Annotated in this window: 63 protein-coding genes and 1 other annotated feature (2 of these 64 only partly in view); of the genes, 4 read left to right on the top strand and 59 right to left on the bottom strand. The window is 42.5% G+C overall.

The window, feature by feature from the left end; translation table 11 throughout:
* From HMPREF1195_RS03410 to hemW, 18 genes are all read right to left on the bottom strand, one after another.
* Window positions 1-104, bottom strand: the start of a protein-coding gene (locus tag HMPREF1195_RS03410; protein ID WP_023918317.1) for a TcaA second domain-containing protein. It extends 1,684 nt beyond the left edge of the window; the window shows 104 of its 1,788 coding nt (coding positions 1-104); the start codon lies at window positions 102-104; its stop codon lies beyond the left edge, outside the window.
* A gap of 66 nt (window positions 105-170) precedes the next feature.
* Complete coding sequence (locus HMPREF1195_RS03415) at window positions 171-1,406, bottom strand: DUF6574 domain-containing protein (RefSeq protein WP_023918324.1); 1,236 nt, start codon at window positions 1,404-1,406, stop codon at window positions 171-173.
* Window positions 1,407-1,724: 318 nt separating this feature from the next.
* Entirely contained in the window at window positions 1,725-2,009 is a 285-nt protein-coding gene (locus tag HMPREF1195_RS03420; RefSeq protein WP_023918326.1) for a rhodanese-like domain-containing protein, read from the bottom strand.
* Between the two features lie 20 nt (window positions 2,010-2,029).
* Window positions 2,030-2,521 carry a prolyl-tRNA synthetase associated domain-containing protein gene (locus tag HMPREF1195_RS03425; protein WP_023918328.1) on the bottom strand — a complete coding sequence of 164 codons (492 nt, stop codon included), beginning with the start codon at window positions 2,519-2,521 and terminating at the stop codon, window positions 2,030-2,032.
* Between the two features lie 12 nt (window positions 2,522-2,533).
* Window positions 2,534-3,118 carry a uracil-DNA glycosylase family protein gene (locus tag HMPREF1195_RS03430; protein WP_023918330.1) on the bottom strand — a complete coding sequence of 195 codons (585 nt, stop codon included), beginning with the start codon at window positions 3,116-3,118 and terminating at the stop codon, window positions 2,534-2,536.
* A 52-nt stretch (window positions 3,119-3,170) separates the two neighbouring features.
* Complete coding sequence (gene pepV, locus HMPREF1195_RS03435; RefSeq protein WP_023918332.1) at window positions 3,171-4,577, bottom strand: dipeptidase PepV; 1,407 nt, start codon at window positions 4,575-4,577, stop codon at window positions 3,171-3,173.
* Window positions 4,578-4,611: 34 nt separating this feature from the next.
* On the bottom strand, window positions 4,612-5,217 hold the full coding sequence (locus HMPREF1195_RS03440; protein WP_023918334.1) for a nitroreductase family protein: 606 nt from the start codon (window positions 5,215-5,217) through the stop codon (window positions 4,612-4,614).
* 148 nt (window positions 5,218-5,365) lie between these two features.
* Window positions 5,366-6,208 carry a metallophosphoesterase family protein gene (locus HMPREF1195_RS03445; protein ID WP_023918336.1) on the bottom strand — a complete coding sequence of 281 codons (843 nt, stop codon included), beginning with the start codon at window positions 6,206-6,208 and terminating at the stop codon, window positions 5,366-5,368.
* 10 nt (window positions 6,209-6,218) lie between these two features.
* Window positions 6,219-8,054 carry an excinuclease ABC subunit UvrC gene (uvrC, locus tag HMPREF1195_RS03450; RefSeq protein ID WP_023918337.1) on the bottom strand — a complete coding sequence of 612 codons (1,836 nt, stop codon included), beginning with the start codon at window positions 8,052-8,054 and terminating at the stop codon, window positions 6,219-6,221.
* A gap of 141 nt (window positions 8,055-8,195) precedes the next feature.
* The gene (locus tag HMPREF1195_RS03455; protein WP_023918339.1) at window positions 8,196-8,675 is read right to left on the bottom strand and encodes an Imm6 family immunity protein; all 480 of its coding nucleotides are present in this window, start codon (window positions 8,673-8,675) and stop codon (window positions 8,196-8,198) included.
* Between the two features lie 73 nt (window positions 8,676-8,748).
* Window positions 8,749-9,246, bottom strand: a complete 498-nt coding sequence (locus tag HMPREF1195_RS03460) for an Imm6 family immunity protein (RefSeq protein ID WP_023918341.1) — start codon at window positions 9,244-9,246, stop codon at window positions 8,749-8,751.
* A 139-nt stretch (window positions 9,247-9,385) separates the two neighbouring features.
* Window positions 9,386-9,793: a hypothetical protein gene (locus HMPREF1195_RS03465; protein WP_023918343.1), complete on the bottom strand. Its 408-nt coding sequence runs from the start codon at window positions 9,791-9,793 to the stop codon at window positions 9,386-9,388.
* Between the two features lie 123 nt (window positions 9,794-9,916).
* Window positions 9,917-10,900 carry a CPBP family intramembrane glutamic endopeptidase gene (locus HMPREF1195_RS03470; RefSeq protein WP_023918345.1) on the bottom strand — a complete coding sequence of 328 codons (984 nt, stop codon included), beginning with the start codon at window positions 10,898-10,900 and terminating at the stop codon, window positions 9,917-9,919.
* Window positions 10,897-11,517 carry a TIGR01906 family membrane protein gene (locus tag HMPREF1195_RS03475; RefSeq protein WP_023918347.1) on the bottom strand — a complete coding sequence of 207 codons (621 nt, stop codon included), beginning with the start codon at window positions 11,515-11,517 and terminating at the stop codon, window positions 10,897-10,899. Before HMPREF1195_RS03475 ends, HMPREF1195_RS03470 begins: the two co-directional genes overlap by 4 nt.
* Window positions 11,510-12,280, bottom strand: coding sequence for a TIGR01457 family HAD-type hydrolase (locus HMPREF1195_RS03480; RefSeq protein ID WP_023918349.1), 771 nt, complete (start codon window positions 12,278-12,280; stop codon window positions 11,510-11,512). The genes HMPREF1195_RS03475 and HMPREF1195_RS03480 overlap by 8 nt, the downstream gene beginning before the upstream one ends.
* Entirely contained in the window at window positions 12,281-12,967 is a 687-nt protein-coding gene (locus tag HMPREF1195_RS03485) for a hypothetical protein (RefSeq protein WP_023918351.1), read from the bottom strand.
* Complete coding sequence (locus HMPREF1195_RS03490) at window positions 12,957-13,712, bottom strand: acyl-ACP thioesterase domain-containing protein (protein ID WP_023918352.1); 756 nt, start codon at window positions 13,710-13,712, stop codon at window positions 12,957-12,959. Before HMPREF1195_RS03490 ends, HMPREF1195_RS03485 begins: the two co-directional genes overlap by 11 nt.
* Window positions 13,713-13,715: 3 nt before the next feature.
* On the bottom strand, window positions 13,716-14,846 hold the full coding sequence (gene hemW, locus HMPREF1195_RS03495) for a radical SAM family heme chaperone HemW (RefSeq protein ID WP_023918355.1): 1,131 nt from the start codon (window positions 14,844-14,846) through the stop codon (window positions 13,716-13,718).
* 319 nt (window positions 14,847-15,165) lie between these two features.
* Here hemW and HMPREF1195_RS03500 point away from each other — a divergent pair, with 319 nt between their 5' ends.
* Window positions 15,166-16,689: an ATP-binding cassette domain-containing protein gene (locus HMPREF1195_RS03500; RefSeq protein WP_023918357.1), complete on the top strand. Its 1,524-nt coding sequence runs from the start codon at window positions 15,166-15,168 to the stop codon at window positions 16,687-16,689.
* 287 nt (window positions 16,690-16,976) lie between these two features.
* On the opposite strand, the gene proC is transcribed toward HMPREF1195_RS03500, so the two are convergent.
* From proC to HMPREF1195_RS03620, 24 genes are all read right to left on the bottom strand, one after another.
* Window positions 16,977-17,792: a pyrroline-5-carboxylate reductase gene (gene proC / locus HMPREF1195_RS03505; RefSeq protein WP_023918358.1), complete on the bottom strand. Its 816-nt coding sequence runs from the start codon at window positions 17,790-17,792 to the stop codon at window positions 16,977-16,979.
* A 3-nt stretch (window positions 17,793-17,795) separates the two neighbouring features.
* Window positions 17,796-19,043 carry a glutamate-5-semialdehyde dehydrogenase gene (locus tag HMPREF1195_RS03510; protein WP_023918359.1) on the bottom strand — a complete coding sequence of 416 codons (1,248 nt, stop codon included), beginning with the start codon at window positions 19,041-19,043 and terminating at the stop codon, window positions 17,796-17,798.
* 10 nt (window positions 19,044-19,053) lie between these two features.
* Window positions 19,054-20,163 (bottom strand): glutamate 5-kinase, encoded by a 1,110-nt coding sequence (gene proB, locus HMPREF1195_RS03515; protein ID WP_023918360.1) that lies wholly within the window; start codon window positions 20,161-20,163, stop codon window positions 19,054-19,056.
* A 74-nt stretch (window positions 20,164-20,237) separates the two neighbouring features.
* Window positions 20,238-21,128 (bottom strand): RluA family pseudouridine synthase, encoded by an 891-nt coding sequence (locus HMPREF1195_RS03520; RefSeq protein ID WP_023918361.1) that lies wholly within the window; start codon window positions 21,126-21,128, stop codon window positions 20,238-20,240.
* A complete protein-coding gene (gene lspA / locus HMPREF1195_RS03525; protein WP_023918362.1) occupies window positions 21,118-21,579 on the bottom strand; it encodes a signal peptidase II in 462 nt (153 codons plus the stop codon). Before lspA ends, HMPREF1195_RS03520 begins: the two co-directional genes overlap by 11 nt.
* Window positions 21,580-21,582: 3 nt before the next feature.
* Complete coding sequence (locus HMPREF1195_RS03530) at window positions 21,583-22,485, bottom strand: LysR family transcriptional regulator (RefSeq protein ID WP_003001728.1); 903 nt, start codon at window positions 22,483-22,485, stop codon at window positions 21,583-21,585.
* Window positions 22,486-22,612: 127 nt separating this feature from the next.
* Window positions 22,613-24,019, bottom strand: coding sequence for a 6-phospho-beta-galactosidase (lacG, locus tag HMPREF1195_RS03535; RefSeq protein WP_329601242.1), 1,407 nt, complete (start codon window positions 24,017-24,019; stop codon window positions 22,613-22,615).
* A gap of 87 nt (window positions 24,020-24,106) precedes the next feature.
* A complete protein-coding gene (locus tag HMPREF1195_RS03540; protein ID WP_023918364.1) occupies window positions 24,107-25,804 on the bottom strand; it encodes a lactose-specific PTS transporter subunit EIIC in 1,698 nt (565 codons plus the stop codon).
* A complete protein-coding gene (locus tag HMPREF1195_RS03545; RefSeq protein WP_003007713.1) occupies window positions 25,804-26,121 on the bottom strand; it encodes a PTS lactose/cellobiose transporter subunit IIA in 318 nt (105 codons plus the stop codon). Before HMPREF1195_RS03545 ends, HMPREF1195_RS03540 begins: the two co-directional genes overlap by 1 nt.
* A 34-nt stretch (window positions 26,122-26,155) precedes the next feature.
* Window positions 26,156-26,989, bottom strand: coding sequence for a PRD domain-containing protein (locus HMPREF1195_RS03550; RefSeq protein ID WP_023918365.1), 834 nt, complete (start codon window positions 26,987-26,989; stop codon window positions 26,156-26,158).
* Between the two features lie 450 nt (window positions 26,990-27,439).
* The gene (lacD, locus tag HMPREF1195_RS03555; RefSeq protein ID WP_023918366.1) at window positions 27,440-28,420 is read right to left on the bottom strand and encodes a tagatose-bisphosphate aldolase; all 981 of its coding nucleotides are present in this window, start codon (window positions 28,418-28,420) and stop codon (window positions 27,440-27,442) included.
* Window position 28,421: 1 nt separating this feature from the next.
* Window positions 28,422-29,351, bottom strand: coding sequence for a tagatose-6-phosphate kinase (locus tag HMPREF1195_RS03560; RefSeq protein ID WP_023918367.1), 930 nt, complete (start codon window positions 29,349-29,351; stop codon window positions 28,422-28,424).
* Between the two features lie 10 nt (window positions 29,352-29,361).
* Window positions 29,362-29,877 carry a galactose-6-phosphate isomerase subunit LacB gene (gene lacB, locus HMPREF1195_RS03565; RefSeq protein WP_023918368.1) on the bottom strand — a complete coding sequence of 172 codons (516 nt, stop codon included), beginning with the start codon at window positions 29,875-29,877 and terminating at the stop codon, window positions 29,362-29,364.
* 16 nt (window positions 29,878-29,893) lie between these two features.
* Complete coding sequence (gene lacA / locus HMPREF1195_RS03570) at window positions 29,894-30,319, bottom strand: galactose-6-phosphate isomerase subunit LacA (RefSeq protein ID WP_003007724.1); 426 nt, start codon at window positions 30,317-30,319, stop codon at window positions 29,894-29,896.
* 201 nt (window positions 30,320-30,520) lie between these two features.
* Window positions 30,521-31,996 (bottom strand): PTS transporter subunit IIC, encoded by a 1,476-nt coding sequence (locus HMPREF1195_RS03575; RefSeq protein WP_023918369.1) that lies wholly within the window; start codon window positions 31,994-31,996, stop codon window positions 30,521-30,523.
* Window positions 31,997-32,090: 94 nt separating this feature from the next.
* Complete coding sequence (locus HMPREF1195_RS03580) at window positions 32,091-32,396, bottom strand: PTS sugar transporter subunit IIB (RefSeq protein WP_003002828.1); 306 nt, start codon at window positions 32,394-32,396, stop codon at window positions 32,091-32,093.
* Window positions 32,397-32,431: 35 nt separating this feature from the next.
* Complete coding sequence (locus HMPREF1195_RS03585) at window positions 32,432-32,908, bottom strand: PTS sugar transporter subunit IIA (RefSeq protein WP_023918370.1); 477 nt, start codon at window positions 32,906-32,908, stop codon at window positions 32,432-32,434.
* A gap of 342 nt (window positions 32,909-33,250) precedes the next feature.
* Window positions 33,251-33,997 carry a DeoR/GlpR family DNA-binding transcription regulator gene (locus tag HMPREF1195_RS03590; protein WP_023918371.1) on the bottom strand — a complete coding sequence of 249 codons (747 nt, stop codon included), beginning with the start codon at window positions 33,995-33,997 and terminating at the stop codon, window positions 33,251-33,253.
* Window positions 33,998-34,212: 215 nt separating this feature from the next.
* Complete coding sequence (gene rpmA / locus HMPREF1195_RS03595; protein WP_003002805.1) at window positions 34,213-34,506, bottom strand: 50S ribosomal protein L27; 294 nt, start codon at window positions 34,504-34,506, stop codon at window positions 34,213-34,215.
* 17 nt (window positions 34,507-34,523) lie between these two features.
* Window positions 34,524-34,868, bottom strand: a complete 345-nt coding sequence (locus HMPREF1195_RS03600; RefSeq protein ID WP_003002581.1) for a ribosomal-processing cysteine protease Prp — start codon at window positions 34,866-34,868, stop codon at window positions 34,524-34,526.
* Between the two features lie 14 nt (window positions 34,869-34,882).
* Window positions 34,883-35,197 carry a 50S ribosomal protein L21 gene (rplU, locus tag HMPREF1195_RS03605; RefSeq protein WP_003007734.1) on the bottom strand — a complete coding sequence of 105 codons (315 nt, stop codon included), beginning with the start codon at window positions 35,195-35,197 and terminating at the stop codon, window positions 34,883-34,885.
* Window positions 35,198-35,231: 34 nt separating this feature from the next.
* Window positions 35,232-35,319, bottom strand: a sequence feature (ribosomal protein L21 leader region).
* Between the two features lie 140 nt (window positions 35,320-35,459).
* On the bottom strand, window positions 35,460-36,002 hold the full coding sequence (locus HMPREF1195_RS03610; protein WP_023918372.1) for a membrane lipoprotein lipid attachment site-containing protein: 543 nt from the start codon (window positions 36,000-36,002) through the stop codon (window positions 35,460-35,462).
* Between the two features lie 52 nt (window positions 36,003-36,054).
* The gene (gene thiI / locus HMPREF1195_RS03615; RefSeq protein WP_023918373.1) at window positions 36,055-37,275 is read right to left on the bottom strand and encodes a tRNA uracil 4-sulfurtransferase ThiI; all 1,221 of its coding nucleotides are present in this window, start codon (window positions 37,273-37,275) and stop codon (window positions 36,055-36,057) included.
* Between the two features lie 18 nt (window positions 37,276-37,293).
* A complete protein-coding gene (locus tag HMPREF1195_RS03620; RefSeq protein WP_023918374.1) occupies window positions 37,294-38,436 on the bottom strand; it encodes a cysteine desulfurase family protein in 1,143 nt (380 codons plus the stop codon).
* Window positions 38,437-38,628: 192 nt separating this feature from the next.
* Between HMPREF1195_RS03620 and HMPREF1195_RS03625 the strand changes: the two genes are divergently transcribed.
* Complete coding sequence (locus tag HMPREF1195_RS03625; protein WP_023918376.1) at window positions 38,629-39,063, top strand: DUF6556 family protein; 435 nt, start codon at window positions 38,629-38,631, stop codon at window positions 39,061-39,063.
* A 222-nt stretch (window positions 39,064-39,285) separates the two neighbouring features.
* Here HMPREF1195_RS03625 and HMPREF1195_RS03630 read toward each other — a convergent pair whose 3' ends face one another.
* The 13 genes from HMPREF1195_RS03630 to HMPREF1195_RS03690 form a co-directional block, all read right to left on the bottom strand.
* Complete coding sequence (locus HMPREF1195_RS03630) at window positions 39,286-39,729, bottom strand: hypothetical protein (protein ID WP_023918377.1); 444 nt, start codon at window positions 39,727-39,729, stop codon at window positions 39,286-39,288.
* 34 nt (window positions 39,730-39,763) lie between these two features.
* Window positions 39,764-40,201 carry a hypothetical protein gene (locus tag HMPREF1195_RS03635; RefSeq protein WP_023918378.1) on the bottom strand — a complete coding sequence of 146 codons (438 nt, stop codon included), beginning with the start codon at window positions 40,199-40,201 and terminating at the stop codon, window positions 39,764-39,766.
* A gap of 30 nt (window positions 40,202-40,231) precedes the next feature.
* Window positions 40,232-40,693 carry a hypothetical protein gene (locus tag HMPREF1195_RS03640; RefSeq protein WP_037599339.1) on the bottom strand — a complete coding sequence of 154 codons (462 nt, stop codon included), beginning with the start codon at window positions 40,691-40,693 and terminating at the stop codon, window positions 40,232-40,234.
* Window positions 40,694-40,752: 59 nt separating this feature from the next.
* Complete coding sequence (locus HMPREF1195_RS03645; RefSeq protein ID WP_051385330.1) at window positions 40,753-41,184, bottom strand: hypothetical protein; 432 nt, start codon at window positions 41,182-41,184, stop codon at window positions 40,753-40,755.
* Between the two features lie 49 nt (window positions 41,185-41,233).
* Window positions 41,234-41,677, bottom strand: coding sequence for a hypothetical protein (locus HMPREF1195_RS03650; RefSeq protein WP_023918382.1), 444 nt, complete (start codon window positions 41,675-41,677; stop codon window positions 41,234-41,236).
* A 446-nt stretch (window positions 41,678-42,123) separates the two neighbouring features.
* Window positions 42,124-43,194 carry an ABC transporter substrate-binding protein gene (locus tag HMPREF1195_RS03655; RefSeq protein WP_023918384.1) on the bottom strand — a complete coding sequence of 357 codons (1,071 nt, stop codon included), beginning with the start codon at window positions 43,192-43,194 and terminating at the stop codon, window positions 42,124-42,126.
* A complete protein-coding gene (locus HMPREF1195_RS03660; protein ID WP_003002847.1) occupies window positions 43,191-43,964 on the bottom strand; it encodes an ABC transporter permease in 774 nt (257 codons plus the stop codon). Before HMPREF1195_RS03660 ends, HMPREF1195_RS03655 begins: the two co-directional genes overlap by 4 nt.
* Window positions 43,961-44,767 (bottom strand): ABC transporter permease, encoded by an 807-nt coding sequence (locus HMPREF1195_RS03665; protein WP_003011144.1) that lies wholly within the window; start codon window positions 44,765-44,767, stop codon window positions 43,961-43,963. Before HMPREF1195_RS03665 ends, HMPREF1195_RS03660 begins: the two co-directional genes overlap by 4 nt.
* Entirely contained in the window at window positions 44,748-45,905 is a 1,158-nt protein-coding gene (locus HMPREF1195_RS03670) for an ABC transporter ATP-binding protein (RefSeq protein WP_003002881.1), read from the bottom strand. The genes HMPREF1195_RS03665 and HMPREF1195_RS03670 overlap by 20 nt, the downstream gene beginning before the upstream one ends.
* 207 nt (window positions 45,906-46,112) lie before the next feature.
* On the bottom strand, window positions 46,113-47,009 hold the full coding sequence (gene murB, locus HMPREF1195_RS03675) for a UDP-N-acetylmuramate dehydrogenase (protein WP_023918387.1): 897 nt from the start codon (window positions 47,007-47,009) through the stop codon (window positions 46,113-46,115).
* 118 nt (window positions 47,010-47,127) lie between these two features.
* Entirely contained in the window at window positions 47,128-48,108 is a 981-nt protein-coding gene (locus HMPREF1195_RS03680) for a hypothetical protein (protein WP_037599343.1), read from the bottom strand.
* An 83-nt stretch (window positions 48,109-48,191) separates the two neighbouring features.
* Window positions 48,192-49,058, bottom strand: a complete 867-nt coding sequence (gene thrB / locus HMPREF1195_RS03685; protein ID WP_023918391.1) for a homoserine kinase — start codon at window positions 49,056-49,058, stop codon at window positions 48,192-48,194.
* Between the two features lie 2 nt (window positions 49,059-49,060).
* Window positions 49,061-50,347, bottom strand: coding sequence for a homoserine dehydrogenase (locus tag HMPREF1195_RS03690; RefSeq protein WP_023918393.1), 1,287 nt, complete (start codon window positions 50,345-50,347; stop codon window positions 49,061-49,063).
* A 175-nt stretch (window positions 50,348-50,522) separates the two neighbouring features.
* Between HMPREF1195_RS03690 and HMPREF1195_RS03695 the strand changes: the two genes are divergently transcribed.
* Entirely contained in the window at window positions 50,523-51,401 is an 879-nt protein-coding gene (locus HMPREF1195_RS03695) for a polysaccharide deacetylase family protein (RefSeq protein ID WP_023918394.1), read from the top strand.
* Between the two features lie 126 nt (window positions 51,402-51,527).
* Here HMPREF1195_RS03695 and HMPREF1195_RS03700 read toward each other — a convergent pair whose 3' ends face one another.
* From HMPREF1195_RS03700 to HMPREF1195_RS03710, 3 genes are all read right to left on the bottom strand, one after another.
* Entirely contained in the window at window positions 51,528-52,370 is an 843-nt protein-coding gene (locus tag HMPREF1195_RS03700; RefSeq protein WP_023918396.1) for a CPBP family intramembrane glutamic endopeptidase, read from the bottom strand.
* Between the two features lie 49 nt (window positions 52,371-52,419).
* The gene (locus tag HMPREF1195_RS03705) at window positions 52,420-52,992 is read right to left on the bottom strand and encodes an HD domain-containing protein (RefSeq protein WP_023918398.1); all 573 of its coding nucleotides are present in this window, start codon (window positions 52,990-52,992) and stop codon (window positions 52,420-52,422) included.
* A 99-nt stretch (window positions 52,993-53,091) separates the two neighbouring features.
* The gene (locus tag HMPREF1195_RS03710; protein WP_037599347.1) at window positions 53,092-53,661 is read right to left on the bottom strand and encodes a TetR/AcrR family transcriptional regulator; all 570 of its coding nucleotides are present in this window, start codon (window positions 53,659-53,661) and stop codon (window positions 53,092-53,094) included.
* Between the two features lie 129 nt (window positions 53,662-53,790).
* Here HMPREF1195_RS03710 and HMPREF1195_RS03715 point away from each other — a divergent pair, with 129 nt between their 5' ends.
* The gene (locus HMPREF1195_RS03715) at window positions 53,791-54,633 is read left to right on the top strand and encodes a DegV family protein (RefSeq protein WP_023918400.1); all 843 of its coding nucleotides are present in this window, start codon (window positions 53,791-53,793) and stop codon (window positions 54,631-54,633) included.
* Window positions 54,634-54,826: 193 nt separating this feature from the next.
* Here the strand turns inward: HMPREF1195_RS03715 and HMPREF1195_RS03720 are convergent, their stop codons facing one another.
* Window positions 54,827-55,912: the 3' portion of a hypothetical protein gene (locus tag HMPREF1195_RS03720; RefSeq protein WP_023918402.1), read on the bottom strand. Its footprint extends 561 nt past the window's final position; only the last 1,086 of its 1,647 coding nucleotides appear in the window; its start codon lies off the right edge, out of view — the gene reads right to left on this strand; the stop codon is at window positions 54,827-54,829.

Genomic DNA, 55,912 nt, shown 5'->3' on the forward strand with positions numbered 1-55,912 from the left:
ATTTGTTTCAAATCAAATCCACAAGCTTTCCCAGCCATAAACTCTTCTGGTGACGGTTTGCGACCGATCACTTTTTCAAATAATTCAACCCATTTCTTTTGCATGGATCTCTTCTCCCTCATTATAAAATAGGGAAAGTGGGTTCCCCCACCTTCCGTTTTGTGATATTGTTAGAATCCAAAGTTAGAGAAATTTGGAGCACTTGGAATAAATCCTACGGCTACTTGTTCTAAAATACGAGCATTCACATAAATGACAAAGATGGCAATGAGAAGCAAGACAACAGATGATGCTACTAGAAGCAAGAATTTATCTGCTTTAAAACTTGTCTTATTCAATCCTTGATGAACGACATAGCATGTTCCAACAAAGAACAAGAAGAAAATAAGGAAGTTTACAAAGCCATAAAATTCATAAACTTTTACAAGACCTACTAAGAAAGCAAGAAGGGCAAGTGGCAAAGTGTAAACAGACAAACGTCCAAACTCTTCAAATGAACGACCGTAACTGTATTCCTTATCTTGAAGAACCACACGACGAACAAAGAATCCAGCTACTTGGAAGGCGTAAACGCTAAAGAATAGGGAAATCAATGTCAACATAAAGGCACGGAAATCCATTCCATAACCACCTGTAGCTCCACTAGCTGTGAAGAAAGTTGATAGGGTCAAGACAAAAGCAGTCAAGACATACTGTAAAATTCCGTTAAGAGCTTTTGGATTTTCTACAGCCGTTGGACGTTTCAAAGCTGAAAGGAACCAATTCCAGTAACCACCAACGGCTACACCAAATTGACTTGGTTGGGCAGGATAAGGTTGCCCTGGTTGACCTTGGTAAGGAGCTTGTTGATAAGCTGCTTGAGTAGGTTGTTGGTAGGCTTGTTGTGGAGCTTGTTGGAAAGCAGGTCCATTCGCTGGAGCAGCTTGAGGGGCCGGTTCTTGAACTGGAGCTGCTACTGGTTCTTCAACAGGTGCAGTTGGTGCTGCGACAAACTCTGGAGCTTGAGGAGCTGCTACTGGTTCTTCTGTAGGTGCAGTTGGTGCTGCGACAAATTCTGAAGCTTGAGGAGCTGCTACTGGTTCTTCAATAGGTGCAGTTGGTGCTGCGACAAACTCTGGAGCTTGAGGAGCTGCTACTGGTTCTTCTGCAGGAGCTGCTGGTGCTGCAACAAACTCTGGAGCTTGAGGAGCTGCTGGCGCTGCAACAAACTCTGGGGCTTGTGGAGCAGCAACTGGTTCTTCCACAGGTGCAGTTGGTGCTGCGACAAATTCTGGGGCTTGTGGGGTTTCTGGAACCACTACTTCTTCTTGAAATTCTCCTGCAGCCAGTGCTTGAGCAATTTCTTCTGCACTAGCAGAACGACCATTTACGGCTTCGAAATAATCCAGCCAATCTTGTTTTGACATAATGAATCTCCTTAACTATTGTTTATACTAGGGTATTATACAAAATTTCTGAACCATTTTCAATGAAAGACTGGAAAATCCCTGTAATATCTTTTGAAAAACATACAAATTCTACTCATTTTTAGAAATTAGTAAAGAAAGAGGCTGGGAAAAAAGTCCTAGCCTCTCAATTATTTTTGGATTGTCGAGCAAGACGCAGTGGTTGAGTGGGCTCTACTACGCTGATTTCATCAGCTTTTACAGCCCTACTCAACTGTGCGGAGGTGGGACGACGAAATCGAATTCTTAATGAATTACCGATTTCTGTCCCACTCTCTTTTAGGATTCAAATGCATCCATGCCACCTTGGACGTTGGTCACATCATAGCCTTGCTCTTCCAAAAATTGGCAAGCACGTGCTGAGCGTCGACCAGACTTGCAGATGACATAATAGGACTGATCCTTCTCTAATTCCTGGTAGCGATCTGCTAACTCAGATAGGGGAAGAAGACGAACTCCATCTAAATGAAGCACATCAAACTCCTCCTGCTCGCGTACATCAAGAACGTGTAAGTCTCCTTTTTGATAAGCTTGGTAAAAGCTTGAAAATAGAATTTCTTTCATGATTTCTCCTATATAGTATGTTATGGAAGGGTCAGAATTTCATAGTTAAAGCTAATTGAATCTAAAAATCGGAACAAGTCTTGGGTTTTAATAAAGATGGTTTTTTCATTGGTATTGGGATGGAAAGTCATGATCTCCTCTGACACAATGTCTTTATCGAAATAGACTCGAATATCTTTTTCTTCATTGTTTAATAAACCAAATGGAGAAACCGTTCCTGGAGGTAATTGCATTTTTTCAGCTAAAGAATCTGCTGAAGCCATGCGGATCCGGTTGGCTTCCACTTGCTCTTTGAAATCATCCATATCCAATGGTTTCTTGTCGTCCATGATGAGAAGATAGAATTGGGTTTTCTTCTTGTTGGTCAAAAACATGGACTTGGTCCGCACACCTTCTAAGCCTTCAATGTAAGAATCGGCCTGCTCAGTTGTGAATGCAGGTGGGTGTTCCACCACATCAAATGAAATGCCGAGTTCTTCCAATTTGTCTTTAACTTGTTGGTATGCATCCATCTTCGATCTCCTTTATTTTTGAATGATCTCTTGTACTAATGATTGCAATTCTGGCACCACCTCTGCCTCAAACCAAGGATTCTTAGCCATCCAGATTTGATTGCGAGGGGAAGGATGAACTAGTGGAAAATAGGTTGGCAAATAGTTCTTAAAATGCTGAACCCGTTCGGTTACCTTGCCACTAACCTTTTCATGAAGGTAGTAAGCTTGGGCATATTGTCCAATCAGAAGGGTCAACTCAATATCCGGACACTCCTTAAGAAGTTGAGGATGCCACTTTTCCGCAAAACCTTTGCGAGGGGGAAGGTCACCAGATTTTCCATGCCCTGGGAAATAAAAGTCCATGGGAATAACTGCAAACAAACCAGAATTGTAAAAAGTGTCTTCGTCAACTCCTAACCATTCGCGCAAGCGGTCACCACTTTTATCCTTCCAGTAAATCCCAGCTTCCTCCGTCTTCATCCCAGGAGCCTGTCCGATAATATTGATACGAGCAGTTTTTGGAGCTGCAAAGAGTGGCTCGATCCCTTTCTCTGTATATGCTTTATTTTGAGGATCTGCCATAATGGCTTGTTTAATGCTTTCAATCGTTGACATAAGTCCTCCTTCGATGGAAAAACTCAGCCAGAAAAACTAGCCGAGTAGTGGATTATTTAATTAATTCGTAGATGGCTTCTGCGTAAATAGCTGCTGCACGATAGAGATCTTCGACATCTGCGAACTCATTAGCTTGGTGCATAGTATTGACATAGTCTGGGAACATAGCACCAAAGGCAACCCCACGTTTCAAGAGACGACCAAAGGTACCACCACCGATCACTTGTTCGTGTCCTTTGAGGCCAGTTTGTTTTTCGTAAACACGCAAGAGAGTGGATACCAATTCGTCATCCATCGGAACATAGTGAGGTGTGTGACCGTGGGCTGACAAGCTTACTGTAGCCACTCCTTCGATCTTTTCAAGGGTGGATTTGATGGTTTCAGGATCTGTACCTTGAGGGTAACGGATATTGAGGGCAATAGTGTTGTCTGCTTGGCTGTCATCAAAATGGAAGACACCTGCATTCATACTCAATGGTCCCATTTTGGCATCTGTATGGGTAATTCCTAATTTTTCACCAGCAAAATCTTCGTGAAGAAGTGAAGCTGTCACATGAAGGTAAGCCTTAGCAGCACCACCAAAATCAAATTGGTTCAACAAGAGAGCCAAGTAGGTCGCACCATTGATCCCATCTTCAGGAGTTGATCCGTGAGCAGATTTCCCGATAATCGTAACGGTATAGGTTTCTTCGTCAACAGTTGAGATTTCATACTGAAGCTGGTGTTCCTTGGCAAAAGCATCCAAGAGGCCAGCAAGATCTGGTAGTTGTCCAGAAACGACTGCAGTCGCTGACTCTGGTACCATGTTTTCACGAAGGCCACCTGTAAAGCTATGAAGATGGGCACTTCCTGTGTTATCATTTCCAAAATGAAGGTACTCAGTGATGTTTCCTTTTTCTCCATTGATGATTGGGAATTCCGCATCTGGTGAGAAGCCAAAATCTGGCTCGGGAAGTCCGACATGTTTGAAATAGTAATCCATGTCGCCCCAGCCCGATTCTTCATCCGTACCGGCAACAAAGCGCACGCGCTTAGAAACAGGGAGTCCTAGGTCTTTGATGATCTTCAAACCATAGTAGCAGGCCATTGTAGGCCCTTTATCATCAGACGAACCACGCGCATAGAGCTTACCATCGATAATTTCTGGTTTGTATGGATCCGTCTTCCAACCACTACCAGCAGGCACGACGTCCATGTGGGCAAAAATCCCAAGCTCTTCTTCTCCTTCACCAAAGGTAAAGTGACCGGCATAATTGTCGACATTCTTGGTTTCATAGCCATCACGTTTGGCAATTTCCAAGAATTTTTCAAGAGCTTTTACAGGACCAGGTCCAAAAGGATGCTCTGCATCTGCCTTGCTGTCATCGCGTTCAGAATTGATTTCCAAGAGGCTGTATAGGTCAGCCATCATCTCATCGCGACGTTTTTCTACTTCTGCTTTAAAGTCAACTGTTGTCATGAATTCCTCCTCGATCTTCTATTTGCTAATTGGCTTAGCGTTTGTCAATGATTTCGTCCACTGGTAAGCGATAGCTTGGCTCTACTTTTTCAGCCGCATAGCCAACCGTAATCAAGACTTCCGGACGGAAACGCTCTTCGATGTCCAATACTTCATTGATTTTCGATTTATCAAATCCCAAAATAATATTGGTTCCAATGCCTTGGTCTGTCAAAGCAAGTACCAAGTTCATAGCCACAAGACCGGCATTCAAAGCCAAGTAATCACTTGTTTGTTGGGCATCATAGCGCGCAAATTCAGCAGGAAGATTTTGCATAAAGTATTGCAATTGCTCGTCTGTGAAGTTTTTCACCCCACCAACACGCGCAATCTTGCGAGCCCGTTTTTGCAAATCAGTATCTGTAAAGAGGGCGATGGTCACAGGTGCTTCCATGACTTGATCATAGTTTGAACCATAGGCTAATTTTGCCAATTCCGCATTTTTTTGACGAACGACCACAAATTTCCAAGGCTGGCTATTGTGGGCACTAGGGGCCAAGGTTGCGATCTCAATGGCAGTCCGTACATCCTTTGGATCGACCGGTTGGTCAGTGAAATGCTTGATCGCATGGCGTTTTTTATTGAGCTCTAGAAATTTCATAAGCTTCTTCCTTTTCTATTTCTGTTACTTCTATTTTAACACAAAATGAAAGAGCTTGCAGGGTTTTACAGCCCAAGATTGTGAAAAAAGAAGCAGACATTTTGAAGATCCGCTTCTTTGTTATAGGTTGAATACATAAGAGACCCATCTATGATTCATTAGAAAGATTGAAATAGGCAGCTACTTCTTTGGCATAACCGTATTTCTCAATTAAGCTAGTTAGAAGCTCGATGTTATGGCCCCGATAGTTATCCTCGCGTCTCAATTCTTCGTACATCTCAATAAAGGGGAGGCCCTTGTCCTTGGCATCTTGGAGCTCTGCTTCATAGTCATAGGCCACCTTACGAAATTGCAGGTTGGTCACCCCATCTGCTTCGACATCGATTAGCGCATACTGAGCTCTGTGGTTTTGAATTGGTTCCCAGTCAAAATAAGGCATGCCAATAGTCCCCGGATTGAGGATCTGCTGACCCTGGCTGCCATAGCGAAGCAACTGCTTGTGGACATGACCGTAGATCGCCAGATCCGTCTGGTCATCCAGCAATTGGTCAAAGTTCTCCGTCGCATTAGCTGGACGCAAATCCCCACCATAATTCTTTTCTGGCAAATTGTGGGTCAGTGAAAAGCGAATGCCATTGACCTCCTTCTTCTCTACCAATGGAAGGGATCGAAGCCAATCAATTCGCTTAGGATCCAGTCCTTCCATAAGGTACTGAGTGAGGCGAAGGAGTTGGATCTCCTGCGGATCCTCAAGTCCGTACTCGCCATCCAAGGCTTCTAAGAGACAATCGTCCCAATTTCCCCGAACAGCCGCTGTGATCGGAATCGCATCCAGCAATTCAAAAAGGTCCTCTCTTCCAGGCCCCGGTAGCAAAATATCTCCCAAAAGCCAGTATTCCGTTGCGCCTAGAGCACGCGCATCCGCAATCACTGCCTCCAGGGCTGTCGTATCTCCGTGGATATCAGATAAAATAGCGATTCGATGGTTCATTTTAAACTCCTTATGATTGGTATGATTCAGAATCCTCCGCAACTTCCATCAAGAGACTTGCTTCTTCTTGCTTTCCTTGATGGAGCTTAGCTTGCACCGCTTCAGCCACTGCTCGTGGGATGCCAACTGTGACGATCTCATCTACAGTAGCTTCTTTGATTTTGGTCAGTGACTTGAAGTGTTTCATCAGCAACTGCTTGCGTTTTGGTCCCAAGCCTTCGATCCCATCCAGCTGGGAGGAAAAGGAATTCTTAGACCGAAGCTGGCGGTGGAAGGTGATGGCGAAACGGTGGACCTCATCCTGGATCCGTTGCAGGAGGAAAAATTCCTGCGAGGTTCGAGAAAGTTCGATGACTTGGAGAGGATCACCGAAGAGCAATTCATGGGTTTGGTGCTTGTCATTCTTTTGCAGGCCTGCGATGGGAATGTCCAGCCCCAACTCTTCTTGGATGACTTGCTTAGCGACATTAACCTGGCCCTGACCCCCATCGATGACGATTAGATCTGGTGGCGTCAAGCCATCCCGCATGACCCGACTGTAGCGTCTGCGAATGACCTCCCGCATGCTGGCATAGTCATCTGGTCCGACAACGGTCTTGATCTTGTACTTGCGGTAGTCCTTTTTACTTGGCTTCCCATTGACAAAGACCACCATGGCAGAAACGGGACTGGTCCCCATGATGTTGGAGTTGTCAAAGGACTCAATACGCACAGGAGTTGGGATTTGCAGGAGTTTTCCAAGGTTTTCAATAGCACCTTGGGTCTTCTCCATGGATTTTTCAAGGAGATTGAACTTCTGCTCCAGACTGACACGCGCATTTTTAATAGCCAGATTGACCAACTGCTTCTTCTCCCCACGCTGGGGCTTGAGGACCTTGGTATCCACTAGGGCCTTGACCGCTTCCTCATCGATATCCTGAGGGATCAGGATTTCATTGGGGATCAGGTGGGATTTCTCCTGGTAAAACTGCCCCACATAGGTCAAAAAATCCTCGTCCGGATCATTGTAGTAAGGAAAAAGGTTGACGTCGCGCTCGATCAGCTTACCCTGACGGACAAAGAAGACCTGCACACACATCCAGCCTTTGTCCACGTAGTAGCCAAAGACATCCCGGTTCTGCAAATCCTTAGCCATGACCCGCTGTTTGGTCCGCAGGGTCCCGATGGCCTGGATCAGATCGCGGTACTCGGCTGCCCGCTCAAATTCCATGTTTTGCGCAGCGGTATTCATCTTGAGCTTGAGCTCATCGATAATCTTGTCATCCTGCCCCTTGAGGAAGTCAGAAACCTCCTGGGCCATGCCCTTGAAATAGGCCTCGTCCTTGTGGCAGACTGTGTGAGCCATACACTGCCCTAAATGGTAGTAAAAGCAGACCTTGGAAGGCGGATTGGTGCACTTGCGGAAAGGGAAAATCCGATCCAAAAGCCTTTTGATCTCATTAGCCGCTCCTACGTCTGGATAGGGACCGAAATAGAGACCGCCATCTTTTTTGACCTGGCGCGTGATGATAAGACGGGGATAACGCTCATTGGTAATCTTGATGAAGGGATAGGACTTATCGTCCTTGAGCATGATATTGTACTTGGGCTTGTTCTCCTTGATGAGGTTGATCTCAAGAAGCAAGGCCTCAATATTGGACTCGGTAACGATAAACTCAAAATCCACAATCTCAGATACCAGGGCTTCCGTCTTAGTATCGTGGCTTCCTCTGAAATAGGACCTCACCCGATTGCGAAGATTCTTGGCCTTCCCCACATAGATGATGGTACCGTTCTTGTCTTTGTGAATGTAACAGCCCGGACTCGTCGGCAAGAGCTCGAGCTTGGATTTAATCAAGTTATTCATACTTTCTATTATAGCAAAAAAGAGAGGGGTTAGCCTCTCTGTATGATGTGATAAGATGATTCATACATTTTGTCCATCTTTGATGAAATTTCATGATAAACAGGATCATTCATTCGTTGAAATCAGGAATCATCTCTAATTTTATAACCGTAACAATCCTATTCTCTCCAATTCTTTTAAAGCCTCTTCCTTCGAGGGCGATTGAGCATGCGCAAGGAAGTCTTTTACATCTTGTACATGATAATATAAATCGCAATTGATTTCTTTTAAATTCTCAATGAAAATCTCTATCAAAGAATCGTCAATGTTTTCTAAAGGAGACGGTAGCTCTTTATTCTTCTCAAATGAATAAGCTTCTTTTGCAGTGGTAGCTATCGCATAACTGATGTTATCCCAGGATGCAACATGCGACTCATTGTCATCTAATTGCATATAGATAAAAAGTCCGCCAAAGTCTGTGCCATCATCTAATAGAGCATAGAGCTCATCTCCACTTTTATCTCTCTTCTCCCAAAAACTCCAACACGCATCCAGGTCCGTCCGAATATGAGAGTTATAGGGCGAGCTCAACAGATGAGCAATTGCTTCAGAAAAAGTTAGCATAAAATAGCTGACAAACATATTCTCTCCTTGTCTAGTACTATCTGGACGTGTTAATTTTAGAACGTCCTATCGTCAATTTAAGACTACTGAATCATTGTTTCAACTTGATTTCTTGAAGCAACTCACCAAAATAATTGGCAACCAGAGGATCTTTCAAAAACTGTTCAAGGTCTAATGTAGATACTTGTTCCACTAATTGATAATTATCAGCTAGCAGTTGCTGGTAACTCGAAACATAAGCTTCTATCGTATCCTCATCAACACTTTCAATTGTTTGGGGTATGTACTTTTCTCCAGAATGCTGATACGAATGATAGCAAACCAAGACAAAATAATTGGCAATGCAACTCCATACAAGAGGATCGGTCTCCTTATCCAGCTCCATAAATGTCAAAATATCCTTTTCATCCACATTCTCCAACCGACTATACAAAATATCTGGACAAATCTTACTATCCTGGTCAAGCGATTGATTAGCAAGTTTCAAGGAATCTAGAACGAAGTCCTTGTATTCTATATGACTGATTAAATCGACTAGATTAAAAGTCAATTCTTGAAGAAGGTATAATAAGCTATCATTACATTTCATTTGTTTTTCCTTTTATATCACTACCTTGCAATAAATAAACTAGATCTCTTTATATCTTACAGTTGCGATAAATCTTGTATTTTCCGTTACTATTTTATTGCCGCTACAATCATATAAATGATATATCAGACACTCATCCTCAATCCTTTATCTCCACTTGCCCTTTTTCGTATGCTGAATACCAACTGCTATCTGGACTGACATACTCAGGTAATTCCTTTTGCGACTGATCTCCTGAAAGGGTTAAAAGTCCATCATATATCATACAAGAATACTTCTCTGAATCTCTTGTAAATTCTTCATTTTCAGGGTCATATGAGTAAGTATGCTCTGAACTACCTTCCTTTATGGTGATCTGCTCTCCTTCTATTTTGATCCATGACGTTTTATCTAGGGAGGCCGTTTTAGTAGATTCATTTTTTACTGTCAGATAATAAATTCCATCCTTTGATTTCATCTCATCAAGGTTAATCCTGATAATCCCTAAAATCATCAGTGCAGGAATCATCAACAGAAACCATTTCCATTTTTTAGATTTATTTTTCATCAGTAACTATTACTCCATTGTTAATCTTTTAAGTTGCGTTATTTACAAGTTTAAACTTCCCAGTTCTACTCTCTCTATTATAGCAGAAAAGAGGGATCTAAAAGGATCCCCCTTTGATAATACTTATCCTTTGAAATTTGCCATTTGGAAGATCGGAATCACATAAGGAACAATAGACATCAGGATAGTGAATAGCACGAAGAACCAGAACCAGAAGGAAGCGAGGGCACGCTGGAAAACTCCCGGTTGAGGTTTATTGGCTTGAATATAAGCTTTGATAGCTGGCCATTTAGTCGCAAGAACCACTATCATGACAATGGAACCAATAGCTAAAACACCAATTTGGAGCCAATTCGCTAGCCCCTCGTCCACATGATAGGCCACATAATGCAAGCCTTGGGAAATCACAAAGTTATTGAAAATGTGATAGAAAATAGCCCACCAGATATTGTATTCAAAGGCAATGTAGCCGAAACCTAGACCAATGATACTCGCGAAAAAGAGCTGATCAAAATTGGCATGGAAGAGACCAAACAAGATAGCCGTCATGACAATGGCAAAGACCTTGCCATACCGTTCCAAGCCACGCAAGCCTGCCCCACGGAAGAAGAATTCCTCTGTGATTGGACCAAAAAACCCAGCATACAAGAGCATAGTCCATGATCGCTCAATCGTATCACCTAGATCTGGTGTTGGAGAATGAAGGCCAATGGTCTCAAACATGCGCTCAATCATTTGTGTCATCACAGATGAAAAGACTTGAGAAAAGCCAAGAAAGGCGAGAAGAATAAAGAAGACTGAAAGAGTCATCTTACGTCCCTTGTGCTTAAGATCATATTTATAAAGGGCCTTCTTGCGATAGGCATTAAAGAGAAAGAGTCCAATGGAAATAGAGATAAGGTAGGGAATACCTGCCCAAACATTCAGGGCATTGAGTTTCTCCGTTACTTGACTTGGATCTTTTCTGAGAGAGCCTGCAATGGTCAATCCAAGGAGGACTTCCCACAGGACGGTTACCAAGGTCATTATCAAGAGATAAATGGCAAGTGTACCGGAATACCTTCCTATATCTTTTTTAGGGTCTAATAATCGGTTGTATTGGTTCATTTCTTCCTCCTAGAAAATAGATAAAAACTCGCACACATTCCTTCATATAAGACAAAGAAAATCAAAAAGGCATGCATAAAGTAGTCTTCTGGTAATGCAAGAATAATCGAATCCACGCGCGGATCAAAGAGCCAAGTATTGTCCCCAGCAAATAAGACCTGATGAAAGAGCGTAAAGAATTGATCAAAGCCAATCATAACAGCCACCACTGCAATCACCACTGGTAAAATCATCATCCAAAAGAAGAGACTACGGTACAAGGCCAGGTAGCCTTTTTTGACGACTGTCCGCATAAACTGGATAAAACCAGGTAGTGTGACCACGAAAACGACTGTCACTAAGTGAAATAGGTACTTGACGGCCTCAAAATGGTGCAAGCCATTTTTTGAAGAGGGGAATTGAGGCATCTTCAACACCCATTGAAAAGGATTGGTCAAGTAGTTCATCAAGACATTAAAATTCTTCATGATGGCAGAAGCCGAATAACCAGTCCGGCTTTGAATCCCCAACCAATGAATTTCCATGGGATAGAGGGCCCAAGCGAGAGCAATGGTAAGAAGGATTGCAGCGGACAAGATAAAGAAAAATAGGTTAATTGATTTCAGACTTTTAAGCATCAAAATCCCACTCCGCTAGACTGGCAACAACATGTGTCGGTGCGATTGGTAAGGTTGACACTTCTTCTGGTTTGGTAAAACCTGTCGTCACCAAAAGGGTTGGAATCCCATTGTCAATACCTGCACGAATATCTGTTAGGTAGTTGTCGCCAACCATAACCACTTCTTCTCTTGCAAGACCCAGGTGTTCAATGGCCTTGTCCATGATGATGGACTTTGGTTTGCCAATGATCACAGGCTCGACCCGTGTCGCTGCTTCAACAAGCGCAATCAAGGATCCTGCACCTGGCAGCAAGCCACGCTCCGTTGGGATATTAAGGTCAGGGTTGGTCCCTATAAAGTGCGCTCCCTTTTGAATCGCCAAGGTTGCTTTAGCAAATTTCTCATAATCCACTTGCCAATCGAGGCCAATCACAACATAATCAGGTGCTTCTTCATCGATAATATAGCCAGCTTCTTCAATAGCATCTTTGAGCCCCGCTTCTCCAATCACATAGACCTTTTTGCCCAAGTTTTGGTCGTTCATGTAGTCAATGGTCGCAAGGGTAGCTGTATAGATGGTCGACACTGGGGTTTCAATATTGAAGTGAGTCGCCAGCATATCCCGAACAGTCTCTGGTGTGCGGGTTGTGTTATTGGTGACAAAGAGATAGGGAATTTCACGCGCCTGTAATTCATGAACAAAAGCTTCTCCTGCTGGAATTCGTGATTTTCCTTTGTAAATGGTGCCATCCAAATCAATTAAATAGCCCTTGTAGTGCATTTATTCTTCCCTTTCTGTTTCAGCTTTTTCATACAACTTCTCTGTATCGACTCGGCCACCAGATCCATACAAGAGCAAGGCTCCAGCATAGAGGACAAATTGTAAAATCAACCCTGTAAAATTGATCCCTTGACTTCCTGATTGGGTAAACAAGAAGGATGCTACCATGAGGATGACAATGGTCAATAACAAGCCTATCACGGTTGCCTGATCCACACTGATTTGATAAACCGTGCGTTTGGTGCTCCGATTTTTCCCGTCAGACTTAGTTTCTGGTTGCAAATTCTCCACAAAATCCGTCACTAAGGTCGCAGCGAGGCTGACTGTTGTGCTAAAGAGCACGCCTTGGGACAAGCGGTGATAGAAATTGGACCAGAAGGATCCTGATTGGCTAGTAATCCCAATCGAGAAGATCATGACCGGTAAAAGAAAGGCCAAGGTGAAATGGATCCAGACCCGATACCAGCGTACATCTTCTCTTAAAAAGCGATTAAAACTCTCTAAATTCAAGCGATAGCGGAAAAATTTATAAATTTCCTCTACTAGGATGATGCCCAAAGCACAAAGAGTCAAGAGCCAATCTCCCAACATGTACAAAGGGTTCTTTTGACGCTTGGCATAGGCCACAACCCGTTTTTGATAGCTTTCAAGTTCCTGTTTTTTATTTTTTAATCTTCTACTTTCCATAATTCCAACCCTTTTCTTCTACTTCTTCCCACTCAATTTCAGCTTGGGCATTGATCTGACCATCTGAAGTAATTTGGTGCTGAGTTTTCAAGCCCTCTTGTTCATATTGAGAGGTGATGAGACCTCCTGCCAGCACTTCTTTGACATATTTCAGATGAACTTTTTTAGGGACATGATGGGTCAAGAAGTCTGCTCCCATCACCTCAAAAACCCAGTCCAAGTACTTGCTATTGTTGACATGTCCGTTCATATCCAAGTCGTAAAACCGAACCCGGTATTCTTGTTCGACGCTGCCTTCTAATTCTTTGAAACGGGGACCACGGAGCATGGTTTTTGAAAATTCAGAGTCAAAGGCATCCGTGATTTCACTCATAACAGGATGAACCTTGCGTGTAACACGATCCATCAAGACAAAGGTCGCGACCATCTCAATGATAGTATTTCCTGCTTCATCCTTGATATTAAAGGCCCGGTAGCAGAAAAGTCGATTGTGACTCTTGGCATAGGTTTCGATAGTGATTTTCTCATCAAAAACAGGGAGACGCTCGATCTTCATATTGTAATCCGTGATAATCCAGACTAGATTGTAGTTCTCTAAAATGTACATATCACTCATACCCAGCTCAATCGATTGCATGCCCGATACCTGTAAAGACAGCAAGATCAATTGGGGAATTTTTATAAATCCATTGACATCGCTCATATCAAAAGGAATTTTCATGCTGTATTCAAATGTTTTTGCCATCTTCTACTCCAAAATAAACTTCTCTGCTACAGTGTCTCCTAAAAAGAGACCTTTCTTGGTCATGCGAACAATATCCTTGTCAGGCACCAAGAGCCCCTGCTGGGTCAATTCCTCAACCACTAATCCATATTGTTGGTCAAAATTCACACCAAACTTTTCTTCGAAACGCTTCTTGGAAACGCCTGTTTTCTTACGGAGTCCTAGAAACATCTCTTCTTCCATCATTTCTGTCTGACTCAGATGTTCTTCTTGGACACGCGCATTTCCCTTTTCGACCGCCTGCATATAGTGACGGATAGGCCCATGATTCTTATAGCGAACGCCATTGACATAGCCGGATGCACCAGCTCCTAAGCCATAATACTCCGCATTATTCCAATACATGAGGTTGTGCCGACTTTCAAAACCAGGCTTGGAGAAATTGGAAATTTCATAATGCTCAAAGCCCGCTCGCTCCAACTCCTGAATAATGTATTCAAACATCTCTGCTTCCAACTCCTCTTTTGGTAGAGGAAGCTTGCCCCGTCTCATGCGATTCATAAAGACTGTGTGATTCTCCAGAATCAAGCTATAAAGACTCATGTGGGGAATGTCAAGGGCAAGAGCCTTCGCAACATTCTCTTTGACCTGGTCCATGGTTTGTGTCGGAAGCGCATAGATGAGGTCGATCGAAATATTGTCAAAACCAGCCAGCTTCAGACGGTCGATATTGTCATAAATGTCCTGCTCTTGGTGACTTCGACCAATCTTCTTAAGTAAGCGATTATCAAAGGTCTGCACGCCCAATGAAACCCGATTAACCGGCGAATCTTTCAATACCGCAATCTTATCCGGATCCAAATCACCAGGATTGGCCTCGATGGTCAACTCCTCCATCTGAGACAGATCAAGCGACTTGGTCAGCTCCTTAAGAAGATAGGCTAGCTGATCTGCAGATAAGGCCGTCGGTGTCCCACCCCCGATATAGAGAGTCCGTAAGTTTGTAATTTCTTCCCGACGAAATTCTTGGATCAAATGATCTAGATAAGCATCGACCGGTTGGTTCTTAATAAAGACCTTCGAAAAATCACAATAAAAACAAATCTGGGTACAAAATGGGATGTGGACATAAGCGGACGTTGGTTTTGTATGCATATCTTTAATTATACCATAAAATCCCCCCGAGTCCGAAAAGAAAAGGGTGGATGACGCAAGGATTTCCTTGACAAGAAGGAATGAAAAGAATAGAATAAAACTAATCACATTCGGAGGTAAGGAGATATGAACAACTAAGTTTCGTTAAATAAGATACTTTATTTAGTGGACTGCTTGTTCTATCTCTTTTCGTGTGCCCTCTCGCCTATTGTCCAACTTTTTGTTGGCTTAATAAGGTCTTTTTCTGTTTGGGTTTCACTTGAATACAGCTCTACTAAATAGGTAGAGCTGTTTTTTTGTCCCAGTAGAAAGGAATCTTATGCTAAAACTATCCCACCTCACCATCCGCCACACAAAAGATTTACGCGATTTGGTTCGCGATCTGTCCCTAACTATTCATGAAGGGGAAAAAGTTGCCATTATTGGCGAAGAAGGAAATGGAAAGTCTTCTTTGCTTCATGTCCTTATGTCCCCAAAATCCCTACCAGATTATATGACCATAGAAGGTGAAATCACCACTTCTTTTCACTCCTATGCCTATATTCCCCAGACTTTGCCGGAAGCCTTGAAGGGAAAAAGCTTGGAAGAATATTTTTTTGGAGAGGATGAGCTAGACTATGCCACCCTCTACAGACTGGCTGATCAATTGCAATTTGATAGCGACCGCTTTGCGAGCGACCAAGCTATTGGAAGTCTATCTGGAGGAGAAGCCCTCAAAGTCCAACTGCTTCACGAACTTTGCCGTCCTCATGAATTGCTATTTTTAGATGAACCTTCAAACGATCTGGATTTGGAAACCCTGGACTGGCTCCAGCAGATGATCCAAACGAGCCCCCAAACCATCCTATTTATTTCCCATCATGAGGATTTTTTGACGCAGACGGCGGATACCATTATTCATCTAAGACAGATCAAACACCGCAAGGAGGCTGAAACCATTGTAGAGCACCTAGGCTATCAAGACTACAGTAGCCAGAGGGAGCAACAATTCAAGCAACAGACTCAGCAAGCTGCCAACGATCAACGAGCCTACCGAAAAACAATGGAGAAGCACCGTCGCGTCCGTCAGCAAGTCCAAACTTCCTTACGAAACACCAAGGATAGCACTGCCGGACGTCTCCTGGCAAAGAAAATGAAGTCCCTCCTCTCACAAGAAAAGCGCTACGAGCGAGAATTCCAATCCATGACTTCCCAACCCTATGATGAGGAAATCATTAATCTGCATTTCCCTTCCCTCACTCCCTTGTCTCCTCAAAAACGTGTCCTTCTCTTAGATCAAGAAGAGCTCGCAATTGGTGATCGTGTCCTGGTCAAGAACATCTCCCTCACACTTCAAGGGCAGGATAAGATAGGGATTATCGGTTCCAACGGTGTTGGGAAATCCACTCTCCTAAAAATGATCTGGGATCTTTTACAGGAGAATAAGAGTATCCGCACTGCCTATATGCCTCAAGATTACACTGAACGTCTCCCTCTGACTCAGACACCCGTTCAATTTCTACAGCATTCAGGTGATCGCGAAGAAATCAATACCATTCAATTGCATTTAGCCTCCCTCAACTTTACCTTTTCTGAAATGCATCATCCTATCTCTGAACTTTCTGGTGGCCAGCAAGGAAAACTCTTCCTCCTTCAATTAGTACTCACAAGTCCTCAGTTTCTGCTCTTGGACGAGCCTACTCGTAATTTTTCCCCCACTTCCCAACCAGAAATTCGTCGCCTATTTGCAGACTACCCAGGCGGACTGGTTACAGTCTCCCACGATCGGATCTTCCTCAAAGAAGTCTGCCAAAAAATCTATCGTCTGACTGAACATGGCTTGGTAGAAATAGAGGCTCTCTAACGTAAAAAAGATTGGCTAAAAAACCAATCTTGTAGAACGAAGAAAAAATGTTCTATTATACAAATCTAACAAATCCAGAGTTATCCAAGTCTCTATTGAAACTTTTCCGCCGTGAGAAAAGTGCCTGAAACGTAATAGTTTCAGGTACTCGGAATTATTGAGACCTTAGGCTCAATAATTAGTCATGGAACTTCGAAGAAGTTCGCTGACGTCCGTTCTCACCTAAGGAAAGTTTCTAAGAGGACTTTGTCTTCAATTTGAAAGATTGGCAAAAACCAATCTTTTTTCTAATTCTTCCCTGCCTCTTGTCCCATTTCTTGGGTGCGTTTGTAGGCAGCTTCCACACCTGCAATAATGTCGCCCCGTAGGCCGACTTGTTCTAAGCGGTTGACTCCTGCGATAGTTGAGCCACCTGGGCTACAAACTGCATCTCGCAAGCAAGCTGGGTGCTCACCTGTCTCTAGGACCATACTGGCGGCCCCTTTGAAAGTCTGAGCCGCCATCTGCAAGGCTTGCTCTCGTGAAATTCCCAAGGCTACCCCTGCATCCGCCATGGCCTCGATCATCTGATAGACAAAGGCTGGACCACAACCTGCGATAGCCGTTGCAGGATCCATCAATTTTTCTTCGATTTCATAGAGATCCCCAGCGCCTGCTAAGAGCTGTTTGACTTGGGCTACTTGCTGGTCTGTTACTGCTTGGGAGCGGGCCAGACTAATGACCCCTTGCCCAATGGCAACGGGCGTATTAGGCATGATGCGGATGAGCCCCAGCCGCTCATTTTTAACTATACTTGCCATTTGCTCCAGTTCCAGACCTGCTGCCATAGAAACCAACAGGAGATTGGAACGTTGGCCCAAAATGTCCTGGTACTCTTCAAGTAAAGGGCAGATTTGGTAGGGTTTGACACCTAAAAAGATCACTTCCGCCTCTTGAAAGACTTGTTCAAGATTAGACGCCGTTCCTCCATACTGGCTGATAAACTCTTCCACCTTTTGAGGGGAACGGTTGACCAAGAGCAGGTCAGTGCTAGCCACTTCTTTTGCGACAGCTTTGGCCAGACTAGCTCCCATATTTCCAAGACCGATAAATGCTACTTTCATGACTTACCTCACTTGACCATTTCCACTGACGATATACTTGTAACTGGTCATTTCCCGGAGTCCCATCGGTCCACGCGCATGGAGTTTTTGGGTTGAGATCCCCATTTCACAACCTAGGCCAAATTGTCCCCCGTCTGTAAAGCGTGTAGAAGCATTGACATAAACCGCTGCTGAATCTACTTGCTGGGTGAAATAAGCGGCTGTCTCAGGATTTTCAGTGACAATGGCATCCGAATGATGGGTGCTATGAGCTTCAATGTGGTCCACCGCTTCCTCGACTCCATCAACGATCTTAACTGCTAAAATATAATCTAAAAATTCGGTATCAAAATCCTGTTCCTGTGCTGCTGTTCCCGAAATGATAGCCTGTGCTTGCTCATCTAGGCGCAATTCAACGGATCTTTCCCGTGCATCCACTAAACGCTCTTTGACCAAGGGCAAGAAGTCAGACGCGATCGCTCGATCGACCAACAAAACCTCCATAGCGTTGCAGACAGAGGGGCGACTGGTCTTGGCATTTTCGATAATGACGAGGGCTTTCTGGAAATCAGCCTCCTTGTCCACATAGACATGGACAATGCCAGTTCCTGTCTCGATCACAGGGACAATGGCATTTTCAACCACCGCTTGGATCAATCCAGCACCACCACGTGGAATGAGCAAATCCAGATAGCCCTTAGCCTTCATCATAGCAAGGCTAGAAGCTCGACTCGTATCTTGGATCAGTTGGAGAAGATCTGGATTCAGTCCAGCTTCTTCCAATCCAGCCTTGAGGGCTGTCACGATCGCTTGAGCAGAATGAAAGGCATCCTTTCCAGTACGAAGAACCACTGCATTTCCACTCTTGATGGCAAGTGCCGCAGCATCCGACGTCACATTTGGGCGGCTTTCGTAAATGATGCCAATGACACCCATGGCGACTCGAACTTTCTGAATTTCAAGGCCATTTTCCAAGACTTCCGTATCCAGCATTTCCCCAATCGGATCTGGCAGGTCTATTAAAGCACGGATACCTTGTGCCATCCCTGCTATCCGCTCTTGATCAAGAAAGAGGCGATCCAGCATGACTTCAGAGATCTTCCCACGTGCCACTTCCATATCGATTTGATTGGCTGCTAAAATGGCTTCCGTCGCTTTCAAAAGCTGGCTAGCCATGGCCTCCAAGGCCTGATTTTTAAGAGCTGTGCTGGCTGTATTGATACTTTTCTTAGCTGATCTCGCTAAGGCTAATTGTTCTTGTGTTGTTCCCATACGTTTTCCTCTAAAATTCTGTAAAGAGTAGGTCAATCTCAGGAGTTACCGAGATCCAATCATCCCGGTGGATAAGGATTCCCTTAGCTTTTTTAGATTGGAGTAGATCGCGCACAGCTGATTGGCCGAGACGGACCTTGCCTTTTCCGAGTAATTGACCAGTCTCTTGATGATAGACGCTGACGATGTCGTGATAAGAGAAATCCCCTTCTGCCTTAGTCACACCAGAAATCAATAAACTCTTCCCATGATCCAACAGGGCTTCCGCTGCTCCAGCATCCACCCAAACGGCTCCTTTGCTTTCAGCATAAAAGGCTAGCCATTGCTTCTGGGTTTTTAAGCCCTTATCCTCTGCAAGGAAGTAACTGCCATCTGCTTGCTCTTGCGCAGCTTCGAGCAAGGCATCAGACTTGAGAGACGAGCAAATATAGACAGGAACCCCAGACTCTGTCGCCAGGGTCGCTGCCTTGAGTTTGGTCAGCATACCGCCAGTTCCATTGCTACTACCCGCACCTCCAGCCATCTCGATCATCTCGCGAGAAATGTGTTCGATTCGATCCAAGCGCTTAGCTGTTGGATCCTGAGAAGGATTGGCTGTATAGAGGCCATCTACATCTGTTAAAAGCACCAAAAGATCAGCTTGAACCATGGCTGCAACTTGCGCACTCAAGGTATCATTGTCACCAACTTTTAACTCGGCAATCGAGACCGTATCGTTTTCATTGATAATCGGGATGGCCCCACGATTAAGCAAGACAGAAAGGGCCTGATGAGCATTCTTATAGCGGCGCTGATCCGCAAAGTCATCCTGGGTCAACAAAATCTGCGCAGAAACAATGTTACGTAAAAGCAGGTTGGCTGTATATTCTTCCATCAATAAACCTTGACCAACTGCCGCAGAGGCTTGCTTGTCTGCCACCTTAATCGGCCGTTTCTTAAAACCAAGGGCACCAAACCCAGCAGCAACCGCCCCTGATGAGACCAAGATCAACTCATGGCCCGATTCGTGTAAGAGAGCCAACTGCTGGGTGATGACCTTGACCTTCTGTCTAGAGAGGCTCCCGTCTGGATTGGTCAAAGACGAGGTCCCTACTTTAAAGACGATTCGTTTTGCTTTCATCGCTGTGATTCTTTCTAATACTATTTATTTCGTATGTAATGAAAGTGACTGAATCTCCATTCAGCCATTCTCCATTATCCTTTTCGAAGGTCTTCCAGCGTTTTCTCAAAGATCGCTGGCACTTCTGCTGTAAATTCCAAAGTCTCTCCTGTGCGAGGGTGGGTGAAACCAAGTGTCCGCGCATGAAGAAACTGTCCTTGTCCTTTGAGTGTTTTCTTAGGTCCATAAGCAGGATCTCCAGCTACTGGATGGCCAATATAGGCCATATGCACCCGAATTTGGTGGGTCCGACCAGTCTCCAGTTGCAACTCTACCAGCGTGTAATCCCCAAAGCGTTCCAAGACTTGAAAACGGGTCACTGCAGGTTTTCCTTTAGCCGTCACTGCTTGTTTTTTCCGGTCCTTTTCACTGCGACCAATTGGTGCTTCGATCATGCCCCGATCGTTAGGAAGATTGCCATGGACAATGGCCCAATACTTCCGGAGAGATTTTTTGTCTTTGAGTTCCTCTGCTAAGGCGACGTGGGCTTGGTCATTTTTTGCGACCATCAAGAGGCCTGACGTGTCTTTGTCGATCCGATGAACGATCCCTGGACGCAATTCTCCATTGATCCCTGAAAGGTCCTTGACATGGTATAACAGTGCATTGACCAAGGTCCCGCTGGTGTGGCCGGCACTCGGGTGAACAACCATGCCTTGGGGTTTATTGACGACGACGACATCCTGGTCCTCATAGACGATGTCTAAGGGCAGATCTTCTGCTTCATAGCTGACCTCTTCCACTTCTGGGACTTCATACTGGATGATGTCTCCTTCTTTGACCGTATACTTAGCTTTTTTCACAGTTCCATTGACCAGAACTTTTCCTTCTTTGATCTGCTCATTGGCTACAGCTCGTGACAAGGGAGTCAAATCCGCCAAAGCCTTATCCAGTCGCGCACCGGCTACTTCGATTTTAATTTCCATGCGTTTCCTCTTTCAACATCAGGATCAGGAGCAAGAAAACTCCAACTGTCAAATAACTATCTGCTACATTAAAAATGGCAAAATTCATAAAATCCAGGTGGAACATATCGACCACAAAGCCCTGACGCAGGCGATCGATAAAATTCCCCAAGCCACCTGCAATCACCAAGGTCAAGCCCATCACCATCCAAAGCGACCCCTTAAGGTGCTTATAAAGATAGTAAAAGGCCCCTACCATCACGACTAGAGTGATGAGGGTAAAGAACCATTGCTGATTTTCAAGAAGTGAAAAAGCTGCACCTGTGTTTTGAAGATAGGTCAGGCTGACCACATGGGGAATAAAAGACTTAACGACACCCAGTGGAATGTTCTTGACTACATACCATTTGACCAACTGATCCAGTAGGACCAATAGCACAATTGCTACTGGAACCATTATTTTTCTCTTCATTTCTTACCTCTTTTGATCAAAATACTCTACCATGACCTCGACAAACTTCTCTGCTACAGGGGAGAGATCCATCTCTTCGCGTTTGACATAGACCATTTTATTGTCCAAGTTGTCTTCTAAAGGAATCACGGTAATACCATTCACTGACTGGCTATCTAAAAAGCCTGATCCTGTCGCATAAGCATCTGTCCGCTCCAAGATCCCATTCAAGGTGGCCCGGTCGGTTACATTGAACATTTGGGAGCTCGAACTGGTATCGACAAAATTCTCTGAATAATAGAGGTACTCATCTTTTTCTTGGGTAAAGCGAACAGTTGGCAATTGAGCTAGATCTTCCATGACCAGTTTTTTCTTCTTAGCCAGAGGGTGTCCCTTGCGAAGGTAAATATGAGTCTGAAAAGGAATCAAATCCACCACTTCAAGTCCTAATTTATCAACCCGTTGCATAATTCCCTTGGTATTTTGACGGTTGAGATAAATAATCCCCAACTCACTATGCCCTTGAGCCACTTCATCCAAAATTTGGACCGTCGTTGACTCAAAGATGCGGAAGTTTTTATTTTCCGGATAGCGGATCGAGAATTCCGTCATCAATGGTGGCAAGAAGTCATAGTGTTGACTAGAAATAGAGAATTCTTTCTTCTCTTCTTCAGGACTGGCATATTGATTTTGAAAAATATCAAACCCCTTAACCACGTCCTGCGCTTTTTCATAAAATTCCATTCCCCGACGGGTCAAAAATGTCCCCGAACTAGTTCGACGAAAAATTTTAAAGCCCAGTTCCTTTTCCAGATCGCGTACTGAAATAGACAAGCTCGGCTGACTCACATACATTTTTTCAGCAGCCTCACGAAAAGTACCACTATTGGCAATCGCCACTACATATCGTAATTGTTGTATATTCATTCTATTTTCCTTATTACAGTATCGATCTATTATACCATAAATTAGGGGCTGAAAGAAGAGATGCGTTTAAGAGACCTTCATCAAGTGAAAATAAAAAAACTGGAACTAAAACAGTTCCAGTTGATACTTATTCAATCACTTGAGTTTCAGCTACTTTCTTGTACCAATGAGCCGATTTCTTCGGATAGCGCTCTTGGGTTTCAAAGTCTACATAGAAGAGACCATAGCGTTTTTCGTAACCATTAGACCAAGAGAAGACGTCCATAAGAGACCAGATGAAGTATCCTTTGACGTTTGCACCATCAGCAATCGCATCCGACAAGACTTCCAAGTGTTGTTTCACATAATCAATCCGGCCATCGTCATAAACCGTATTGTCCACAAACTCATCTTTGTATCCAAGTCCGTTTTCAGTGATGTAGATCTTCTTGTAATTTGGATAATCTTTCTTGACACGCATGATTTGATCATACAAACCTTGAGGGTAGATGATCCAGTCCCAGTCAGTACGAGGTACATAGTCAGGAGCTACACGACGTCCAACACCTTTGATTTGGTATTTAGAGCTTCCTTTTTCCCCTTTACCATTATGAATGATTTCTGTTTCGCCATCAAAGGCTTCCATCCAATCACTCATGTAGTAGTTAATTCCAAGGAAGTCGTTCAAATCTTTAGCTGCTTCAAGTGATGCAAAGTCTTCGTCCCGAAGATCCAGACTACCACCATTAACTGAAAGAATGTGGTTTACCCCTTCCATGGTTGCATCTGAATAGTGTCCGAGGTAAGTCGCATCCAAGATAAACTTGTTGTGGATGATATCTTCCAACTCAGCAGCACGTACGTCTGCAGGATTTTTAGGATCCAATGGATACTTAGTTGGAAGTGCGTGAACAACCCCGATTTCACCTTTATAACCTTTGTCTTTGTACAATTTCACAGCACGTGCATGAGAAACCATCATATTGTGGTGAGATTGGAAGACTTTGGCAAGGTCATATTGAATACCTGGTGGGAATTTACCAACCAAGTATTGACCATCACCGATTGGGCCAATTTCATTGAAGGTTGTCCAGTAGTTGACTTCTGGGAATTCTTCAAAACAGAAAGCAGCATAATCTACAAAGTGTTCGATATTTTCACGATTCAAGAAGTCTCCATTTGAGTGAAGAGCTTCAGGAGTATCAAAGTGGTGAAGAGTTACGAATGGTTCTACATGACGTTTATGGCATTCTGCAAATAACTTATGATAGAATTCTACCCCTTTTGGATTGACTTCACCATAGCCAGTTGGGAAAATACGTGACCAAGCAATAGAAATACGAATTCCGTTTACGCCATATTCTTCCGCCAACTGTAAGTCTACTGGATATTTATGGTAGAAATCACTCGCTGGTTCAGCAGTATACCAATAGTTGTCTGCTAAATATTTATCCCATGCAACAGGTCCTTTACCGTCTGTATGAGTCGCACCTTCTGCCTGATAAGCTGCAGTTGCGCCACCAAAAATAAAATCTTTAGGAAGTGTTTTTGTCATATTTTCACCTATTTCTTGATTGGATAAAATGAAAAGCGAGGGGAGAGGAGTTAGTGAGCCATCCATCTCCATCTCACTTTTTAGTTCTTATTCTTCAAATTGAGCTTGAACAAAGGCTAGAGCACCTTTTCCATCACGGGTTAACTTGATGTACTGAGCACCTTCTGTCTTCGCCAATTTGATGCCTAGTTTATCTGTTTCAGCCTTCATATCTTCGAAGTTGGAAGCAACCTGAGGCGCCAAGATAACAAGGTCAAATTCTGGCAACATTTCACGGTGGGCTCCATAGCCACCTGCTGCAGCTTTAACTGGAACTTTATACTCTTCTGCGGCTTTATTCAAAGCATTGGCAAGAAGACCACTTGTTCCTCCACCAGCACAAAGAACGAGGACGTTTGTTTCTTCAGTAATTGTATTTTGTGCTGAATCTACTCCAGCTTTTTCAAGAATAGCATCTGCTTTTGCAGTGTTAAAGTTTGCAGCTACCTTTTCTTTTAATTCATCATTAGTTTTACCTGAACGTTCTTCTTCAAGAATTTGTTCATCATAAACCTTGAGGAATGGATAGTAGATAACAATATCTACTACAATTAACAATGCTGCAAGAGCGAATGATAAGAACTGGAAGTTTGTACCAAGAACAATACCAAGAGGTCCTGGTGTAGTCCATGGAAGGTTGGCAGTAAATGAGTTCATGCCAAGTGTTTCAATAAAGAACTTAAAGATCCATACGTTTGCAATTGGTGCAAAGATGAATGGGATAAAGAAGATTGGGTTCAAAACAAGTGGTGCACCAAACAAGATTGGTTCGTTTACACCAAAGAATGTAGGAACTACTGAAGCGCGTCCAATAGCACGATTTCGTTTCGATTTACATAACCACATAAACATGAACGGAACAACAAGAGTTGCACCAGTACCACCCATAGTGACGATGAACATTTGTGTACCAGATGTAAGGATCTTATCAGCGTGCATACCTTGTTGAAGGAGGTTCAAGTTGACTTCGGCATTTGCATAAGTGATCGCTGCAATCGCAGGCTCAACGATAGATGGGCCGTGAATACCAATAAACCAGAAGAATGCAAAGGCACCGAAAATAATCGTAATACCAACATAACCGTCTGCTGCTGAGAATAGTGGAGCAAGAAGGGTACCGATTGATTCAGCAACCGTTACATGAAGGCTTGCTTTCACAACTAATTCAAGTGCATACAAGAGTACAACTGACAATGTAAATGGAATCAGGTCTTTAAATACTTGTGAAATATTTGGTGGAACCTCGTCTGGCATGCGAATCGTCACATTATTTTTCACACAGACCTTATAAACATTAACGGTAACAAAGGCTGCAATGAAGGCTGTCAACAGACCTTTTGTACCCATGAAGGCTGTTAAGAATCCACCTTCTTTAGCAGGTTCGGCAGCCATGAGCAAGAAGCCAACCATAGAAGCCAACATTGTAGAAATGAAGTTGATTTGGTTAGTTGCTGGAAGGTCGCGGTTCATTGAATCAGTCAAAGCCTTAGCCGTTGTACCACCAACGAAGAAGGCCAAGATGCCCATAGAATAGCTATATGGAGTCATCAAGAAAGTTTCAATATCTTTAGACCAATGGAATCCCCAAGCGTTTGGTACATACGCAATTAGGATGAAGATAGATGAGAAAAGGATAACAGGCATCCCTGCAATAAAGCCATCCCGAATCGCTCGCAAATATTTGTTTCGAGAAATCTTTTCAAAGAAAGGTTTCCCTTTTTCAATCAGTTCAATCAGTTTATTCATTATTTCGCTCCTCTTTTATATAGTTCAATCAGATGGTGAATCACGTCTTTTAATAGGATTGTTGTCATGAGATGGTCTTGACCATGCATCATGGTAATGCTATAGGGGATTTCTTCTCCTGCTGCTTCATGCGCTAGCATGGTCGTTTGAGATTTGTGAGCCTCAGCGATACAAGACCCCGCTTCTTCTACTAAGGATTCTGCTTTAGCAAAATCACCATTTTCAGCAGCTTTTAAGGCTTCCACTAATTTTGATCGAGCGTCACCGGCATAAGCGACAATTTCAAAGCCAAGTAATTGGACTTCTTCTTTATTCATGTTGGTTCCTCCTTATGATACCTTTTGAAAATTTTTATAATAGACGTTGAATATGAAGGGCTAAATAGACTTTTTCATTAGGAGATATCTTGGCTCCTGTCTGTTCAGCGATGGTTTGGTAGATTTGATGACTAATCTCATAAGCCTTTGGATAACTTAGCTGAATCAGTTGTTCCATCTCGCTCAAACCTTCTGGATCTTCTCTTCCCTTATCTAGCGAATCTAGGAAATAATTGAGATGGATCATAAAGCGATCATAGAAATGACTGTTTTCTTCTTTCCGTTTCAATCCATTTTGAGCTAGTTTTTCTTCTACAGCTTTCAAAATAACTTGTCGGTCCTGAACATCTGGATCTTGCTCATGAATCATTTCCCCTTGTGCATTAATGAAATGATAAGCGATGCGATTCACTTCATCGTCAGGAAATTGATCCAAGAGCCGCTTTCGAAAGATCTCAATCGCTTCTTTTGCGATTTTATAGGGAATCGGATGCATAGCAGACACATCAGGAAGGTCACTGTATTTATATCTTCCCTGTTGAACTGCCTGGTAAGAACAAAAGATGTGATCTGTTAATGTCACATAGATATATTCTTGAACAGGATAGGCATATTTCTTAGACAAGGTATCAATCACTTCATAAGTGGTTGTAATGAAATCAAGAGGAACATTCTTTAGAAGGGCCATAAAGTTTTCTCTTGACTCATCCGTGTTTAAACGAAATACTTTTTCGACCTTATCATCAGCTACTAGATCATTTTTCTTTTTCCCAAATGCAATCCCACTCCCAATAACAATCAACTCTTGTTGTAGTTCATTTTGAACCAAAGCAACATTATTGTTCATTGGATGGATAATACGATACATGAGGCTCTCCTTTGTAAAATTTGTTAAAAGCAAATAAAAATGACCACGAAGCAACTGAAAAAACTAGCATACACTAATTGTTCAGTCTACTTGTGGTCACGCCTAATCTAACTTAGTAACGCTCACTGCTATTCAACTTATAAACTTATTCTATCATAAACTTTTTGTTTTGTAAACCCTTACAGCGAAAATTTTTAAACATTTTTTTATAAAAAATAAACAAGACCTTGAAATAATGAAGAGGCTGGGATAAAAGTCCTAGCCTCTCAATCATCTTTGGATTGTCGAGCAAGACGCAGTGGTTGAGTGGGCTCTACTACGCTGATTTCATCAGCTTTTACAGCCCTACTCAACTGTGCGGAGGTGGGACGACGAAATCGAATTCTACCGAATGACCGATTACTGTCCCACTCTCTAACTGTTGCTTTAGGAGGCAATCATCATTGAATCTTATACGCGTTCTGTCCAAGGTGTTGCTACTTTATCCAAGACTGCGTTCAATTCTTCAATATTTTGACGCCCTTCTGTACGAAGCCATTCACGAGCAGCTGCTTCTCCATCTTTGATGTAAGCTTCTACTGAACCTGCCCATGTCGCACGTCCACAAAGAACGCCGTTGAAGTTTGCACCAGATGCATGAGCAAATTCCAAGGTTTCTTGGAAGAGTTTTGCAGATACACCTGCACTGAGGTAGATGTATGGAAGGTTGGTTGCTTCTTCTTGTTCTTTGAAGAAAGCAGCTGCTTCTTCACGACTATAGACAACTTCTCCTTCTCCAAATCCTTCCACGAAGTTCACATTAACTGGAACCTCCACTTTCAAGACATCGATATTGAAACGAGGATCTGAGAAGACTTTCATAGCCTCAATCACCTTACGAGGTTTCAATTTCGCATATTCAGCAGAGGTTGCATCTGCAATTCCTTCATCATAAGCCAAGATTTCAAGGAAGAATGGAATGTCTTCTGCCACACATTCTGAACCGATGCGTTCGATATAAGCTTGTTTTTCTTGGTTGAGTTCATCTGCACTGTCTACATCATAGTAGAGCAAGAACTTCACAGCATCTGCGCCTTGTTCTTTGATGCGTTTTGCTGACCAAAGGTTCAAGCAGTCTGGCAAGCGCTTGGTGCTTGATGTATCGTAACCTGTTTTTTCATAGGCAAGTAAGAGACCAGCATCTTTGTCCAAGGCTTTTGTAGCAGGTAGACCATATTCTGGGTCCAATAACATAGATGAAGCATATTTTGTCAATTCATCAGCTACAAGGACTTTTAATTCTTCCATTTGTGCTACTGTTGGTTCTGTGTCTTGATATTTGGCCATCAAGCGTTTCAAAGCTCCACGTTGGTCGAAGGCCAAAGCTGAAATGACACCGTCTTTTGTGCTGAGACGTTCCAAATAGTTGCGTTTTTGTTCTGTTAATACCATTTTATACCTCTTTTACGATTAATTGTTGATACAAGGCATCATAGTGCCCCATGTTGACATGTCCTGTTTGTGCTTCTTGTGCATTTAACATTCCAAGAACATTTGCTTTCTTGAGCAAGTCTGCGTCACTCTCATGATGATAGAGACCAGATGCAATCCCTGCAACAGTCGAATCACCAGATCCAACTGGATTGACGACATCAATCTTAGGAATATCTACCTTATAGAAGACATCCCCATGTTTAGCGAAAGCGCCATTTGCACCAAGGGAGACAATCACCCATTCGATGCCATCAAAGAGAGAATCCTGAAGAACTTCTTTTAAGTCTTCCACATTCTTACTCACTTCTTTTCCTAACAACTGTGATAATTCTTCATTGTTTGGTTTAATGACCGTAGGCTTGACAGCTGCTTGAATGGCAGCTTCTAAAGAAGCTCCCGAGCAATCAAGTACGACTGGTTTCCCAGCTTCCCTTGCAATCTTGACAAGGATAGCATAGTAGTCCACTGGTAAACCAGCAGGAAGACTTCCAGAGATGGCAACAACCTCTACTTGTTCAACCAAGTGACGATAATGGTCGAGAAAGTCTTGGCCTTCTTTCTCAGAAATGGTTGGACCTTTTTCTAAGATTTCTGTTTGCTTGCCTTCGTGAAGGATGGCGATACAATTACGTGTATCTCCAGCAATTTCAAAGAAACGTTCCTCTATCCCTTCTCCTAAATGATCGAGAATGAATTGCCCCGTCCGACCACCAAGTAGGCCAGTCGTTGCCACTGGATCCTTTATCTCAGAAAGTACACGAGTAACGTTAAGACCTTTCCCACCAGCTGTCTTACTCACCTCAGCTACACGATTGACTGTATCCAACTGGAGTACATCCAAAGGATAAGAAATATCAATCGAAGGGTTCATTGTGACCGTTAATATCATACGTCACCTCTTAATCGTGATATTCACCACGGTCCCATTTTTCAAGGAATTCTGTAAAGAAATCAGCATCCGCTTGATGAGCATTATGGGTTTCCACATGTTGGATCTTAGCGATCAATTTTTTATTTTCTTCAGTTGGTTTGTATTCTGCGTTGATGAATGCTTCAATGATATCGCACATGAGCAATTCACCAGTGATCTTACCACCAAAACCGATCACATTCGCGTTCAATTTCTCTTTAGCATAAAGAGCAGTTGTCATATCGCGTACCAAGGCTGAACGGATACCAGGTACTTTGTTAACAGCATTGTTAATCCCAACACCTGTACCACAGATACAAACACCAAGATCTGCCTGGCCACTTGCTACAGCTTCACCGACTTTTTTACCAAAGATTGGATAGTGGGTACGTGTATGGTCATAAGTCCCAAAGTCGAGTACTTCATATCCTTTTGATTTCAAAAAATCAGAAACAGCCATTTTTTCATTTGTCACAATGTGATCACAACCAATTGCAATTCTCATTTGAATTCTCCTCTCATTAGCACATCTTATTCAACATATCGACACGGATTTGGTGACGGCCACCGTCGTATTTACCATTGACGAAGCCTTTGGCAATGTTCTTGGCCAATTCATCCCCAACAATTTCAGCACCCATGGTAATCATTCGAGAATTGTTGTGTCCACGTGTCATATAAGCAGAACGTTCATCTGAAACTTCTGCTGCTACCATTCCTTTGATTTTAGTTGCAACCATAAATGGACCAGCTCCGTAAGCATCAATTACGATTCCAAGATTTTGATCGTTTTTGTTCACTTCGCTCGCAACTGCAAGTGTGACATCTACAAAATCTTGACCTTCAGCAGTTACATCCACAACATCAAAGTTTTCTTTTACAAGAAACTCTTTCACGAGATCTTTTAATCTTAATCCTGCAGCATCTGCACCAATTACAATAGACATGTCCTGTCCTCCTTTTGTTCGTTTCAGCAAATATCCCTGTTGTTAAATTTTCACAAAGAAACATTTTCTCACTTTTGATATTATATTACACCTATTTTGAACGAAAGTCAACATTAAATTGTTTATTTTCGAACATTTTTTAAAATAAAAACACCATATCCACAACAGATATGGTGTCAGTTTTCAAACTACATATGACGATTATTTTGCATTTGCAGCATATTCTTCGTTACGTTTGATCATTTGTTTTCTGTACCAAGCGAAGATTCCGATATAGAATGTCAAGAAGACAACTACACCAAGGATAGCTTTGATATCACCAGTTGTTGCGTTACCGATTGTCCAACCGAGCAATTTTTCAACTGGGCCTTCAAGAGTTGAGTGAGTAATCAATTGAGTAGAAGCTACCCCTTTAGGGAAGGCATCAACACTCTTAGCCAATTGAGTTGCAAATGGTGCAATCAATGTTCCTGAAAGAAGGAAGAGTGGCAAGAGAAGGCTTCCGAAGATGATCATACGGATCAATTTACCGCGTGTTACAACCAACAAGGCTGGAGTTACACCCATAGCGATGATACCTGCAAGTGGCAAGATACCATTTCCGACTTTAGAAAGAAGCACTGCTTCGATCAACATGATTGGTGCAAGTACGTTCGCACAAGCCCAGATTTCAGCACGACCAGCGATAAATGGCCAGTCCAAACCGATGTTGAATTTACGTCCTTGAAGACGTTTAGTAGCAACGTTTGTAATACCTTGTGACAATGGTTCTACCGCTGCGATGAACCAAGAACCGATCAATGAGAACAATTCCAAGCAGACACCGGCAGTCAAACCAAGGCTCAACCAACCTTTAATAACCAATTCCCATTTGTCAGCATCTTGCACGCCAGCAACTGGATGTGGAGTACCCATGATACCGATAACGATACCAAGAAGGAAACCGATAAAGAATTTAGATCCCCAGAAACCGATCTTCTTGTTCAATTTAGCAGCGTCGAAGTCGTATTTATCAAGACCTGGGAAGAATTTGTCAAAGATTTTATCCAAGACCATGATGATTGGGTTCATCATGTAGTTCATGTGAGTTGAAGTCATAGGTGATGAACTTGGTGCATTCAACAAATCATCAAATGTTGGTTTCATCAAGTCTGAGTTGATGATTTTCATAATCCCTACAAGGACAACTGCAAGAGTTGCCAAGAAGAGTGATAGACCTTGGCTGACACCGTTGTTGTCTGCATACCATTTGATCAAAAGACCAGTGATAGACAAGTGCCAGATATCGAAGATATCGACGTCAAGTGTATCAGTTTTCTTGATAGCAAGCATGATAACGTTGACGATCAACATAATCAACAAGAAGTAAAGTGTCCAGGCAGACCCCCAAGTGATGGTCGCAAGAGGTGCCCAACCAACGTCAGTGATATTCAATTGAATACCTGTGTTCTCAACGAATTTTGCAAGAGACGCTGAGAAAGCTCCATTCAACATACCGATGATGGCACCGATACCAGTAAGGGCGATGGCAAGTTTAATACCACCTTCAAGGGCTTTGGAGAATTTCACTCCAAACAAGAGAGCCAATAAAGTCAAGACGATCAACATGATGATCGGTGCACCCATGTCTAGGATGGGTTTGAAAAACTTATTGGCAAAATCAATAATGCCATTCATAATAAATCCTCCCGATTTATAATTTGTTATATTAGGCTTTAATCGTTCCCAATTTTATAATTGGATAACGCTTACAATCGTGTTTAAAAAAATATTAACTTAATCCATGTTCTTTAATAGCAGCTTCGATGTTATCAAAGACTGGCGCACTCATCGCTGGAATACGGAACAAGATTGGTCCTGCTTCTACCACTGGAATACCAGGATCGAATCCCAAATCAGTTGCAGCAATTGGAGTAAAGATGTCATAACCAGAAATCAAATCTTCATTGACGTCTTTGACCATGACAGCGTCACAACGCACATCATAACCACGGTTTGACAACTCTTCTTCCAACGCATTCTTAATTTGGTGGCTAGAGTTAACGCCTGCACCACAGGCAGCTAAAATTTTAATCATTTGGATGTCCTCCATTATAAATATTTACGAATGTTTTAGGAAATAGTTTCCGTAATGTATTGATAAAGCTTATCTTCACTATCTAATTTTGATAGAGCTTCGAGATTTCCATTGGATGTAAAGAAATCCATCAGTTGGGCCAAAATATTGGTTTGGCTTGAGCTCGTATTATTGATAATAAAGAATAAGAGTGAAACTTGAACTTCCTTATCTGGAGCAATCATATTATGGAAAGTTACCGGTTGATCCAAACGAACCACCACCACATTCTCAGTGAGATTATGGACAATGTCTGTGTGCGGGATCGCCACATTTGGTAAGTCTTTACCAAGAAATTCCATGTCTAATCCAGTCGGGAAAGACTTTTCACGCTCAATCAAAGCGGAACGATAGGTTGGTGTCACAATCTGTCGCTCTTCCAATAAGCTTGCTACCTGCTCAAAGAGATCGGTTTGATCCTTGGCATGTAGGCAAAACACAAGATCTTTGTTAAAGAGTTGATTTAATCCCATTGTTGCCACCTCCTTATCTAACTATTTATTTATGGCTTCAGTATATCACTATATTGATTGATTGTCAATCTTTTTTTGTCTAAATTTGTTCATTTTTGTTTATATATCATTCTAAAGCGCTTTCTATCCGTCATTTTCCAACATCATTAAATCAGTAAAAAGAGAGTGGGACAGAAATCGGTAATTCGTTAGAATTCGATTTCGTCGTCCCACCTCCGCACAGTTGAGTAGGGCTGTAAAAGCTGATGAAATCAGCGTAGTAGAGCCCACTCAACCACTGCGTCTTGCTCGACAATCCAAATACAATTGAGAGGCTAGGACTTTTGTCCCAGCCTCTTGATCTTAAATGATTTTCGTATACAAGGCGTATTTGTCTTTGATTTTCTTTGGAATACTATCATCGGTAATAATGGCATTTAGATCTTCCACGCGATAGAAACTGTAGAAAGAATAGCTATCAAACTTGCTGTTATCAGCTACCACATATTTCTCTATCGCATTGTTCAGAATAATGGCATTGCCATTTCCTTCTTCTTCATTAGCTGTAGAGACACTATGGCCATCGATTCCATTCACCCCGATAAAGGCTTTAGAAACCTTGATTTCTTTCAAGAGTTTATTGGCAAATTGACCGACAAAGGTTTGTGTCTTTACCCGGTAGCGACCACCAACTAAGATCAAGTCATAATTCGGGAAATCCTTGAGCTTCTCAAAAATAGGCAGGGAGTTGGTGACGATGCTAATTTCTTTCCCTTCCAAATAATCTCCGATAAAGTCTGTTGTTGTACCAGAGCCAATAAAGACGGTATCCCCATTTTCGATCAAGTCCGCACATTTTTTGGCAATGGTTCGTTTCTCATCAATATTGATCAGATTTTTTTCACTGTGAGAAGCTTCTAATAAGCTATCTTTGACTTTTTTGTGGGCCCCACCATGTACACGAACTAAAAGACCTTGTTTTTCAAGATCGATCAGATCGCGACGAATAGTCATGTCTGTCACCCCAAAAAGTTCCTTGAGCTCTTTGACCGATACCACACTTTTTCGATCCAGTTCCTGAAGAATTTCAACATGTCTGCTATCTTTCATGGTACTACTTCCATTCCTACTATATTTGTCTCTATTATACTACTTTTTTCAAAAAACACAAATTCAAACATTATATTAACAAGAGTAAACATGATATTTTTAAATAAATAAAAGAAAAAAAGCCTTCCGTTAATCCGGAAAGCTTTGATTTATGCTATTTCTAGCTTCCTCACCTTTGGATCAAGGCTCGGGATAAAAAGGTTAAGGAAACCTTTTTATTTTGCGATTGGGTAAACAGAAACTTGTTTTTTATCGCGACCTTTACGTTCGAAGCGTACTACGCCTTCAACTTTTGCGAACAAAGTATCGTCTCCACCACGTCCAACGTTCACACCTGGGTAGATGTGAGTACCGCGTTGACGGTAAAGGATAGATCCACCTGTTACAGTTTGTCCATCAGCTGCTTTAGCTCCAAGACGTTTTGCTTGTGAATCACGTCCGTTTGATGTAGAACCTCCACCTTTTTTGTGGGCGAAAAGTTGCAAGTTAGCAAGATTCAATTTCAACATAATTGTTTTCCTCCATGTTAGTTTTCTGTGATAACTCTTGTTTGGACGAACTCCGATGAGTTCTCCGATAAGTTTGCCATCCCTAAGAAAAATGATTCAAAGAATAGTTGGGTCATTTCTCTTTGATGAGGTGGAATATCTGTCGGGATCGTCACCCGCAGGAAGCCACCTTCTTCTTCGTTTAATTCTAGATCCGGTTCGTAGCCTGCAAATTTCTCAACAGAGTTGACAAAGTTAATGGCTAGAGTCGAAACCGATGCACACACGACATCAAAGCCGTATTCACCGCTTCCAGCGTGCCCAGTGATTTCTGCACTCCTCAGCTCGCCATCTTCGGCTCGTTCAAAGACTGCTTGTATCATGTGTTCTCCTAAAATTAAGCGTTGATAGCGTTGATGACAACTTTAGTGTAAGGTTGACGGTGACCTTGTTTACGGTGGCTACCTTTTTTAGGTTTGTACTTGTAAGTAACAACTTTCTTTTGTTTTCCTTGTTTTTCAACAGTTCCAACAACAGTAGCTCCTGAAACAAGTGGAGTTCCGACAACAGTGTTTTCACCACCAACAAGAACAACTTCGTTAAATGTAACTTCTTGACCAGCTTCAACGTTCAATTTTTCAACGTAGACTGCTTGACCAACTTCAACTTTAACTTGTTTTCCGCCAGTTTTAATGATTGCGTATGTGCTCATTATGCACCTCCTATGTATTTTTGGGTTTCCCCGTATTTTTGTGAAGACTCGCCTAGCATCGTGGGACGAACCACTTACTCTCATGGAAATGAGCGACGATGTTCGAGCGGTTGCACAGGCATGTGCATAGTCAACTCTCTTAGTATATCACTTCTATCAGACAAAGACAAGTATTTTTGCGCTTTGAAAACGAATTTCTTTTTTAAAAGCGATGATTTTATATCTTTTATGTTAAGATTGCTTGTCAGTCCGACTTCTTCATCTACTTATCCTTAAATTTAAAGTCATTGAAACTCATTTTTGCTTTTGAAGAATCGTTCATGCTCTTCATTTTTTCTTCTTGTTCCTTGGTGATTTTGATAGGAATGGCTGCAGCCGTATTGGGTTTCAATACACCAGATTCGCTCACTTCATAGTCCACTGTGACATCTTTGAATAGTGGCTCCCCATCATATTCCAAATTCAGAAAAAAGGATCCATCACGATCGATGGTTGTGGTGGTACGATTCACGATAAAGAACAAGGCGAAGCGATTTTCCTCATTTCCAAAGGTATAGCCTGGGAAAAAGACAAATAATTTTCCAGGTTCTCCAAGCGTTGGATGTTCCTTGATAAATTTCTCAGATGCTTCCAAGACTTCGTTGTCCTGATCTTTGTACTGGTCGGCTCTGACAAATGTGAGCGGTTCTTTTTTACTGCTGGTTGACTGGCTGGTCTTTTCTTCTTTTTTCGGGCCAGTAAATGATACTTTGACACAGCCTGTCAACAGAAGCAAACTTGTCATTAAAACGATAATTTTTTTCATCTTGTCTCCTTTAAGTTGGTTAGAAAAAGAGGCTGGATACTCCCAGTCTCTCCTATAGCAAATCCTCGATCAGGTCATCGACCTCATCTTTTTCTGCTTTTGGTGTGATCTCTGTTACGATGATACCTGCTACCGCACGCTCAACCAAAGCTTCCACATCCATCCGTTGCTCATACTGCTCTGCATTTTTGAGTTTTGGATTGGTCTTTGGACGATCTGGTGCAAAGATGGTACAACAATCTTCGAATGGCTGGATAGAAATTTCAAAGGTATCAATGGCTTGAGCAATATCGATGATTTCCAATTTGTCCATGGTCACCACCGGACGGATAACCGGCGTATTGGTCACTGCATTGATGGCCTGCATACTCTCTAAGGTTTGGCTAGCCACTTGTCCCAAGCTTTCACCATTGATAATCACCAAACCACCGCGAACCTCGCGAATACGGTCTGTAATGCGCATCATAAAGCGACGGGTCAAAGTCATGAGGTAAGCTTCTGGTGCTTTTGCCTTGATTTCCTCTTGGATCTCTGTGAAGGGCACCTCGATAAATTGGATATTGCCCCCAAACTTAGTCAACTTCCGTGTTAAATCATGGGCCTTTTTCAAGGCACCTGGGCTGGTATAAGGTGGGCTAGCAAAGTGTACTGCCTCGATATCCACTCCACGCTTCAAGGCTAGGTAACCAGCTACTGGAGAGTCGATCCCACCTGAAAGCATGAGCATGCCCTTGCCAGACGTACCAACAGGAAGGCCACCTGCTCCCTTAATGGTTTCATAAGAGATGTAAGCTGCTTCTTCTCGAATTTCAACTTGCAAGTTGATATCTGGTTTTTTCATCTGAGCTTGGATGGTTGGGATCGCTTCAAAGACCGCACCTCCCAAGGTTTGGTTGAGCTCGCGACTATCGAGTTCAAAGGTATGGTCACTGCGCTTACTTGAGATTTTAAAGGTCAAGCCATCCTTGTAAATCTCCTTCATGATCTCTTGCACTGCCGCTTTTAAGGCCGGAACAGATTTTTCAATCTTGTAAACAGGTGAAAAATTTTGGATTCCAAAAACCTGCTTGAGGGATTCTGCTACTGGCTCATAATCCGTCCCATGCAGATAAGCATGCGCCCGATCGCGGTCGGCTGTCACTTTGACAGATGGATAGATAGATAAAACATCTTGGATATTATTGCGAAGTTTATTGATAAAACGCATACGGTTCTTTCCTTTAGTAGAAAGCTCTCCATAGCGTATCATAATTTCTGAATAGGTTAAGGTCATGTTGATTTCCTTCTAAAATTAACGTACTTTTCGTGTTTGCTCGTAAATCAGTTTGAACTTGGTCAAGAATTGCTCGACTTGGCTCATGTCATTTTCAAGATCGAGGCTCAAGCGAACAGCTGTCTGTGCGATACTCTTATCCACTCCCATGGCAATCAAGGTTCCAGCTGGCTTACCAGCTTTAGACGAGCAGGCACTGGTGGTCGAGATGTAAATATCAAACTCTTCAAAGGCATGGACCACTACTTCTCCACGAACTCCTTTGATCCCGAAAGTCAAGATGTGAGGCGCAAAGTGATCCTCACCAGAAAAGATGGTGACATCTGGATAGTTGGCCAATTCTTTGCGGATAACTTCTTTCATCAGCTGGGTCTTGCTGGCAAAAGCTTCTTGGTTTTCCATGGCTAAGCGTAGGGCTTTTGCTGTTGCTGCGATTCCTGCCACATTCTCAGTTGTCGAGCGCATTTCTTTTTCTTGACCACCTCCGGTTAAGAGAGGGGTGATCTTTTTGCCTTCTTTGATGTAGACAAAGCCGACTCCGCGAAGTCCATGGAATTTGTGACTAGAGAAGGTCGCAAAGTCCACGCGCTCTGGTAGATAAACTTCTGTTGCTACCTTTGCCAAAGCTTGAACCGCATCGACATGGAAACTAACCGTTGGGCGATCTTCTAGGAGAGCCGCGATATCATGGATGGGCTGGATGGAGCCAATCTCATTGTTGACGGCCATGACAGAGACCAAGGTCGTATCTGGACGGAGTAGGTTAGCCAAGGCATCCACCTTGACAAAGCCACGCGCATCCACTGGAGCGTAATCCACTTCGAATCCCTGCGTCTTTAACCAAGCAGCCGATTCCTTGATGGCAGGATGCTCGATGTCAGAGACAATGATATGCTTGCCATAAGGAGCTTTCTCAAAGGCGACACCCTTGAGGATCCAGTTGTCCCCTTCTGTCCCACCAGACGTGAAGTAAATTTCATCAGCTTTCTTGCCAATTAGCTCCGCAATTTGTTTTCTAGAAGCTTCCAAAATACGAGTAGCTTGACTACCTAGATTGTGCAAACTAGAAGGGTTTCCCCAGATCCGAGTCGCTACTTCTGTATAGGTCGCAAGGGCTTCTGGATAAGGTTTAGTCGTTGCTGAATTGTCAAAATAGATCATGTCCTACGCATCCATCACTTTCTTTTTACGTAACTTCTATTTTATCATTTCTAACCGCTTGGGACAAGGATTTGATAAAGAGAGATGCAGCAAAATCACTCTATAAAAATCAGTTCTTTTTAGACATTTTTCAGAAAATGACTTATAATAGGAAAGTGTTAAAAAACAATTTTTGATAGAAAGAGAATGAACATGTCACAATATTCAAGAAGTAACAAAAACCAAAAACCTGAGGAAAAAGCAGATACAAGACCATCTCGCGGTGAGAAAGTCAAACAAGGGTTGTCCGTATTTCAAACCGTTGTAGCTACGATTGCCAGTCTCTTAGGGATTATCGTCACTTCCTTTACCATCATGAGCTTGCTCAATAAAGATAATCAAAAAACAGAAGACAAACCATCTAGTAGCACCAGCGTTGTCGTGGTTCATGATAAGGGCTCTGACTCAAGCGCTACCAATACAGATGCTAATACCAATACACAAACCAATTCAAGCAATACAGAAACAAGTTCACAAAAAGAAACCGATAGCTCATCTGCTACCGAATCTAATTCGTCTGCCGCACAAGACCAAGGCTCCACAGCAACAGACAGTGGCGCAGATACAGCATCATCTGGAACCAACTAAAAAAACAGTAAGGACAACCTTACTGTTTTTTTTTATCTTTCGATTCCAGCATTTTCTGATTTTTATAGAAAGCATCTATCTCGTTGTCATACTCCCATTTGAGCTTTGAACTCTCTTCCTGGATTTGATCCAATTGTTCATATGGAAACTTGTTGGAGTCTATCTCTATATGTTGATTCAGCTTCTGAACCATCTAGATTATCAAAACTGCTCAAATTCCAATTACTCAAATAATCTACCCCCTACTCTAATGTCGGATCCTATATACATCTCATCTATATTTAATGTATTGTCCTCATTAATTGGGATATCTACTCCCCAACCCGATTCTTCAATATGATTTATACCTCCATAAACATTCATATAATATTCAGGAGTTGTCAGTCCACCATCACTCCATTGTGTATGATCCCAATCAATCTGAACGGATTCAACTTTTGAATTTTGTGCTTTGACTAAATCAATAACCTTCTGTTCGTGTTCTTTTAGATAGTCAAGTTGTTCTTTTTTTATCTCTTCTTCTGTTTTTTGTACAACTTTCTTTGAGGATGAGGCCGTTACCTTCTGTTCGGGGCTTTTGGTCAGGGTCATGATTTTTCCTCCAAGAAAAACCAATCCTAGGATCGGTAACAAAATGATCAAAAATAGTTCCACACGTCTCTTCATAAATCCTCCTTACAGACTTTGAATCTTCCAGGTCTTACTCAATATAATCACCCTTAATACTAATATTATAGCCCATACTGAATGTCATCTTTTGATCAGAATCAAATACAACATCCACCCTCCATCCTGAATCTTCAAGTTGATTGACGGTACCAAAAATTTCTATGACCTCATCTCCACCTTGTGGTGTCCCATTTCCACCATCAATCCATTGCGTTTCGTCCCAATAAATCTGAACAGATTCAACCTTTGGACTCTTTGATTTCACAAAATCGACGATTTCTTGATCGTGCTCTTTGAGATAAGCAAGTTGTTTTTGTTTGATCACTTCTCTATCTTCTTTAGTGGAGGAAGAGGTGGCAGTTTGTGCTTGTTTCGTATGAGCTTTTTGTTTTACAGTACAACCTCCAATGCTTGTGAAAATAAGCATTAAAGCTATTAACTTAAGTCTACATTTCATTTTACTTTTCATTTTCCTCCTAACACTAATACTTCTATTTACTTAGGAAAAAATTTTCCAGCCACCATTTTCCTCGATATAGATATCATTAAGCATGCCCATTTTTTTGATAGTTGGTATGCTATTTTGATCTTCTAGGTAAAAATCAACGGAGAATTTTGTATTTTCTAATTGATTAATCTTACCAGAAATAGATAAATTGTAACCACCACCCTGAGGCGTTCCATTCCCAGACTCTTCAATTACCATACTATTCCAATCAATCTGGACGGATTCGATTTTCGGACTTTGAGCTTTCACAAAATCAACAATTTCTTTTTCATGTTCTTTCAAATAGGCTAGCTGCTTTTGTTTAATGGCTTCTTTATCTTCTTTTGTGGTTGAAGAGGTGACAGTCTGCGCTTGTCTGCTCTTTTCACGTTCTTTCTTCACACATCCTACTAGACATCCAAGTGTTGAAATGAAAGCAAGTGCGATTATCAAATTGTTTATTTGTTTTCTCATAATTTTATTTCGTTTAAAAGTGATTCCTCTATTGCATCTCTCATTGTCTAACGGACGGATCATTTCTTTTCTACCCGATACAAATTGTCTGAACCAATTGAATCTATTTTAGGCATTTTATTTTCGTCTAACGTAAAATTCAGGCTAAAATTTGTTAGATCACTTCCATTGGCATAACCATAAACTAATAGTATTTCGCCACCTCCCTGAGGCGTTCCATTACCTCCTACAACTGTTTTAATACTGTCCCAGTCATAAGACACCTGCATAATGTTAGCATTATGAGCTTTAACATAGGCTGTCATCTCTTGCTCGTGTTCTTTCAGATATGTGAGCTGTTTTTGTTTAATGGTTTTTTTGTCTTCCTTGGTTGTCGAAGGGGTTGCAATGGGTGCTTGTTTTGTTTGCTCTTTTGATTTTATGGTACATCCTCCTATACTTGCAAGGAGAGCTAATGTAGTGATTAATTTAAATATCGTTCGTTTTTCCATGGGGTAACTTTCTCTAACACAGTTCATTTTCAAAACGTATTGTACTTGATTAGGAAATTGGCTTTCCGCCAATCGTAGGTTCATGGAGCATAAACATTTCTCGCATGTTAATTGACTGATCATCATTAATTGGAATATCCACTCCCCATCCTGAGTTCTCGATATTATTAATGCGCCCAAAAACATTCATATAATATTCGGGAGTTGTAAGTCCACCATCACTCTTCTGAGTTTCATCCCAATTAATCTGAACTGACTCAATTTTTGGATTTTGAGACTTTACAAAATCGACGATTTCTTGCTCATGCTCTTTGAGATATGCTTCTTGTTCTTTTTTTATTTCTTCTTCTGATTTTTGTACGACTTTCTTTGAAGAAGTGGTTGTTATCTTCTGTTCTGGTCTTTTGGTCAGATTCATGATTTTTCCGACAAGAAAAACCAGTCCTAGGATCGGTAACAGAATAATCAAAAATAGTTCCAGTCGTCTCTTCATCTCTTCTTCTCCAATCCTTCCTTTCATGACTGAATGGGACAGTCACTTTCCTTACTATTATAGCATCTTTCATTTGAATCTCAATCTAACTCACTAGTTAGAGACTATATGCAGCAATCATAAAAGAACTTTCGGGGTTCTTCTAGAATATAGGTAATCCTTTTTTACAAATAACAACCTAAGTGATGCTAAGAATTCAAATGTTGCATTTATGTAGAGTATCTAAATATATAATGAAACTTTCCGCTGTGAGAAAAGTGCTAGAAACACCATTGTTTCTAGCACTCGGGAGTTTTGAAACTTTAGGTTCAAAACTAAGTCATGGAACTTCGTGGATTGCTGAAATCATCCACTGGATAATTTCACCTAACGTCCGTATTCACTTAAGGAAAGTTTCTAAGAGGAGTTTATCTTCAATCAAAAAGGAACCCGAAGGTTCCTTTTTGTTATTTTCGATACATCTTGACCTGAAGGTAAAGATCGTTATAGACTCCAAGCAACTTCTTGCCTAATTGTTGATAGACTTCCAAATGGTCCAGTGTTTCATCGCTTGGATAGAAGGATTGGTCATCTTGGATTTCTTTTGGCAACATGGCTTTGGCTTTTTTATTTGGCGTTGAGTAGCCAACATAAAGAGCATTTTTCAAAGCATTTTTAGGACGAAGCATGAAATTAATAAAGGCATATGCTGCTTCTTTATTTTTCACGGTTTTTGGAATGACAATGTTATCAAACCAAAGGTTGCTGGCTTCGGTTGGGACGACATAGCGAAGATCCTTATTGGCATCCAGCATTTGGCTAGCTTCTCCTGAGAAGGTAACCCCAATAGCCGCATTGTTTTGGATCATATAGCCTTTCATCTCATCGGCCACCAAAGCTTTGATATTTGGCGTCAAGGTGTAGAGTTTATCTACTGCCTCTTGCAATTTCTTTGGATCCTTTTCATTGAGGCTATAGCCCAAGGTATTGAGACCAATTCCCATGACCTCACGCGCACCATCGTACATCATGATGTCATTTCTGTACTCTTCACGCCAGAGATCTGACCAATGTTCAGGAGCATTTTTAACCATCTTGGTATTGTAGACAATCCCCAAGGTACCCCAGAAATAAGGTACTGAATATTGGTTACCCGGATCAAACGATTGGTTCAAAAGTTTTGGATCAATATTTTCCATCCCTTTGATCTTAGATTGGTCCAACTTTTCAACCAGATGCTCATCCATCATCTTGGCAATCATGTATTCACTAGGAATCGCAATATCGTAGGTGGTTCCCCCTTGCTTGATCTTGGTGTACATGGCTTCGTTGGAATCAAAGGTATCATATTGCACCTGAATTCCTGTCTCTTTTGTGAATTCCGTTAGCAATTCTGGATCGATATAATCTCCCCAGTTGTAGATGACCAACTTGTCACTATTCTTGGTATTCATGCTCGCTTCGATCTGGTGGCTAATTCCCCAGAGGACCAGAATGACAAGGACAATCCCAGTTAGGAATGAATAAAGTTTTTTCATGCTGCTTCCTCCTTTTCACGGGTAATAAAGTAATAACCGATGACCAAGAGCACACTAAAGAGAAAGACAAGGGCGGACAAGGCATTGATACTGAGGGAGATCCCTTGACGCGCACGTGAGTAAATCTCTACAGACAAGGTTGTAAAGCCATTTCCGGTTACAAAGAAGGTCACGGCAAAGTCGTCAAGCGAATAGGTAAAGGCCATAAAGTAGCCAGCAATAATGGCTGGTGTCAGATACGGCAACATGATCTCTTTGAGCATTTGCACTTGGGTAGCTCCCAAGTCATAGGCAGCATTGACCATATCCCGGTTCATTTCCTTGAGTCGTGGCAAGACCATCAAGACCACAATGGGAATCGAGAAAGCCACGTGGCTAGCCAAAACAGATAGGAAACCTAGCTGGTACTTCACCGTCGTAAAGAGAATCAAGAAGCTGGCCCCGATCATAACGTCTGGCGCTACCATAAGAATGTTGTTGATAGAGAGCAAAGGTCCTTCTAACTTCTTCTTCGATTGGTAGATATAAATGGCTCCAAAGGTTCCAATCACTGTCGCAATCAAGGCTGACAAAAAGGCCAAGAGGAAGGTCTCTGATAAGATCAGCATCAGGCGACTATCTGCGAACAATTCATTGAAATGCTCAAGCGTGAAGCCCGTAAAGGCATTCATATCTCCCCCTTTATTGAAGGCATAAAAGATCAAATAAAAGATGGGAAGATAGAGGATCAGAAAGACGAAGCCTAGATAGAAATGAGATACTTTTTTCATCGTTCTCTCCTTTCTCTAGTTGCCCACATGGTAAAGAGCATGGCAAGGATCAGAACAACTCCGATGGTAGAACCCATTCCCCAGTTTTGTGTTGTCAGGAAGTGCTGTTCAATCGCTGTCCCTAAGGTAATGACGCGGTTTCCACCGATCATCCGTGTCAACATGAAGAGACTAAGACTAGGAATAAAGACAGACTGCACACCTGAGCGGACTCCATTCATAGACAAGGGGAAGACCACATGACGGAAGGTATCCCAACGATTGGCTCCCAAATCATAGCTGGCATTAATCAAGTTTGGATCTAAGTCATCTAAGACATTAAAGATCGGCAAAATCATAAATGGCAACTCGATGTAGCTGGCTACAAAGATAAAGGAGAAATCGGTAAAGAGGATTTGCTGGGGAGCGACTCCGAGAAAGCTTAAAAAGCTATTGATGGATCCGTTTTGCCCAAAGATTCCGATAAAGGCATAGGCCTTGAGCAAGAGATTGACCCAGGTTGGCAAGACGATCAACATCAACCACAACTGCCGGTGTTTGAGCAGCGTCAAAAAGTAAGCAGTCGGGTAGGAGATCAAGAGCGTCACCAGGGTGACGATTCCAGCATAAAGGACCGAATTAAAGCTCATCTTTAAATAGGTCAAATTTTGTGAAGTAAAGAACTCTTTGTAGTTTTCAAGTGAAAACTGCCCTTCAACGTTGAAAAACGATTGAAAGATGATCATGACTACGGGAGCTAGGACAAAGAGAAAAATCCACAAGAAATAGGGGAGGATAAATAGATTAGAGGTTGTTTTCTTCATCTCTTTCCTCCTCAATGGCATTAATCAAACCAGCTTCTTGCTCTTCCACTTCAACGTACTCTTCGATCCGCGCATCGAATTCTTCTTCGGTTTCGTTGAGACGCATAACGTGGATATCTTCTGGTTCAAAGTCTAGCCCAATGACTTCTCCCACGATAGCCTTCCGAGTGGAGTGAATCATCCACTCATTTCCCAAATCATCATAAGCGATGATCTCGTAATGCACACCACGGAAGAGCTGGGTGTCCACCTTCACTTGGAGCTTGCCTTCTTCAGGAAGAGTGATTTGCAAGTCTTCAGGACGAATGACGACTTCAACTGGTTCATTTGGACGCATTCCCCCATCGACCGCTTCAAAGCGTTTGCCATTAAACTCCACCAAGTAGTCCTCGATCATACGCCCATCTAGAATGTTGGACTCCCCGATAAAGGTAGCTACAAAGTGGTTGATCGGTTCATCATAGATATCTACTGGTGTACCAGATTGGACGATCTCTCCTTCATTCATGACAAAGATCCAGTCACTCATGGCAAGGGCTTCTTCTTGGTCGTGGGTAACAAAAACAAAGGTAATCCCCAAACGTTGTTGCAATTCCCGCAACTCATACTGCATGTCTGTCCGAAGTTTCAAGTCAAGTGCAGACAAGGGCTCATCTAAAAGGACCACTCGTGGTTCATTGATAATAGCCCGTGCAATAGCTACCCGTTGGCGTTGACCACCAGATAATTTTTGGATCGAACGTTTTTCAAATCCAGCTAACTGGACCATTTTCAAGACTTCTGAAACCCGACGTTCAATCTCAGCCTTGTCCACCTTTTTCAAACGAAGGGGAAAAGCTACATTTTCAAAGACCGTCATATGTGGAAACAGGGCATAGGACTGAAAGACGGTGTGGACGTCCCGTTTGTTGGTAGGGACATCATTGATCCGTTCCCCATCAAGATAGACATCTCCAGTCGTCGCATCCAAAAGACCTGCAATGATATTAAGGATGGTCGATTTTCCTGATCCAGATGCACCAAGCAGGGTATAGAACTTCCCTTCTTCCAATTCAAAATTGATATCCTTTAGGACAACGGTTCCGCTATCTTCAAAGACCTTTGAAACATTTTTAAACTCAATAATTGGTTTTTTCAATTCACATAAATTCCTTCTTTACTGCGATTAGCAAACTGCTTTTCATACGAAAATGCAGCGGCTGACAGGAAGACCTGTCAGACCACCAATACCTCTCGGGGACTTACTAGACTGCCCCACCTATTTACGGTATCGATAGGCACTCACCCCCTCTCCGACTGATGCTATCGATGGTTCACAATCAATTGTTCTTCAATACTAAAGTTCTTAGGCTTGTCCGATAATGCGAACTTCTGGTTCTAAACGGACGCCTGAGTGAGCTTCTACTGCCTCAATGACATGGGCGATCAGGTCTTCGTAGTCCTTAGCCGTTCCATTGTCGACATTGACCATAAAGCCGGCATGCTTTTCAGAAACTTCCACACCACCGATTCGATAGCCTTTCAGACCTGCTTCGCTGATCAATTGACCTGCAAAATGACCGACAGGACGCTTAAAGACAGATCCACAAGAAGGGTATTCAAGGGGTTGTTTCAACTGACGAAGATGGGTCAACCGATCCATCTCCTGCTTGATCGCCTCGTGATTGCCAGGAGACAAAGCAAATTTGGCAGAAATGACGACTGCGCCTGTCTCTTGAATCTTAGAATGACGGTAGCCAAAAGCTAGTTCACTCGCTGACAGAGTTTCGATCTCTCCGTCTTTGGTCAAGACCTTACAGGATACTAGGACATGAGCGATCTCTCCCCCATAGGCTCCCGCATTCATAAAGACAGCACCACCGACACTGCCTGGAATGCCACTAGCAAACTCGAAGCCTTTCAAACTATGGTGCAAGGCCACATGAGTGGTGTCGATGAGTTTAGCTCCTGCCTCTGCTTCGATCACATAACCATCCACACTGATGTCACGCAAGCGATCAAACATAATGACAAATCCCGGAATGCCCCCATCTCGGACAATGATATTGGAGGCATTGCCCAGGACCATCCATGGGATTTGCTCTTGGTTGGCAAATTGAACGATGCGTTTTAATTCATATTGGTTGCGAGGAAAGGCTAAAAATTCAGCATTCCCACCTACCTTTGTGAAGGTATAATATTTTAAAGGTTCTTGAAAACGGATATCAATCCCTTCAAGAATTTGATTCATTTTTTCATTCATCTTTCTGTCTGTTCTCTCTCTATAAAAATACAAACTATTATACCAAATTTTTGACTATTTTTCGACCCTAAAAAACAAAAGAAGACCTATAATATTCAGGCCTTCCTTTTATCATTCACTATGCAATTTTACGAGCGATGGCACGATTCTTCTGTCCATCCAGAGCTGATTTGACCGAAATCCAAGCACCACCAAGAGTGAAGACAGCTAGCAATCCTAGATTCAAGTAAAATTTATCTGGGACGTCCCCTGAGAATGTCGCTTCATTGAGAAGCGTCCAGGACATATCAAATGGCAAATCCAGTTCACTCATGAGCGCCAAAGTATAATCTAATTGGTTGACCAAAAAGACCGTCAAGACCATCAAAATAGCTGAAACTACCACACCTTTTTTAGTCAATTTCTTACCAAGGATCTCATAACCTTTGATAGTACAATAACCGAGGGCGGCCCCTGCTAAAACAGATACATAGCCAAGACGCGCTACCAAGAGGGCAACTGCTCCACCGATGATCACACCGATCACAGCGCCTACAATCCCTAAAAGGAAATTCTCTTCCCGCGCTTCATAAGCCTCAACTGTATCTTGCACTTCGGCTTGGTAGGCTCTAAAGGTTGCATCGTCGATTAAAAAGATCGCATCTCCAATTTGATACAGACCGATTGGTCCTTCCTCACCAGTTTCCGCATTCACTTGCACAAATTGGTGGTTGAGCAAGAAATCAACAATATCTTGGATAGCTGTCCATAAGGTTTCGACAGCCTTCCCTTTGGTCATTCCACCTTTGACAACGATCGAGGTCAAGTAACCATCAGAAGAGATAGAATTAATGGCTTTTGATTGTTCTTTTAATTCATTCCAAAGAATTTCACTATCTTCGATCAAGTCTCCTTCGGAACCTTGTTTCACACTGAGTGAAATGGTAAATACATTCTTGGTTTGAGCGCCTTCAATGACTAACAAGAAGCCCTCACGCTCTCCATACATCACACGGGCTTCGCCATCAAATTGTAGACCAAGATCGGTAGCAATACTATATAAATATTCTGGTTTCATGTTTCCCCCTAAACTTTCGGGAAAGCTTGAGCTTTTCCCCATACAATTCCCATTCTACCATAGGAGAAGCAAAAAGGACATATACATTTGTATACATCCTTCTTTCATTTGTGTTACATTGAGGTTTATTTCTCAACACGAACGCCAAATGTGTCGATTTTAAGTTGGAAAATCTGACCATCTAGCCTGAGTTCTTCGAGAGCTGCGACAAAGGCTGCTGTATGCTCTGGCGCTAAGAGGTTCATGATCGTTGGGCCTGCTCCTGACAGATAGGTAGCATAAGCCCCATGCGCATGTGCGACTTCTTTGACCTGAGGGAACTCTTTGACAAGAGATTGACGGTAGCGCTCGTGGAAATGATCTGACTCGATGGAGCGACCAGCCGTCAGCAAATCTCCCTTGAGGAGAGCTGCGATAGCGACATTGGCTACGCTACTGGCTGCAACAGCTTCCTTATAAGACCATTCTTTCGGTAGGACATTCCGACTATCACTGGTCTTCAATTGGTAGCTCGGTACAAAGGCCACAAGGTCACAGCTTGGGAAGTCAGCCGTGACATATTGGACATCTTCACCGATGTAGCTCGCAATGACCATATTCCCAAAGATAGCTGGAGCTACATTATCCGGATGACCTTCGATCTCGGTCGCGATGCGTAATTTCTCAGCGTCTGATAGCTGGAGGTTGGCTAATTGGTTGGCCAATTCAATCCCTGCGACAATGACCGAGCTAGAAGATCCAAGACCACGCGCCAAAGGCACTTCACTAGTCATCTTGATCCGATGGGGTTGCATATCAGTTGAGATAGAAAGAGCTGTTGAGAGCAAAAGGTTTTTCTCATCTGTCGGAATCCCTGCTCCAAGATCATGCTCAATAAACCAAGCATCTGCTGGTTCAAGGACTTCAATGGTCAAATAGCGAGTCACGGCAATCCCAACAGAATCAAATCCTGGCCCTACATTGGCACTGGTTGCTGGAACAATAATTTTCATGCTTATTCTCCCAAGACTTTAAAGGTATTCAAGAGTTCGAAATTCGCCTCTGAATCCAATTTTTCAACCAAGTTCTTGAATTGAGTTTGGTTAACTTGGTGAGTAATGATGACAACACTTGCATAGTGACCATCTGAGTCTTCTTGAAGGATTTGCTTGAAGGATGCTCCTTCTGCATTAAAGATTTCCGCAAGACGCAAGATTTGACCAGTCGCATCTGGTGCTTTGATTGAGAAGTAATAATTGTTCTTCACGTCTTCTGGCTTAGCCAATTGAAGAGGACGACTGTATTCATTGAAGGCTTTACCGATCGTTCCTTCTTTTAGACGACGGACAATGCGGACGAGGTCGGCTACGACACTTGTCGCAGTTGGTTTTTGACCAGCACCTGGTCCGTAGTACATAGACTCACCAATACCGATGGATTCCACATAGACCGCATTCATGACATCATTCACTCCTGCGAGTGGATGTTGTTTTGGAAGGAAGGTTGGTGTCACTTCTGCTGCGATCCCTGACTCTGTTTCAACGATAGATCCGACCAGCTTAATGACATATCCAAGGCTTTGAGCAACCGATACATCTTGAGGAGTGATCTGGCTAATTCCTTTGTGACCTACTTGGTCAAATTGGATATTCATCCCAAAAGCGAACTGGCTCAAGATCACCATCTTGTAAGCAGCATCGATTCCTTCAACGTCGTTGGTTGGATCACTTTCAGCGTAACCAAGACGTTGCGCTTCTGCTAAAGCATCCTCATAAGTCCAGCCTTCTTCGACCATTTTGGTCATCATGAAGTTAGAGGTTCCATTGACCACACCAAGAACCTTGGTCACCTTGTCTGAGGCCAAAGAATTCACCAAAGTTCGAAGGATTGGGATCCCACCAGCTACGGCAGCTTCATAATAAAGAGCCACTTGGTGTTTTTTAGCAATCTCTAGCAACTCGCTTCCATGAACGGCAAGAAGGTCTTTGTTAGCAGAAACCACATGTTTGCCTGCTTCCAGCGCACGGGTGATAAAGGTCTTAGCTGGCTCGATACGACCCATCAATTCGACCACGATGGCAATGTCCTTGTCTTCAATGATCTCATCGACATTGGTCACAAAGTTGTAGTCATGACCAGCAGCTTGTAATTTTTCCTTCTCAGCATCATCTCGAACCAAGACCTTGGCGATCTCGATTTCATCTTGAGCTGCCTGGGTGATTTTTTCATGGTTTTCTTTTAATAAAAATGGTACGCCACTTGCAACAGTACCAAATCCTAGTAAGGCAATCTTAACAGACATCCTATTGACTCCTTGAATTTTCTATAGTAGCTCCATTATAACAAAAACTTGAGCGTTTGACAGCCAATTGCCTTAAAAATTCTGAATTTTCATGACAGGATCTGCCTGTAGCAAGTTCTGGAAAAGAACATAGAATTTGTGGTACAATAAAGAAAATAATGAAAACGGTGACACTATGAGTAAACGAAGAGTACCTAAAAAAATCAAAGCACTACTTGGAATCAATGCCCTCCTACTGGTCTGTATCTTTATTTGTAGCTTTCTTCTGATCAAGCGGATCACTCAGCCGAATGAGGGGAATACCAGTGGCACTGCCATGACGCGTTCTCTCGAAGAAGGTAGCTCCTCTATCGAGTGGACTCGGGTGAAAAAGCCGGTCAAACTGCCCATCCTCATGTACCACTCCGTGCACAATATGGCCGAGTCTGAAGCTGCCAATGCTAATTTGATCGTTGATCCAGAAACCTTTGAAAGCCAACTAAAGGCCCTAAAAAAAGCGGGTTACTACACCCTGACACCTGGGGAAGCCTATCGCATCCTCGTCAAGAACGAAGTACCCAAAGGAAAGAAATTTGTCTGGCTGACCTTTGATGATGGCGTCGAAGATTTCTATACTATCGTCTATCCGCTTCTTAAGAAGTACAAGATGACCGCCACCAATAATATCATCACGGACTTTACCCAAAAGGAAAAAGAAAATGTCCTGACCTTTGACCAAATCAAAGAGATGAAAAGTGCTGGCTTGACCTTTGAAAGCCATACGGTCAATCATCCAGACCTAGCCAATTCCAGTCTTGAGACCCAAAAGAATGAGCTAGTTGCTTCTAAACGCCTGCTAGATAAGGTGCTGGATCAAAATACCAGCGTTATCGTCTACCCATCCGGTCGCTACAGCCAGGTCACGATCGACCAAGCCAAGAAAGCTGACTACAAACTAGGCCTCACCACTAAAAATGGAATCGCCAGCTCCGCTGATGGCCTCTATTCCCTCAAACGAGTTCGGATCCTTCCAACCACTACAGGAGAGGATCTCCTAGCCATGATCCAAGAATAAAGAAAGACCCCTGTCTAAAATCATTGTTTCAGACAGGGGTTCTTGTTACTTCCTTATAAACAATTCCTTTTTAAACCGTCGGTTTATAAACTGTAATAGGATTCAAAATTTCCTAAAAGAGCTACATCATTGATTAGCTATCGTCTTTGACTTTCTTCTATAAATGATCAAAACAATTGCAAATGACAACAACTGCCACAGAAGAATTCTTACTATCTGCAAACTATCCCCTTCAGAATTTGAAACCACATGAACTAGATTCGAAGCAAGATTGTTGAAAAAATGATCTCCTAACCCAAACCATAAGGAACCTGTCATTTTGTAGAGTAAGGACCATTTGATACTCATCATTCCCGCTAAGATAACATAGCCTATGCCCATGGCGATGAGGTTTACGAGTGACGACTCTCCTTGAAGATAATCTCTTAAGGGCATTACCAAGTGCCATATTCCAAATAGGAAGGCTATAAAGAATAGACTCTTGCGGTAAGAAAGCCCTTCAAGAATTTTTGTGAAAAGGCCACGAAATATTCCTTCTTCCATCCAGACATTTATCAGGTTAAACAACACACTTGAGAGAATAAGTAAGATTCCTGCTTGTGATCCTTTTTCGTTTGTTAAGGAAAAACCACTGGCATAAAACGATAAGTGAACATTGCCATGAAGAAACAAGAGAACAATACACTCAACTGTATATGCAAAGATGGAGCACACTAAACCAAAGAGCAGGCCATTTCCTATACCTCTTATAATTCCATTAGGTGTAAAACCAATATCTATCCATCTTAATTTGCTAATTGAAAGAATTCCCCACAATAAAAGTATTCCAAAAAGTTTGTGTAGAAAATTCTCCGATAAAAAAGTATCATCTGTCCTCATATACAAGTATTCGAATAGCCTTGCTACTGAGCAGATAACAAATATAATTGAACAACTTAAAATAGGTTTCTTTATTAGTTGATTTAGCATATCTTTCTTTCAAATAAGTCTTTTATAAAAGTTAATTTCAATATTTCACTCAGTCCAATTCCTTCTCTAGTTCTTTTAGAAAGGTGATTAAAAATTGATGGCGACTTTCTGCCATTTGTTTGGCAGTCTCCGTGTTCATTTCATCTTTTAAGAGGAGCAACTTGTCGTGGAAATGTTGGACGGTATCAGTAAGGGGTCTCCCTTTGTGGCCACCATAGGAAAAAGTTCGCGCAATTCCTACAGCTCCTATCGCATCGAGCCGGTCTGCATCCTGGACAATCTTGCCTTCTAAGGTTTCTGGATGTTTACCGCGATTTTTGCTGAAAGAAACAGCATTGATTACCCGACAAATCTGCTCGATTTGGTTTTTAGGAGTACCGATCTCTTCTAGAAACTTACGAGCATTCGCATGATTCTCTGTTTGAAACAATTTATCATCATCAGCATCGTGAAGAAGAGCTGACAAGCCCACTATCTCCAGATCACATGGCCCTTCTGCTTGTGCGATTCTCATAGCATTAGTATAGACGCGGAGGGTATGCTCTACATCATGGCCATCCGCTCGATCAGCAAATAAGGTTTTCACATACTGCTTAGCAGCAAGAATTCGTTCTTCCATCATCGTTCTTGTCCTTTGAATAATCTATGTATAGTTCTATCTATTCATTTGGGCTAGTTATGGAGAGGGGCAGTTTACTTTAAAACCACCTATCGGTGGTTCTTACTTCTTCTTTTGTGGGAAGAGAGGAAGGCCTAGGGTCGCGATTTTCTCAGCGGGAATCTTCATGCCATCCTTGATCCATTTGGAGATGACAGAGACAATGGCTGAGCTCCAGAAGGAATTGAGGTAGCTGCCAGCGCCATTTGATGAGCTGCCATTTCGTTTTTCTAAAAAGTCATAGACTGCCTTGGTCAAGAGCCGTTCAAAATTGTAATCAATGGCCAGGCTGATAATCTTAGCTTCTTTCTTAACTTCCTTAAAAAGATAGACCCAGACTTGGTAGAGATCTGTCTTGAGGTTGTAGCCATCTAAAGACTTGGTAATTTTTGCGATACTAGATTGAAAGATAGACTCAAGAATCTCTTCTTTTGATCCATAATTGCGGTAAAAGGCCGCGCGAGAGACCCCAGCACGCTGAACCAGCTCAGAGATGGTGATCTTTTTCAGATCTTTTTTCTCCAATAGTTGCAGGAGAGAGATTTCGATGGATTCTCGTGTAATCGCATTGTTTTCTTGGTTAAATCGTTTGAGATTTTCCAAGGATTTCTCGGATATTTTTCTTTCTGCCATAACATTTACTTTCTATCTGTCTCACCTGATGTTATCTGCTTGGATAGCATGGTACTTCATGATATAATTGTAAAAGAAGACAAACTACTTGTCAATGTACATTTTTATACAATTATGAGGTATGAACTGATGAAATGGAAAATTATTGCGGATTCAGGCTGTGACTACCGCTCTTTGGACAACCTGGCACCAGATACGGAGTTTGTCAGTGTCCCACTGACCATCCAAGTGGGAGAAACTATCTACACAGATGATGTCCAACTCAATATCGATCAGATGATGGAAGAGATGTATGCGACTACGACTGCTTCTAAGTCTGCCTGTCCGAGTCCCGATGATTATATGAAGTCCTTTGAAGGAGCTGAAAATATCGTCGTTGTGACCATCACTGGAACCCTTTCAGGTAGCTACAATAGTGCTGAGGTGGCCAAGAAGATTTATCTAGAAGAGCATCCGAATACCAATATCCACGTCATTAATAGCTTGTCAGCTGGGGGTGAGGTGGACCTGATCGTTCGCAAGCTCAATCAGTTGGTCGCTGAAGGCCTCGATTTTGATCAAGTAGTCGATGTGATCACGACCTACCAGTCTAAGACGAAGTTGCTCTTTGTTTTGGCCAAGGTTGATAATCTGGTCAAAAATGGGCGTCTCAGCAAATTGATCGGGACTGTTGTCGGACTCCTCAATATCCGTATGGTCGGGGAAGCTAGTAAGACGGGTACCCTTGAGCTGCTTCAAAAAGCACGGGGCCAAAAGAAAGCGATCAAAGCTGCTTTTGATGAATTGATCAAGGCGGGTTATGCTGGCGGTCATATCACCATCGCCCACCGCAACAATGAAAAATTTATTGAGCAATTCTCTGCATTGGTTCGTGAAAAATTTGCCCATGCAATGATCGAAGTCCTTCCTACTTCTGGACTTTGTAGTTTCTACGCCGAAGAAGGCGGCCTCCTCATGGGGTATGAAATTTAAGTTACCACTAAAAAGAGGCTAGGACAAAAGTCCTAGCCTCTCATTTGTTTTTGGATTGTCGAGCAAGACGCAGTGGTTGAGTGGGCTCTACTACACTGATTTCATCATCTTTACAGCCCTACTCAACTGTGCGGAGGTGGGACGACGAAATTGAATTCTAACGAATGACCGATTTCTGTCCCACTCTCTTTTTTTATTCTCCGATCTCTTGGTAGAGGGTACGGATTTTTTTGCGGTAAATGGTATAGCTGATCCCAGCTCCGATTAGCAGGATGACACTATAAAGGATCACAGCCAGCAGGGTGCTGACGGAATGATAGGTCCAAATGAAGCTGACAATGATCAGGAGAAACATCACAAAGAGAAAGACAATCAAGAGGATAGACTGAAGAACTGCATTCCCACGATGACGGGTCATCAACTCTGTGATATTGGTCCAATTGGTGCTAAAGTTCTGAAAATCTTTGACATAGTCTCGGATGCAGATCGGAATGGTCGTTACAACCCAGATCAGTAACATGGCAAGGATAGCCAAGGGATGGACGCCAAAATAGAGACAAACGCCAACTAGAAGAATGACAGGAAGGATGGATTGCACCAGATAGAGCAACCAAAACTTCATAAAGAGATAGCGTTTGAAATCAACAGGGAGGGATCTCAAGTATTCAAAGTTTTCGCGCTCTAGCGAAATACCGATACTGGTCAAGCCTCCAAAACTATTGAAAACACCGATCAAGATGGCAACAAGGGTCAGTGGTACCAGATACTGGGGTGTCAAGTAAGGACTGAGGCCTCCTATATTTTTTGATGCTCCTGCTGCTCCACTGAGGAGGAAAATATATGGCAGAATACTCATCATCAATAGGACTTGCACCATAAGGGTTCCATCGCTCAAGAGTCTGCGATGATACTGAATGACAAACTGTCTAAAGGAGTCTTTCTGGCCCACATGGATGGCTTTCACGCGCTCTTTGACGGTTTGGTTGGTCGCAACCGCAAGGGCTGCATCATAGAATTGTGGGATCACGATTTTGCGAACCAGGCCGATCAAGACCAAAAGCACCGCTATCCAGCCCAGAAGGCCAAGGATCGCTCCACCATCAAAAGGATGGAGGATAAACTGATGAAAGGCTGTAAAAGGTGGAAATAGAATGGGAATATCCGCTCCACCCGACACCTCTACCCGATGGGTTTGGACTAGATTCAGATAGAGATAAGCTCCTAGGCTCAGAAGAGAACCAATTCCGACCATGATGTTGGAGACCAGGGTCGTGTGTTT

The organism is Streptococcus parasanguinis CC87K, from assembly GCF_000507765.1.
GTDB classification, from domain to species: Bacteria; Bacillota; Bacilli; order Lactobacillales; family Streptococcaceae; genus Streptococcus; species Streptococcus parasanguinis_J.

Coding starts and splice junctions, on each gene's coding strand:
- HMPREF1195_RS03415 (WP_023918324.1), bottom strand. CDS start 1,406: ATGTCAAAACAAGATTGGCTGGATTATTTCGAAGCCGTAAATGGTCGT.
- HMPREF1195_RS03420 (WP_023918326.1), bottom strand. CDS start 2,009: ATGAAAGAAATTCTATTTTCAAGCTTTTACCAAGCTTATCAAAAAGGA.
- HMPREF1195_RS03425 (WP_023918328.1), bottom strand. CDS start 2,521: ATGGATGCATACCAACAAGTTAAAGACAAATTGGAAGAACTCGGCATT.
- HMPREF1195_RS03430 (WP_023918330.1), bottom strand. CDS start 3,118: ATGTCAACGATTGAAAGCATTAAACAAGCCATTATGGCAGATCCTCAA.
- pepV (WP_023918332.1), bottom strand. CDS start 4,577: ATGACAACAGTTGACTTTAAAGCAGAAGTAGAAAAACGTCGCGATGAG.
- HMPREF1195_RS03440 (WP_023918334.1), bottom strand. CDS start 5,217: ATGAAATTTCTAGAGCTCAATAAAAAACGCCATGCGATCAAGCATTTC.
- HMPREF1195_RS03445 (WP_023918336.1), bottom strand. CDS start 6,208: ATGAACCATCGAATCGCTATTTTATCTGATATCCACGGAGATACGACA.
- uvrC (WP_023918337.1), bottom strand. CDS start 8,054: ATGAATAACTTGATTAAATCCAAGCTCGAGCTCTTGCCGACGAGTCCG.
- HMPREF1195_RS03455 (WP_023918339.1), bottom strand. CDS start 8,675: ATGTTTGTCAGCTATTTTATGCTAACTTTTTCTGAAGCAATTGCTCAT.
- HMPREF1195_RS03460 (WP_023918341.1), bottom strand. CDS start 9,246: ATGAAATGTAATGATAGCTTATTATACCTTCTTCAAGAATTGACTTTT.
- HMPREF1195_RS03465 (WP_023918343.1), bottom strand. CDS start 9,793: ATGAAAAATAAATCTAAAAAATGGAAATGGTTTCTGTTGATGATTCCT.
- HMPREF1195_RS03470 (WP_023918345.1), bottom strand. CDS start 10,900: ATGAACCAATACAACCGATTATTAGACCCTAAAAAAGATATAGGAAGG.
- HMPREF1195_RS03475 (WP_023918347.1), bottom strand. CDS start 11,517: ATGCTTAAAAGTCTGAAATCAATTAACCTATTTTTCTTTATCTTGTCC.
- HMPREF1195_RS03480 (WP_023918349.1), bottom strand. CDS start 12,280: ATGCACTACAAGGGCTATTTAATTGATTTGGATGGCACCATTTACAAA.
- HMPREF1195_RS03485 (WP_023918351.1), bottom strand. CDS start 12,967: ATGGAAAGTAGAAGATTAAAAAATAAAAAACAGGAACTTGAAAGCTAT.
- HMPREF1195_RS03490 (WP_023918352.1), bottom strand. CDS start 13,712: ATGGCAAAAACATTTGAATACAGCATGAAAATTCCTTTTGATATGAGC.
- hemW (WP_023918355.1), bottom strand. CDS start 14,846: ATGCATACAAAACCAACGTCCGCTTATGTCCACATCCCATTTTGTACC.
- HMPREF1195_RS03500 (WP_023918357.1), top strand. CDS start 15,166: ATGCTAAAACTATCCCACCTCACCATCCGCCACACAAAAGATTTACGC.
- proC (WP_023918358.1), bottom strand. CDS start 17,792: ATGAAAGTAGCATTTATCGGTCTTGGAAATATGGGAGCTAGTCTGGCC.
- HMPREF1195_RS03510 (WP_023918359.1), bottom strand. CDS start 19,043: ATGGGAACAACACAAGAACAATTAGCCTTAGCGAGATCAGCTAAGAAA.
- proB (WP_023918360.1), bottom strand. CDS start 20,163: ATGAAAGCAAAACGAATCGTCTTTAAAGTAGGGACCTCGTCTTTGACC.
- HMPREF1195_RS03520 (WP_023918361.1), bottom strand. CDS start 21,128: ATGGAAATTAAAATCGAAGTAGCCGGTGCGCGACTGGATAAGGCTTTG.
- lspA (WP_023918362.1), bottom strand. CDS start 21,579: ATGAAGAGAAAAATAATGGTTCCAGTAGCAATTGTGCTATTGGTCCTA.
- HMPREF1195_RS03530 (WP_003001728.1), bottom strand. CDS start 22,485: ATGAATATACAACAATTACGATATGTAGTGGCGATTGCCAATAGTGGT.
- lacG (WP_329601242.1), bottom strand. CDS start 24,019: ATGACAAAAACACTTCCTAAAGATTTTATTTTTGGTGGCGCAACTGCA.
- HMPREF1195_RS03540 (WP_023918364.1), bottom strand. CDS start 25,804: ATGAATAAACTGATTGAACTGATTGAAAAAGGGAAACCTTTCTTTGAA.
- HMPREF1195_RS03545 (WP_003007713.1), bottom strand. CDS start 26,121: ATGAATAAAGAAGAAGTCCAATTACTTGGCTTTGAAATTGTCGCTTAT.
- HMPREF1195_RS03550 (WP_023918365.1), bottom strand. CDS start 26,989: ATGTATCGTATTATCCATCCAATGAACAATAATGTTGCTTTGGTTCAA.
- lacD (WP_023918366.1), bottom strand. CDS start 28,420: ATGGTATTAACAGAACAAAAACGCAACTATTTGGAACGTCTCAGCACA.
- HMPREF1195_RS03560 (WP_023918367.1), bottom strand. CDS start 29,351: ATGATATTAACGGTCACAATGAACCCTTCGATTGATATTTCTTATCCT.
- lacB (WP_023918368.1), bottom strand. CDS start 29,877: ATGAGAATTGCAATTGGTTGTGATCACATTGTGACAAATGAAAAAATG.
- lacA (WP_003007724.1), bottom strand. CDS start 30,319: ATGTCTATTGTAATTGGTGCAGATGCTGCAGGATTAAGATTAAAAGAT.
- HMPREF1195_RS03575 (WP_023918369.1), bottom strand. CDS start 31,996: ATGAATGGCATTATTGATTTTGCCAATAAGTTTTTCAAACCCATCCTA.
- HMPREF1195_RS03580 (WP_003002828.1), bottom strand. CDS start 32,396: ATGATTAAAATTTTAGCTGCCTGTGGTGCAGGCGTTAACTCTAGCCAC.
- HMPREF1195_RS03585 (WP_023918370.1), bottom strand. CDS start 32,908: ATGGGATTAAATCAACTCTTTAACAAAGATCTTGTGTTTTGCCTACAT.
- HMPREF1195_RS03590 (WP_023918371.1), bottom strand. CDS start 33,997: ATGAAAGATAGCAGACATGTTGAAATTCTTCAGGAACTGGATCGAAAA.
- rpmA (WP_003002805.1), bottom strand. CDS start 34,506: ATGTTGAAATTGAATCTTGCTAACTTGCAACTTTTCGCCCACAAAAAA.
- HMPREF1195_RS03600 (WP_003002581.1), bottom strand. CDS start 34,868: ATGATACAAGCAGTCTTTGAACGAGCCGAAGATGGCGAGCTGAGGAGT.
- rplU (WP_003007734.1), bottom strand. CDS start 35,197: ATGAGCACATACGCAATCATTAAAACTGGCGGAAAACAAGTTAAAGTT.
- HMPREF1195_RS03610 (WP_023918372.1), bottom strand. CDS start 36,002: ATGAAAAAAATTATCGTTTTAATGACAAGTTTGCTTCTGTTGACAGGC.
- thiI (WP_023918373.1), bottom strand. CDS start 37,275: ATGACCTTAACCTATTCAGAAATTATGATACGCTATGGAGAGCTTTCT.
- HMPREF1195_RS03620 (WP_023918374.1), bottom strand. CDS start 38,436: ATGATCTATTTTGACAATTCAGCAACGACTAAACCTTATCCAGAAGCC.
- HMPREF1195_RS03625 (WP_023918376.1), top strand. CDS start 38,629: ATGTCACAATATTCAAGAAGTAACAAAAACCAAAAACCTGAGGAAAAA.
- HMPREF1195_RS03630 (WP_023918377.1), bottom strand. CDS start 39,729: ATGAAGAGACGTGTGGAACTATTTTTGATCATTTTGTTACCGATCCTA.
- HMPREF1195_RS03635 (WP_023918378.1), bottom strand. CDS start 40,201: ATGAAAAGTAAAATGAAATGTAGACTTAAGTTAATAGCTTTAATGCTT.
- HMPREF1195_RS03640 (WP_037599339.1), bottom strand. CDS start 40,693: ATGAGAAAACAAATAAACAATTTGATAATCGCACTTGCTTTCATTTCA.
- HMPREF1195_RS03645 (WP_051385330.1), bottom strand. CDS start 41,184: ATGGAAAAACGAACGATATTTAAATTAATCACTACATTAGCTCTCCTT.
- HMPREF1195_RS03650 (WP_023918382.1), bottom strand. CDS start 41,677: ATGAAGAGACGACTGGAACTATTTTTGATTATTCTGTTACCGATCCTA.
- HMPREF1195_RS03655 (WP_023918384.1), bottom strand. CDS start 43,194: ATGAAAAAACTTTATTCATTCCTAACTGGGATTGTCCTTGTCATTCTG.
- HMPREF1195_RS03660 (WP_003002847.1), bottom strand. CDS start 43,964: ATGAAAAAAGTATCTCATTTCTATCTAGGCTTCGTCTTTCTGATCCTC.
- HMPREF1195_RS03665 (WP_003011144.1), bottom strand. CDS start 44,767: ATGAAGAAAACAACCTCTAATCTATTTATCCTCCCCTATTTCTTGTGG.
- murB (WP_023918387.1), bottom strand. CDS start 47,009: ATGAATGAAAAAATGAATCAAATTCTTGAAGGGATTGATATCCGTTTT.
- HMPREF1195_RS03680 (WP_037599343.1), bottom strand. CDS start 48,108: ATGGGGAAAAGCTCAAGCTTTCCCGAAAGTTTAGGGGGAAACATGAAA.
- thrB (WP_023918391.1), bottom strand. CDS start 49,058: ATGAAAATTATTGTTCCAGCAACCAGTGCCAATGTAGGGCCAGGATTT.
- HMPREF1195_RS03690 (WP_023918393.1), bottom strand. CDS start 50,347: ATGTCTGTTAAGATTGCCTTACTAGGATTTGGTACTGTTGCAAGTGGC.
- HMPREF1195_RS03695 (WP_023918394.1), top strand. CDS start 50,523: ATGAGTAAACGAAGAGTACCTAAAAAAATCAAAGCACTACTTGGAATC.
- HMPREF1195_RS03700 (WP_023918396.1), bottom strand. CDS start 52,370: ATGCTAAATCAACTAATAAAGAAACCTATTTTAAGTTGTTCAATTATA.
- HMPREF1195_RS03705 (WP_023918398.1), bottom strand. CDS start 52,992: ATGATGGAAGAACGAATTCTTGCTGCTAAGCAGTATGTGAAAACCTTA.
- HMPREF1195_RS03710 (WP_037599347.1), bottom strand. CDS start 53,661: ATGGCAGAAAGAAAAATATCCGAGAAATCCTTGGAAAATCTCAAACGA.
- HMPREF1195_RS03715 (WP_023918400.1), top strand. CDS start 53,791: ATGAAATGGAAAATTATTGCGGATTCAGGCTGTGACTACCGCTCTTTG.